This window comes from Amycolatopsis mongoliensis (assembly GCF_030285665.1).
GTDB lineage: Bacteria > Actinomycetota > Actinomycetes > Mycobacteriales > Pseudonocardiaceae > Amycolatopsis > Amycolatopsis mongoliensis.
Map to the genome: position 1 here is coordinate 8,887,345 of NZ_CP127295.1, position 57,671 is coordinate 8,945,015.

47 protein-coding genes and 1 pseudogene (2 of these 48 only partly in view) are annotated in these 57,671 nt (G+C 72.5%); 24 read left to right on the forward strand and 24 right to left on the reverse strand.

All coding sequences use genetic code 11. The annotated features are described in order from the left end of the window. The 8 genes from QRX60_RS42740 to QRX60_RS42775 form a co-directional block, all read right to left on the reverse strand. Window positions 1–114, reverse strand: partial view of an ABC transporter permease gene (locus QRX60_RS42740; protein WP_285997169.1) — the beginning only. 885 nt of this gene lie to the left of the window's left edge; 114 of the gene's 999 nt are visible here — the first part of the coding sequence; it begins with the start codon at window positions 112–114; its stop codon lies beyond the left edge, outside the window. After that, window positions 111–1,613, reverse strand: coding sequence for a sugar ABC transporter ATP-binding protein (locus QRX60_RS42745; protein ID WP_285997170.1), 1,503 nt, complete (start codon window positions 1,611–1,613; stop codon window positions 111–113). Before QRX60_RS42745 ends, QRX60_RS42740 begins: the two co-directional genes overlap by 4 nt. Further along, window positions 1,610–2,779, reverse strand: coding sequence for an ROK family transcriptional regulator (locus QRX60_RS42750; RefSeq protein WP_285997171.1), 1,170 nt, complete (start codon window positions 2,777–2,779; stop codon window positions 1,610–1,612). The genes QRX60_RS42745 and QRX60_RS42750 overlap by 4 nt, the downstream gene beginning before the upstream one ends. 229 nt (window positions 2,780–3,008) lie before the next feature. Further along, on the reverse strand, window positions 3,009–4,211 hold the full coding sequence (locus QRX60_RS42755; protein ID WP_285997172.1) for an ROK family transcriptional regulator: 1,203 nt from the start codon (window positions 4,209–4,211) through the stop codon (window positions 3,009–3,011). Between the two features lie 93 nt (window positions 4,212–4,304). Continuing rightward, window positions 4,305–4,910: a hypothetical protein gene (locus QRX60_RS42760; protein ID WP_285997173.1), complete on the reverse strand. Its 606-nt coding sequence runs from the start codon at window positions 4,908–4,910 to the stop codon at window positions 4,305–4,307. A 29-nt stretch (window positions 4,911–4,939) separates the two neighbouring features. Next, window positions 4,940–6,079 (reverse strand): hypothetical protein, encoded by a 1,140-nt coding sequence (locus tag QRX60_RS42765; RefSeq protein WP_285997174.1) that lies wholly within the window; start codon window positions 6,077–6,079, stop codon window positions 4,940–4,942. Further along, the gene (locus tag QRX60_RS42770) at window positions 6,076–6,414 is read right to left on the reverse strand and encodes a hypothetical protein (RefSeq protein WP_285997175.1); all 339 of its coding nucleotides are present in this window, start codon (window positions 6,412–6,414) and stop codon (window positions 6,076–6,078) included. Before QRX60_RS42770 ends, QRX60_RS42765 begins: the two co-directional genes overlap by 4 nt. Before the next feature lie 23 nt (window positions 6,415–6,437). Beyond that, window positions 6,438–6,923, reverse strand: coding sequence for a YbaB/EbfC family nucleoid-associated protein (locus QRX60_RS42775; protein WP_285997176.1), 486 nt, complete (start codon window positions 6,921–6,923; stop codon window positions 6,438–6,440). 405 nt (window positions 6,924–7,328) lie between these two features. On the opposite strand from QRX60_RS42775, the gene QRX60_RS42780 reads away from it, so the two are divergent. Next, window positions 7,329–9,146, forward strand: coding sequence for an arabinofuranosidase catalytic domain-containing protein (locus tag QRX60_RS42780; RefSeq protein ID WP_285997177.1), 1,818 nt, complete (start codon window positions 7,329–7,331; stop codon window positions 9,144–9,146). A 43-nt stretch (window positions 9,147–9,189) separates the two neighbouring features. Here the strand turns inward: QRX60_RS42780 and QRX60_RS42785 are convergent, their stop codons facing one another. Both QRX60_RS42785 and QRX60_RS42790 read right to left on the reverse strand, forming a co-directional pair. Then, window positions 9,190–9,657: a cupin domain-containing protein gene (locus QRX60_RS42785; protein ID WP_285997178.1), complete on the reverse strand. Its 468-nt coding sequence runs from the start codon at window positions 9,655–9,657 to the stop codon at window positions 9,190–9,192. Then, window positions 9,654–12,389: a BTAD domain-containing putative transcriptional regulator gene (locus QRX60_RS42790; RefSeq protein WP_285997179.1), complete on the reverse strand. Its 2,736-nt coding sequence runs from the start codon at window positions 12,387–12,389 to the stop codon at window positions 9,654–9,656. The genes QRX60_RS42785 and QRX60_RS42790 overlap by 4 nt, the downstream gene beginning before the upstream one ends. A 255-nt stretch (window positions 12,390–12,644) precedes the next feature. On the opposite strand from QRX60_RS42790, the gene QRX60_RS42795 reads away from it, so the two are divergent. Then, a complete protein-coding gene (locus QRX60_RS42795) occupies window positions 12,645–13,310 on the forward strand; it encodes an RraA family protein (protein WP_285997180.1) in 666 nt (221 codons plus the stop codon). A 34-nt stretch (window positions 13,311–13,344) separates the two neighbouring features. Here the strand turns inward: QRX60_RS42795 and QRX60_RS42800 are convergent, their stop codons facing one another. Further along, on the reverse strand, window positions 13,345–14,235 hold the full coding sequence (locus tag QRX60_RS42800; protein WP_285997181.1) for a LysR family transcriptional regulator: 891 nt from the start codon (window positions 14,233–14,235) through the stop codon (window positions 13,345–13,347). 83 nt (window positions 14,236–14,318) lie between these two features. Here QRX60_RS42800 and QRX60_RS42805 point away from each other — a divergent pair, with 83 nt between their 5' ends. Continuing rightward, complete coding sequence (locus QRX60_RS42805; RefSeq protein ID WP_285997182.1) at window positions 14,319–15,173, forward strand: EamA family transporter; 855 nt, start codon at window positions 14,319–14,321, stop codon at window positions 15,171–15,173. Here QRX60_RS42805 and QRX60_RS42810 read toward each other — a convergent pair. Further along, the gene (locus QRX60_RS42810) at window positions 15,170–15,394 is read right to left on the reverse strand and encodes a hypothetical protein (RefSeq protein WP_285997183.1); all 225 of its coding nucleotides are present in this window, start codon (window positions 15,392–15,394) and stop codon (window positions 15,170–15,172) included. The two genes, QRX60_RS42805 and QRX60_RS42810, sit on opposite strands and share 4 nt — an antisense overlap. An 8-nt stretch (window positions 15,395–15,402) precedes the next feature. Beyond that, a pseudogene (locus QRX60_RS51670) lies at window positions 15,403–15,582 on the reverse strand (MerR family DNA-binding transcriptional regulator); the annotation flags it as partial. Window positions 15,583–15,875: 293 nt separating this feature from the next. Here QRX60_RS51670 and QRX60_RS42815 point away from each other — a divergent pair. Both QRX60_RS42815 and QRX60_RS42820 read left to right on the forward strand, forming a co-directional pair. Further along, window positions 15,876–18,773, forward strand: coding sequence for an AfsR/SARP family transcriptional regulator (locus tag QRX60_RS42815; protein WP_285997184.1), 2,898 nt, complete (start codon window positions 15,876–15,878; stop codon window positions 18,771–18,773). 91 nt (window positions 18,774–18,864) lie between these two features. Continuing rightward, window positions 18,865–24,129 (forward strand): RHS repeat-associated core domain-containing protein, encoded by a 5,265-nt coding sequence (locus QRX60_RS42820; protein WP_285997185.1) that lies wholly within the window; start codon window positions 18,865–18,867, stop codon window positions 24,127–24,129. Between the two features lie 36 nt (window positions 24,130–24,165). Here QRX60_RS42820 and QRX60_RS42825 read toward each other — a convergent pair whose 3' ends face one another. Further along, a complete protein-coding gene (locus QRX60_RS42825) occupies window positions 24,166–24,609 on the reverse strand; it encodes a MarR family winged helix-turn-helix transcriptional regulator (RefSeq protein ID WP_285997186.1) in 444 nt (147 codons plus the stop codon). Window positions 24,610–24,700: 91 nt separating this feature from the next. Between QRX60_RS42825 and QRX60_RS42830 the strand changes: the two genes are divergently transcribed. Continuing rightward, on the forward strand, window positions 24,701–25,918 hold the full coding sequence (locus QRX60_RS42830) for an amidohydrolase family protein (protein ID WP_285997187.1): 1,218 nt from the start codon (window positions 24,701–24,703) through the stop codon (window positions 25,916–25,918). Between the two features lie 67 nt (window positions 25,919–25,985). Here QRX60_RS42830 and QRX60_RS42835 read toward each other — a convergent pair whose 3' ends face one another. The 3 genes from QRX60_RS42835 to QRX60_RS42845 form a co-directional block, all read right to left on the reverse strand. Then, the gene (locus QRX60_RS42835; protein WP_285997188.1) at window positions 25,986–26,333 is read right to left on the reverse strand and encodes a UBP-type zinc finger domain-containing protein; all 348 of its coding nucleotides are present in this window, start codon (window positions 26,331–26,333) and stop codon (window positions 25,986–25,988) included. 70 nt (window positions 26,334–26,403) lie between these two features. Then, the gene (locus QRX60_RS42840) at window positions 26,404–28,041 is read right to left on the reverse strand and encodes a tannase/feruloyl esterase family alpha/beta hydrolase (protein ID WP_285997189.1); all 1,638 of its coding nucleotides are present in this window, start codon (window positions 28,039–28,041) and stop codon (window positions 26,404–26,406) included. A 14-nt stretch (window positions 28,042–28,055) separates the two neighbouring features. Further along, entirely contained in the window at window positions 28,056–29,444 is a 1,389-nt protein-coding gene (locus tag QRX60_RS42845; RefSeq protein ID WP_285997190.1) for an MFS transporter, read from the reverse strand. 146 nt (window positions 29,445–29,590) lie between these two features. Between QRX60_RS42845 and QRX60_RS42850 the strand changes: the two genes are divergently transcribed. Further along, a complete protein-coding gene (locus QRX60_RS42850; protein ID WP_285997191.1) occupies window positions 29,591–31,303 on the forward strand; it encodes a helix-turn-helix domain-containing protein in 1,713 nt (570 codons plus the stop codon). A gap of 6 nt (window positions 31,304–31,309) precedes the next feature. Here the strand turns inward: QRX60_RS42850 and QRX60_RS42855 are convergent, their stop codons facing one another. Continuing rightward, window positions 31,310–32,923: a long-chain fatty acid--CoA ligase gene (locus QRX60_RS42855; protein ID WP_285997192.1), complete on the reverse strand. Its 1,614-nt coding sequence runs from the start codon at window positions 32,921–32,923 to the stop codon at window positions 31,310–31,312. A 546-nt stretch (window positions 32,924–33,469) separates the two neighbouring features. On the opposite strand from QRX60_RS42855, the gene QRX60_RS42860 reads away from it, so the two are divergent. The 3 genes from QRX60_RS42860 (at window position 33,470) to QRX60_RS42870 (ending at window position 38,211) form a co-directional block, all read left to right on the forward strand. Next, window positions 33,470–34,843 carry an endo-1,4-beta-xylanase gene (locus tag QRX60_RS42860; RefSeq protein WP_285997193.1) on the forward strand — a complete coding sequence of 458 codons (1,374 nt, stop codon included), beginning with the start codon at window positions 33,470–33,472 and terminating at the stop codon, window positions 34,841–34,843. A 70-nt stretch (window positions 34,844–34,913) separates the two neighbouring features. Next, on the forward strand, window positions 34,914–36,344 hold the full coding sequence (locus QRX60_RS42865) for a non-reducing end alpha-L-arabinofuranosidase family hydrolase (protein ID WP_285997194.1): 1,431 nt from the start codon (window positions 34,914–34,916) through the stop codon (window positions 36,342–36,344). 496 nt (window positions 36,345–36,840) lie between these two features. Continuing rightward, window positions 36,841–38,211, forward strand: a complete 1,371-nt coding sequence (locus QRX60_RS42870; RefSeq protein ID WP_285997195.1) for an endo-1,4-beta-xylanase — start codon at window positions 36,841–36,843, stop codon at window positions 38,209–38,211. Here the strand turns inward: QRX60_RS42870 and QRX60_RS42875 are convergent. Next, on the reverse strand, window positions 38,192–38,401 hold the full coding sequence (locus QRX60_RS42875; protein ID WP_285997196.1) for a hypothetical protein: 210 nt from the start codon (window positions 38,399–38,401) through the stop codon (window positions 38,192–38,194). The two genes, QRX60_RS42870 and QRX60_RS42875, sit on opposite strands and share 20 nt — an antisense overlap. Before the next feature lie 125 nt (window positions 38,402–38,526). Between QRX60_RS42875 and QRX60_RS42880 the strand changes: the two genes are divergently transcribed. The 4 genes from QRX60_RS42880 (at window position 38,527) to QRX60_RS42895 (ending at window position 41,954) form a co-directional block, all read left to right on the forward strand. Then, entirely contained in the window at window positions 38,527–39,147 is a 621-nt protein-coding gene (locus QRX60_RS42880) for a DUF4230 domain-containing protein (RefSeq protein ID WP_286003814.1), read from the forward strand. A 120-nt stretch (window positions 39,148–39,267) separates the two neighbouring features. Further along, window positions 39,268–39,702, forward strand: a complete 435-nt coding sequence (locus tag QRX60_RS42885; protein WP_285997197.1) for an Hsp20/alpha crystallin family protein — start codon at window positions 39,268–39,270, stop codon at window positions 39,700–39,702. A 75-nt stretch (window positions 39,703–39,777) separates the two neighbouring features. Next, entirely contained in the window at window positions 39,778–40,212 is a 435-nt protein-coding gene (locus QRX60_RS42890; RefSeq protein WP_285997198.1) for a DUF6292 family protein, read from the forward strand. Between the two features lie 593 nt (window positions 40,213–40,805). Then, a complete protein-coding gene (locus QRX60_RS42895) occupies window positions 40,806–41,954 on the forward strand; it encodes an MFS transporter (RefSeq protein ID WP_285997199.1) in 1,149 nt (382 codons plus the stop codon). A gap of 71 nt (window positions 41,955–42,025) precedes the next feature. Here the strand turns inward: QRX60_RS42895 and QRX60_RS42900 are convergent, their stop codons facing one another. Beyond that, on the reverse strand, window positions 42,026–44,857 hold the full coding sequence (locus QRX60_RS42900; RefSeq protein WP_285997200.1) for a helix-turn-helix transcriptional regulator: 2,832 nt from the start codon (window positions 44,855–44,857) through the stop codon (window positions 42,026–42,028). A gap of 1,020 nt (window positions 44,858–45,877) precedes the next feature. On the opposite strand from QRX60_RS42900, the gene QRX60_RS42905 reads away from it, so the two are divergent. After that, the gene (locus QRX60_RS42905; protein WP_286003815.1) at window positions 45,878–46,888 is read left to right on the forward strand and encodes an ABC transporter substrate-binding protein; all 1,011 of its coding nucleotides are present in this window, start codon (window positions 45,878–45,880) and stop codon (window positions 46,886–46,888) included. 125 nt (window positions 46,889–47,013) lie between these two features. Here the strand turns inward: QRX60_RS42905 and QRX60_RS42910 are convergent, their stop codons facing one another. Then, complete coding sequence (locus QRX60_RS42910; RefSeq protein WP_285997201.1) at window positions 47,014–47,421, reverse strand: STAS domain-containing protein; 408 nt, start codon at window positions 47,419–47,421, stop codon at window positions 47,014–47,016. Between the two features lie 492 nt (window positions 47,422–47,913). Between QRX60_RS42910 and QRX60_RS42915 the strand changes: the two genes are divergently transcribed. Further along, entirely contained in the window at window positions 47,914–48,738 is an 825-nt protein-coding gene (locus QRX60_RS42915; RefSeq protein ID WP_285997202.1) for a universal stress protein, read from the forward strand. A 44-nt stretch (window positions 48,739–48,782) separates the two neighbouring features. Here the strand turns inward: QRX60_RS42915 and QRX60_RS42920 are convergent, their stop codons facing one another. Both QRX60_RS42920 and QRX60_RS42925 read right to left on the reverse strand, forming a co-directional pair. Continuing rightward, complete coding sequence (locus QRX60_RS42920; RefSeq protein WP_285997203.1) at window positions 48,783–49,256, reverse strand: DUF5994 family protein; 474 nt, start codon at window positions 49,254–49,256, stop codon at window positions 48,783–48,785. Window positions 49,257–49,281: 25 nt separating this feature from the next. Further along, entirely contained in the window at window positions 49,282–49,503 is a 222-nt protein-coding gene (locus tag QRX60_RS42925; protein WP_285997204.1) for an RGCVC family protein, read from the reverse strand. 224 nt (window positions 49,504–49,727) lie between these two features. Between QRX60_RS42925 and QRX60_RS42930 the strand changes: the two genes are divergently transcribed. From QRX60_RS42930 to QRX60_RS42955, 6 genes are read left to right on the forward strand one after another with little or no spacing between them, the layout of a single operon-like run. Continuing rightward, complete coding sequence (locus QRX60_RS42930) at window positions 49,728–50,417, forward strand: response regulator transcription factor (RefSeq protein WP_285997205.1); 690 nt, start codon at window positions 49,728–49,730, stop codon at window positions 50,415–50,417. Then, window positions 50,414–51,784 carry a sensor histidine kinase gene (locus tag QRX60_RS42935; RefSeq protein WP_285997206.1) on the forward strand — a complete coding sequence of 457 codons (1,371 nt, stop codon included), beginning with the start codon at window positions 50,414–50,416 and terminating at the stop codon, window positions 51,782–51,784. Before QRX60_RS42930 ends, QRX60_RS42935 begins: the two co-directional genes overlap by 4 nt. Window positions 51,785–51,835: 51 nt before the next feature. Then, window positions 51,836–53,233 (forward strand): ferredoxin reductase family protein, encoded by a 1,398-nt coding sequence (locus tag QRX60_RS42940; protein WP_285997207.1) that lies wholly within the window; start codon window positions 51,836–51,838, stop codon window positions 53,231–53,233. A gap of 14 nt (window positions 53,234–53,247) precedes the next feature. Continuing rightward, window positions 53,248–53,709 (forward strand): FMN-binding protein, encoded by a 462-nt coding sequence (locus tag QRX60_RS42945; RefSeq protein WP_285997208.1) that lies wholly within the window; start codon window positions 53,248–53,250, stop codon window positions 53,707–53,709. Further along, window positions 53,706–54,440, forward strand: coding sequence for an FAD:protein FMN transferase (locus tag QRX60_RS42950; RefSeq protein ID WP_285997209.1), 735 nt, complete (start codon window positions 53,706–53,708; stop codon window positions 54,438–54,440). Before QRX60_RS42945 ends, QRX60_RS42950 begins: the two co-directional genes overlap by 4 nt. A gap of 51 nt (window positions 54,441–54,491) precedes the next feature. Beyond that, complete coding sequence (locus tag QRX60_RS42955) at window positions 54,492–55,058, forward strand: DUF2231 domain-containing protein (RefSeq protein ID WP_285997210.1); 567 nt, start codon at window positions 54,492–54,494, stop codon at window positions 55,056–55,058. A gap of 48 nt (window positions 55,059–55,106) precedes the next feature. Here the strand turns inward: QRX60_RS42955 and QRX60_RS42960 are convergent, their stop codons facing one another. Then, the gene (locus QRX60_RS42960; protein WP_285997211.1) at window positions 55,107–55,880 is read right to left on the reverse strand and encodes a maleylpyruvate isomerase family mycothiol-dependent enzyme; all 774 of its coding nucleotides are present in this window, start codon (window positions 55,878–55,880) and stop codon (window positions 55,107–55,109) included. A 101-nt stretch (window positions 55,881–55,981) separates the two neighbouring features. On the opposite strand from QRX60_RS42960, the gene QRX60_RS42965 reads away from it, so the two are divergent. Together QRX60_RS42965 and QRX60_RS42970 are read left to right on the forward strand one after the other, a co-directional pair. Beyond that, window positions 55,982–56,422: a hypothetical protein gene (locus tag QRX60_RS42965; protein ID WP_285997212.1), complete on the forward strand. Its 441-nt coding sequence runs from the start codon at window positions 55,982–55,984 to the stop codon at window positions 56,420–56,422. A gap of 101 nt (window positions 56,423–56,523) precedes the next feature. Then, window positions 56,524–57,671 carry the 5' portion of a long-chain-fatty-acid--CoA ligase gene (locus QRX60_RS42970; protein WP_285997213.1) on the forward strand. Its footprint extends 454 nt past the window's final position, so the window shows 1,148 of its 1,602 coding nt (coding positions 1–1,148); its start codon is at window positions 56,524–56,526; the stop codon falls past the right edge of the window.

The window sequence follows — 57,671 nt, forward strand, 5'->3', positions numbered from 1 at the left end:
GCAGAGCACGACGAGCACCCCGGCCAGGCCGAGCAGGCGCGGGTCGGCCCGGAAGGAGAACCGCTTCCGTTCGACGGGAAGCGCTTCCTGTGGCGGTGCTTGGGTTTCGGTCATGCCGCGCTCCCCTCGAGAATCACGTCGAGCACCTCGGCCTCGGTCAGCCCGGCCGACGGCCGGTCGGCGAGGACGCGGCCCTCGCGCAGCACCAGCACCCGGTCGGACAGCCCCAGCACCTCGGGGATCTCGCTGGACACCAGCACGATCGCCACGCCGCTCGCGGCCAGCTCGTCGATCAGCCGGTACAGCTCGGCGCGGGCGCCGACGTCGACGCCGCGCGTCGGCTCGTCCAGCAGCAGCACGCGGCAGCCGCGGACCAGCCACCGCGCGAGCACCGCCTTCTGCTGGTTGCCGCCGGACAGCGTGCGGACGATCCGCCGCGGGTCGGCGGGCCGCAGGTCGAGGCGCCGCAGGCTCGCGCCCGCGTCGTCCAGCTCCTTCGCGCGCTCGGTGAACCCGAACTTCGCGTACCGGCCGAGACTGGCCAGCGTCACGTTGTGGGCCACCGACAGGTCCAGCAGGAGGCCCTGGCTCTTGCGTTCCTCCGGGGCCAGCCCGATCCCCGCCTTGACGGCGGCGAGGACGCTGCCGGGGCGGAGCGGTTTCCCCTGCGCCGTCACCGTTCCGCTGTCGGCGCGCCGGGCACCGAAGATCGTCTCCAGCAGCTCGCTGCGGCCGGAGCCGACCAGCCCGGCGATCCCGACGACCTCCCCGGCGTGGACGGTGAAGCTCACGTCCTCGAACTCGCCGGCCCGGGACAGGCCGTCGACCTCGAGCGCCAGGGAGGTCCGGTCCGCGTGCCCGTCGTGCCGGGGGCCGAAGACCGTCTCGACCTTGCGCCCGGCCATCAGCGCGACGAGGTCCGCGGTCGGCGTGGTGCGGGCGTCGAGCCCGATGCCGACGGTGCGGCCGTCCTTGAGCACGGTCACCCGGTGCCCGATCCGGCGCAGCTCCTCGAGCCGGTGCGAGATGTAGACGACCGCGACGCCGTCGGCGGTCAGCTCGCCGACGATGCGGAAGAGGTTGTCGACCTCGTCGCCGGCCAGCGCGGCGGTGGGCTCGTCCATCACGAGCAGCCGGGCGTCGTGGGCCAGCGCGCGGGCCATCGACACCAGCTGCTGCCCCGCCGCGGACAGCTTGCCGACCTCGTGCCACGGCCGGATGCCGGGGTGCCCCAGCCGGGCCATCAGCCGCGCGGCTTCGTCGCGGGCCTGCGAGATCCGCGTGAACCCGAGCCGGGCGCGTTCGTGGCCGAGAAAGATGTTGTCCGCCACCGAAAGCCCGGGTACCAGGTCGAGCTCCTGGTACATGGTGGCGATGCCGAGGCGCAGCGCGTCGACCGGCGAGCCGAGCGAGACCGGCTCGCCCTGCCAGGTGATCTCGCCCCCGTCCGGCCGGTGCGCCCCGGACAGGACCTTGATCAGCGTCGACTTCCCCGCGCCGTTCTGCCCGAGCAGGCAGTGCACCTCGCCCGGTTCGACGTCGAGGTCGACCCCGTCGAGCGCGCGCACCCCCGGGAAGCTCTTCACGATCCCGCGAACGGAAAGCAGGCTCATACCGAGGCCTCCTCGGTGCCGGGGGCGAGCGTGGGGTCGGCGAAGAGCCGTTCCGCCGCCAGGTGGGCAGCGCCGCGCAGCGGGGCCCGGAGGCCGAGCTCCGAGGGCACCACCCGGGCGTGCAGTCCCGACTGGGCATGCGCGGCGAGCTCGACGCGGACCGGTTCCACCAGCCACTCCCCGAGCTCCGCGAAGTAGCCGCCGAGGACGACGACGTCCGGGTCGAGCACATCGACCACAGTGGACAGTGCGATCCCGAGCGCGACGCCGAGCTCGTGCACCGCCGTGGCCGCGCGCTGGTCGCCGCGCCGGACGCGGTGCTTCAGCAGCGTCACCCGGCCTTCGACGCCGAGGGCGGGGTCGTGCAGGGGGTCACCGGGTGCCGCGGCCGCGCGCAGGAGCGCGGCCAGGTTCGCCTTCGTCTCCAGGCAGCCCGTCCGGCCGCAGGTGCACCGCGCGCCGGACGGGTCGACGGCGATGTGCCCGGCCTCGCCCGCGAAGCCGCGCGCACCGCGCAGGATCACGCCGCCGGAGACGAATCCGCCGCCGACGGCCGGGCCGCCGCCGAGGTAGAACAGTTCGCTCCCGACGCCGGCGGCCGACTCGGCGAGCGCGCCGAGGTTGGCGTCGTTGTCCACGGCGACCGCGTCGACCGGCAGGTTCAGACGGGCCGCCATCAGGCCGGCGATCTCCGCGTCGCGCCAGCGCAGGGCCGGGGCCAGCCGCAGCACGGCGGCGGCCGAGTCGACCAGCCCGGGCACCGCGATCGCGACGCCGACAGGTGGGCCGGGCAGCACCCGGTGGGCGAGGCGGGCGAGTTCGTCCATGCCGCACTGCAACCCGGCCGCGGCGACGTCGACGGTCTCCGCGTGCTCGGCCAGGACGCGCCCGGACAGGTCGGTGACCACGGCGGACAGCCGGTCCGCCTCGATGCTCAGAGCCAGTGCGAACGCGTCTTCGCCGTCCAGTTCGACCAGCCGGCTCGGTCGGCCGTTGCCGGGGAGGACACCGGCGGGCCGGACCAGGCCCCGCTCCGCGAGTTCGGCGAGCAGTCCGGGAACTGCGGACTTCGCGACCCCGCAGCGTGCGGCCAGCTGCGTGCGGGAGAGAGGGCCCGTGCGCAGCGCCCGCAGGACCGCGGCCAGGTTCGCCGTACGCGGGCTCACCGGATCGGCTCGCCTGGTACCGGTAACGGCCACGTTGCCCTCACAAGTGCTGCGTACTGAACGGACTTTGTCACGCAGGATGCGAAAGTAGGGTGACGGCCATCACCCGTCAAGGTGAAGACGGCGTGTTAAGTCCGCTTTTCACCCGGATAGACGCGGCAAGTCGGGCGGACTTTCGATTCGAGAGTGCAAAAGTCTGCCTGGTTTGAGCGCTACTGCGGAGGCCCGTTCAGCTGCTGAGCGTGAAAGCCCGGTCGGTCGCCGACCACGCCGCACCGATCACACCCGCCGTGTCACCGAGCTCGGACAGCACGATCGGGAGGTTCCCCGTCGCCAGCGGCAGCGAACGCCGGTACACCGCGCTGCGCAGCTCGGCGAGCAGCTGGTGACCGAGCTGCGCCACGCCGCCGCCGATCACCACCATCCCCGGGTTGATGAACGAAACCAGCGACGCGACGACCTGGCCGAGCCGGCGCCCGCCGTCCCGGATGAGGTTGACCGCGCCGAAGTCGCCCGCCGCGGCGGCTCGGCCGACGTCGCGGGCGGTGACCACGCCGCGTTCGGCGGCCACCTCGGCGAGGTGGGCCGACCGGCCGCTGCGCGCCAGGGCCAGCCCGTCGCGGGCCAGCGCGGCCCCGCCGAAGTAGGCCTCCAGGCAGCCGACCTCACCGCAGGCGCAGGTCGGGCCGAAGTCGTCGAGCCGGATGTGCCCGATGTCGCCCGCCGTGCCGGCGACCCCGCGGTACACCTTGCCGCCGAGCACGATCCCGCAGCCGATCCCGGTGCCGATCTTGACGAACATCAGGTCGTCGGTCGACCGCGCGACCCCGGCGTGCCGCTCCCCGAGCGCCATCGCGTTGACGTCGTTGTCCACCGCCACCGGGCAGCCCCAGAGGCCGCCGAGGTGGTCCCGCACGTTGAACCGGTCCCAGCCGGGCATGATCGGCGGCGCGACCGCCATCCCCTCGGCGAAGCTGACCGGCCCCGGCAGCCCGATGCCCGCCGCGACCAGCCTGCCGGGTGCCTCGTCCCGCACCTTCGCCGCGAGCTCGGCGACCCGCCGCAGCACCGGGTGCGGCCCCTGCCGGACGTCGCAGTCCTCGACGGCGTGCGCGAGCACCTCGCACGAAGCGTCGGTGACCGCCACGCCGACCGACGTCGCGCCGACGTCCACCGCGAGCACCCGGAGCTCGCCCGCGAGCCGGACCAGCGTCGACCGCCGCCCGCCCCGGCTGGCCGAGGGCCCGGCGGTCTCGACGAGCCCGACCTCACCGAGCCGGGCCACTTCGGCCCCGACCCGGGCGCGCGGCAGCTCGAGCCGCTCCCCCAGCTCGACCCGCGACATCGGGCCCTCGTCCCGGAGCAGGGTGAGCAGCCGGGTCTGGTGCCGGGTTTCGACCATCGAGTGCTCCGTGCCGGATGCCGCGCTCATTCGCCTCAGCCTACTGCGTCGGCGGCCCGCTCCCGGCCGGACGCCGGGCCGGTCCCGAGTGGACGGAGACGCCGCGCGGCGGGCTTCCGGCCGTCACACCGGCCAGTGGACCACGTCCGGGTACTCGTGGAACTGCCGCAGGTGCCGCTCTTCCGTGCGGCCCTGCAGCGGGAACTTGAACCGCGAGCCGTCCGGCCAGGTCAGCGTGCGCTTGCGGAAACTGACCTCCGGGGCGCCGGCGCCCCGGGCCTCCCAGAGGACCCGCGGTTCGGGGGCATCGGCCGGATCCCCGTACGTCGGCCCGGTCTCCACCAGCGCGACCGACGTCGGCGAGCACACGAGCCACGGGCCCTTCGCCCGCCGGAGCCGGTCGAGCGGCTCGAGGACCTGGGCGTCCGCCGGGCCGGTCACCTGGGCCTCGCGCTCGGCCTTGCCGCCGCCGCTGCCCGCCGCGCTCGCCAGGTACGCGACGTACCCCACCGCCGCGGCGATCCCGCGCACGACGTTCCCGAACGCCCGCAGCACGGGCCGCGAGCCCTCGACCGTGCCGTCCGGACGGCGGCCGGGGACGGCGAACCGGAGGTCCGGGTCGCCCAGCCGCAGCACGATCACCGGTTCCCGCCAGTGCTCGCGCATGACCGCCTCCACGCGCTCCCGGAACCCGGGGCGCACGAGTGCGGCGTCCTTCGCGGACTCCATGCGGTCGCCGAACTCGACGGCCTTCCGCGCTAGATGTCCAAGTTCCGCCGGGTCTCCTCCGGCGTCCGGTCGCCACCGATCGCGCTCTTGTCGAACCACGGCTCGTCCTCCTCGGGGGTGACAGCTTCCTTGCCTTCGGTGAACGCCGTCTTGCCCGCCGCGATCCCGGCCTTCACGCTCGCACCGGCGACCAGCGGGCTCGCGCCGACCGACGTGCCGAACATCGTGGTCAGCGCGCGGTTGCCGGGCGTGAACGGCACGCGGGCCGTGTTCTCCAGCGTGTCGAGCCCGAACCGGGACTCGCCGGCGTACCGGCCGAGCCGGAACTTCCGGGTCATCTCCACGACCTTCGTCGAGTACTTCGCGAGGAACTCGATGAACGTGTCGAGCAGCTTGCCGAACTTGCCGAGGTACCGGGTGACCTTCTGCAGCACGCCGGCGGCCTTGGCGATGGACGCGGTCATGGCGGCGGCGACCGAGCTGCCGAAGCTGATCACCGACGCGGCCAGCGCGGGCAGCCAGATGGTGATCAGCCAGGACACCAGCTCGGTGATGATCGCCTTGATCACCTCTTCGATGACCTGCATGACCATCGACCACATCTGCAGCACTTCGGAGACCGACCCGGCCGCCGAGCCGACGCCGCGGATGCCGGAGGAGAAGTCGCCGAGCGCCTCCTTGGCCGCCTTGCCGGCTTCGTCGACCCACTCGGCCAGCGCGGTGTCGCCGGTCTGCTCGAAGTCTTCGGCGAGCGCGACGAAGCCGTGCGCGATCGCGGCGAAGTTCTCCGACGCGTGCCCGATGGCCGGCCCGTCGCCGGTGACCGCGTGCAGCGCGTCCTGCAGCGGCTGGACCAGCTCGAGCAGCATGTTCAGCCCGTGGCTCACCAGCCAGCCGATCGGGTCCATCGCGAAGGTGACCATGTCGGTCGCGGCGGCGCCGACGAACGCCGCGCCGTCACCGACCAGTGCCTTGCCCGCCGAGGCCAGCTCCCCCGCGCCGTCGGCCGAGGCCGCCTGCCGGGCGTGCTCGGCGATCGACTTGCCGGACTTGTACACGGTGCCGACCACCGGCGTGGCCTCCGCCGCGCGGTCGAGGTTCGCGCTCGTGCTCTCGTCGTACGGCTGGACGTCCAGCGCGTCGGCGATGCTCTTCTTCGGCTCGGTCACTTGCCCTGCTCCCCGATCGCGTCGATCTCCGCCTCGTACCGGCCGAAGGCGATCACGCCCGCTTCTTCGGTGCCGCGGTACATCTCGGCGGCCTTGGTCATCTTGGTGGTGAGGCCGTCGACGCCGTCCTTCAGCTCGCCCAGCAGCGACCGCAGCTCGCCGAGCCGCTCGGTGTAGCCCTGCTTGGCCCAGATCCCGACGACGCCCCAGGCCGTGTCGGTCACGTCGGCGGCGTCGATCTTGGCCCCGAACTTGTCCGATTCCTGCTCGTAGAAGGGCAGCTGGCGCGCGTATCCGGAGATCGCGTCGATGTTGGTCTGGATTCCGTCTGACATCGCGGAAGTTCCCTCGGTCGGTTTCAGGAGCGGCGGAGGATCGGGCCCTGGTCGAAGTCGTCGTCGTCCCCCGGTGCGGGACGGCGTCGCGGCCGCGGCGCCTGCTGCTCCGACGCGGGTTCCGGTGCCGCGGTTCCGAACGCTTCGGCCTGGGCCTGCCGGACCTGCCCGGTGACGTCGACGCCGAGCTGGTCCCCGAACGCGTCGTCGACGATGCCGGCCTGCTGCTGGGCGGCCCCGGCCACGGCCCGGCGCAGGGTGGCCATGATCCGCTGGGCGAGCTGGCCCGCTTCGAGGCGCATCGCGCCGGCGGTCAGCCGCAGGTCGGTGACGGTCCCGCCGGCCCCCGCGACGACCGTCACCGTGCCGTCCGGCGAGGTCACGGTGGTCTCGACCCGCGCGATCCGCTCCTGCATGTCGCCGACGGCGGCGAACCGCGTCTCGGCCTGGCGCACCTTGGCCTGGAAGTTTTCGAACTGGGCGATCAGCTGGTCCATCTCGGCCGACATCGTCTCTTCCTTCACACGTGGGGGCTTCGCCGGATCATGACAGGTTCCCCGGCCGTTTCGTGGCGCTTCGCCCGAATACGCCGAAGACCGGCGCCGGCGGCGGTGGCGCACCGGACCCGGTCCGCGCCGCACCTCGCACACCGGCAGCCCGATGGCGCGCGGCCCGGTCCGGCGGCATCCCGTGCCACGAAACGGATCCCGCCGCCCAGGCCGTCCGGGTGCACCACTCACGGACTCGCAGTGGACTGGACCACCAGCACGTCGTGCACTGTTGACACGATCGAGAACCCGGCCATACCCTCCCCCTATCCCCAACGCGCTTCCGCATTCCCCTTCTCTCCCGGAAATACAACGTTGTAAAAGTCCGCCCGGGTCACTGACCTGCGGCTTTGAGAGTGAGGTTCCGTGCCCCGCGGTCGAAGTCTCCTCGCCACCCTCGCCACCACCCTGCTCGTCCTCGCGACGATGCTCGGGCCGAGCACCGCCGCGCAGGCCGCCGGTCCCCTGCCGTGCGACATCTACGGCTCGGCCGGCACCCCGTGCGTCGCCGCGCACAGCACCACGCGGGCCCTCTACTCGGCCTACGCCGGCACCCTCTACCGCGTGCAGCGCGCCTCCGACCGCGCCGAGACGAACATCGGCCTGCTCGCCACCGGCGGGTACGCCGACGCCGCCGCGCAGGACTCGTTCTGCGCCGGCACGACGTGCACCATCACGGTGATCTACGACCAGTCCCCGCGCCACAACGACCTCACGGTCGAAGGTCCCGGCACCGCGGGCGGCCAGGACGTCGCCGCCGTCGCGTCCGCCCTGCCGGTCACCGCGGGCGGGCACAAGGTCTACGGCGTCTACATCTCCCCCGGCACCGGGTACCGGCACTACGTCGGCGCCGGCGTCGCGGTCGACGGCCAGCCCGAAGGCATGTACATGGTCGCCAGCGGCACGCACGTCAACGGCGGCTGCTGCTTCGACTACGGCAACGTCGAGGCGCAGATCGCCGACACCGGCAACGGCCACATGGACGCCGTCAACCTCGGCACCACGTGCTACTTCCCGCCGTGCACGGGGATCGGCCCGTGGGTGGCGGGCGACCTGGAGAACGGGCTGTTCCAGGGGAACCGCTCCAACACCGCCAACCGCGGCAACGCCACCCCGTTCGTCACCGCGCTGCTGAAGAACAACGGCCAGACCACCTTCGCGCTCAAGGGCGGCAACTCCCAGAGCGGCGGCCTCACCACCTGGTACAACGGCGCACTGCCCTCGGGCGGGTACACGCCGATGCACCAGGAGGGCTCGATCGTGCTCGGCACCGGCGGCGACAACAGCAACGCGTCCATCGGCTCGTTCTTCGAAGGCGTGATGACCGCGGGCTACCCGACCGACGCCGCGGACGACGCCGTCCAGTCCAATGTGGTCTCCGTCGGCTACGCCGGCAGCACCGGGACACCGCCCTACGCGGCCACGGTTTCCGGCCCCGGCGGCAAGTGCCTCGACGTCGCCGGCGACGACACCGGCGGCAACGGGACCGCCGTGCAGCTGTGGGACTGCCAGGCGAACGCGGCCGACCAGCACTGGGCGCACAACGCGGACTCCTCGCTGTCCACCTTGGGCCGCTGCCTCGACGTCACCGGCAACGGCACGGCGAACGGCGCGCTGCTGGAACTGTGGGACTGCAACGGCGTCGGCGGTCAGAAGTGGGTGCAGCAGGCCGACGGCTCACTGCGCAACCCGCAGTCCGGCCGCTGCCTCGACTCGCCGAACGGCGCCACCGCCAACGGCGCCCGCATGCAGCTGTGGGACTGCAACGGCGCCGCGGCGCAGAAGTTCTCGGTCACCGGCGGCGGCCCGGTCACCGGCCCGGGCGGCAAGTGCGTCGACGTGGCCGGCGACGACACCGGCGGCAATGGCACCGCCGTGCAGCTGTGGGACTGCCAGTCCTTCGCGGTGGACCAGCACTGGTTCCACTTGTCCGGCGGAGCGTTGCGCACTCTCGGCCGCTGCCTCGACATCATCGGCAACGGCACGGCGAACGGCACCCAGGTCGAACTGTGGGACTGCAACGGCGTGGGCGGCCAGGTGTGGACGCCCCAGGCCGACGGGTCGGTGCGCAACCCGCAGTCCGGCCGGTGCCTCGACTCCCCGAACGGCGCGACGGGCAACGGCACGCGGCTGCGGATCTGGGACTGCAACGGCTCGGCCGCCCAGCGGTTCGCGCTGATCTGAACTCCGCCCGGTGGGGACTTCGCGGTCCCCACCGGGCCGGTGTTCAAGCGCCGGCCACCGAACCCGGCGGCAGGAAGTCGACGTCGTGCAGCGCCGACAACCGGACGACCTCGGCCGGGTCCGCGAGGTCGTGCAGCTTGTCGAAGAGCTGCGCGAGCCGCCCGGCCGGACTCACCCAGAACAGCGCCCGGGTGGGGCTCTCGCCGCGGTTGTAGTAGGCGTGCGGGAGACCCTTCGGCATCCGCACGGTGTCGCCGGGCCCCGCGGTTTCCCACGCGCCGTCGAGGTAGAGGGTGACCACGCCGTCCAGGACGTAGATGTGCTCGTCCTGGGTCGGGTGCACGTGCGGCGGTACCCCGGTGCCGGGCGGGTCGAGGGTCTCGAACGCGAAGCTCGACTCGCTCGCGGCCTTCAGGGAGTAGGTGTGCCCGAGCACGTTCCACACCTTCCCTTCCCCGGCGGGCGTGATCCCCTTCGGCAGCGGTCCCAGCACGATTTCCTCGCCGTTCATCGATCCTCCTGCTCGTCGTGGCCGGCCTCAGCCAGCCGCTCCTGGACGCGGGCGTGGCGGAACTGGTAGACGCCGCCGGCCTGCCGGAGGACGCCGCGGCGGTGGGCGTCGTCGAGGAAGTGCATGAGCCGCCAGGGAAGGCGGCCGGTCGCGGCGAGCCAGACGTGGTGGACGAAGTAGTTGCCCCAGGCGCGCGTCACGAGGACCGCCAGGCCGATGCCGCCGCCGAAGAAGACGCCGACCACGAACGGCAGCACCGGGTTCGTCGCCGGCGGGAACACCTGGCCGCCGGCGATGGCGCCCGCGAGGCCGTAGCAGACCGCCGCGACGCCGCGCGCCATGAACCACCCGAACGACGCGCCCGCCAGCCCGCCGGCGACGGCCAGTGCCAGGTCGTACCGGCCGCCCAGCACCGGCAGGAACCGGGTGTTCGCGGTGAACGCGAACGCCATCCCGTCGAACAGCCCCAGCGACACCAGGAAGGAGCCGGCCAGCGCGATCGCGCCGGTCCGTTCGTTGCGCAGGATCGTCCCCGGGCTCGACACCCGGCTGGCGTCGACCGGTTTCGCGAGCCACACGTGCACCGCGAACACCAGGCCGAACACCAGGGCCAGGAAGACGACCAGGCCGGTGGCCAGCGACCAGCCCAGGCCGAGCAGGACGCCCACGACGGCGCCGATCGCGAAGCGCCCGGCGAACTTCCGGGTGGCCCCGGCGAAGCGCAGTTCGGTGCGCAGCGGCTCCGGCGCGCGCCCGAAGCGGTGGGTCAGGTAGCCGGCGCCGCCGAACGAGAGGCCGTAGATCGCGGCCAGCGCCGGGCCGTCGTCGACCCAGCCGGTGACGACGAAGAACAGCGCGATCAGCACGCCGACCAAGGCCGCCCGTGTGCCGGCCGGAACCGCCCGGTACAACTGCCACCAGGCCAGGTCGCGGCTGCGTGCCCGGTCGAGGTGCCGGGCCAGGAAACCCAGCCAGCGGGTCGCCTGCGCCGCGGTGTACCGCCCGGACGGACTGGTCTTCGGGTTCCGCCCCGGCGGCTGCGGCACGTCCGCGTAGGCGTTGGGGACGAACGAGTCGAGCAACTGCCCTTCGACGGCGTCGGCGTCCTCGGCGCCGAGCAGCTCGGCGGGATCCGCGCTCGCCCGGCCGTAGGCGATCCGGGCGAGGTCGACCATCAACGGCGTCCGCAGCACCCGGGCCAGGGCCGCGTCCGGGTCCCGGCGCAGCCGTTCGGCCACGGGGAGCCAGCGGTCGCGGCCCGCGCCTTCCCGCGCGGACAGGTAGGTGATCGCCTCCTGCCGGGCCACGGGTTCGAGCCGCACCACGGTGGCGGCGCTCAGCGCCGCGCCGGACTCGCGCGTGACCTGCTCGTACTCGGCCGAGCGGCAGGTCAGCACCAGCGAGCGGCCCACCGCCATGGTCTGGTCCAGTGCGTCGAGCGCCGCGGCGCGCAGGTCGGTCGGCATCTCGTCGAGGCCGTCGAGGACCGGGACGACGTGGCCGCCGAGGACGAGCCGGGTCGGTGCGCCGGGCCCGTACTCCCGGGCGGTGAGCAGCGCCGGGTGGTTGTCGGCGAGCCGCCCCGCCAGCCACCGGTCGAGGTGCTCCCGCCGCGGATCCCACGAGGCCAGCGAAAGCAGGACCGGGACCGGCGCCCCAGGAGCGCGGGTGCGCAGCAGCTCCAGCGTCAGCATCAGGGCGAGCACCGACTTGCCGGAGCCGGGCTCGCCGAGCACGACCAGCTGCCGCACGGGCAGCGCGGCGAAGGTCTCCGCGACGTCGTCGAGGTCGCCCCGGAGCGCCGGTTTGCCCGGCCGCGCGACGGACGACCAGTGCAGGACGATCGGCTGCGGCCGGTGCAGCGAACGCAGCTCGGCTTCGGCGCGCCACTGCCACGTGACGGCTTCGGCCAGCTCGGTGACCGCGCGGTCGAAGGGGTGGTGCTCCGGCGGGACCTCCGCCGGCGGCCCGGGATCCGGACCGGGACCGGGGTCGCTCGCGGCGGACTCGGCGAGGAGCTGCTCGTGGAGCCGCCGCAGTTCGGGGTTCGGGTCGACGCCGAGCTCGTCGGCCAGCCGCCGGCGCAGGCCGTGGAACAACGCCGAGGCCTCGGCGTAGCGGCCTTCTTTCGCGAGGGCGCGCATCAGGAGCAGGTGGGACAGCTCGCGCATCGGGTGCTCGCCGCAGAACTCGGTCAGCTCGCGGACGACCTCGCCCGTTTCGCCCAGCCGCAGCTGCCATCCGGCGCAGAGCTCCACGGCGTCGGCGCGCTGTTCGTCGAGCACGGCGGCGCGCCCGGCCAGCGTGGTCGTCCGCAACCCGTCGAGCGCCGGGCCCCGCCACAGGGCGAGCGCGGCACGGATCTCTTCGACGGCGTCGACGAGCTTCGCCTGCCCGGCGAGTCCCCGCGCCGCCGCGACGTGCCGGCGGAACCGGAGCGAGTCGAGATCGTCGATCTCGGTCTGCAGGCGGTACCCCGGCCCGTCGGTGACGATCATCCCGCCGGTCTCGCCGAGCCGGCTTCGCAGGGCGGACACGCAGTTGCGCACCTGCTTCACGGCCGTCGCGGGCGGCTCGTCCTCCCAGAGCGCGTCGATCATGCGCTCCACCGGGACGACCGCGTTGGGGTTGAGCAGAAGTGCGGCGAGCGCGCGCTGCTGGCGCGGGCTCGCCAGGGTGACCCGATCCCCGTACGCCCGCACTTCCAGCGTCCCGAGAATCCGGAACCTCATCGCATCCCCCTCGTCCTCAAGCCCGGCCGCCCGGCGCCCTGGCTCCGAAACGCGCAGGTGGCGCCGTGGAGGCCGGCGCGAGGACGAAACGAGGACGGCATCCGGAACCCTAGGGGCACGGCGAAAGAGGGGGAATGCCGGGGCGACCCGGTGGCGGGCGCGTCGTTGGGGGTCGCGCCCACCACCGGGACCGCCGCACCTCCGCGCCGGCGGGAACCGGCTCGGGCCATCGGGCATTCGCCGTACCATCGCCCGATGCCGGTGAACGACGAACTCGCGCGGAAGTTCCTCGCGGTCGACACGACCGCCCTCTGCGATGTCGACAAGACGACGAGGGTGCTGCACAGCGCGATCCGTGCCCGCTCCGCCCGGTCGCGGATCTTCGGGCCCGCGTTCACGGTCCGGTGCCGCGACGACTTCCTCGGCGTGCTCCAGGCCATCGAATCGGCGGCGCCGGGCGACGTGATCGTGGTCGACGGCGGCGCGCGCGAAATCGCCCTCGGTGGCGAACTGTTCGCCCGCGGGGCGCTGGCCCGCTCGCTCGGCGGCATCGTCGTGGACGCCGGCTACCGGGACATGGCCTATGTCGGGGGCTGCGAACTCCCGCTGTACAGCCGGTTCGTCACCCCGCTTTCCGGCACGTCGTCGAAGCTCGGCGAGCTGCAGGTGCCGGTCACCTGCGGCGGAGTCACGGTGAACCCCGGCGACCTGGTCCTGGCCGACGGCGAAGGCCTCGTCGTGGTGGCTCCCGACCGGATCGGCGAGCTCCTCGACGGAGCACTCGCGATCAAGGAGGCCGAAAGCGCGGTCATCGGCCGGCTCGACGCGGGAGCCACGCTCAGCGAGACGTTCGCCCTCGCCGATCACGTCGCCGCGCTGCGCCGGGGCGAACCGTCCGCGCTGCGGCCGCGTCGAAGCTGACGGCGGCCGGCCGGCACCATCCGGCCGCGGTCGCTCAGCGGGCGAGGAGCCCGAGGACCAGCGCGAGCGGTGGCCACGCCTCCCGCCCGCGGCGGGTGCAGGCGAAGGCGCGCTGGCGCACGTCCGGCCCGGCCAGCGGGAGCAGCGCGACCCCGGGCCTCGTCGCGCGGCCGGCCGGCAGCAGGCCGACGGCGGGCTCCGGGCCGGTCGCGATGAGGTCCTCCACCAGCTCCAGGCTGTCCGCGCGGTGCGTGACGCGCGGGGTGAACCGCGCCGTCGACGCCAGCCTGCGGACCACGTCCTCGTCGGCGCTGTTGCGGGAGTTGACGATCCAGCCGTGGTCGCGGAACGCCTCGAAGACCGCCACGGTGTTCTCGCCGCGCGCAAGGGCCGCGTCGGCCGCCGGGACGGCGAGGCCCCACCGTGCCGTCCACAGTGGACTGACGGTGATCGCGGGATCGGTGACGGCCGGCGCGAGGTCGTAGTCGTAGGTGAGCGCGAGGTCGATGTCGTCGGCCAGCAGCGCGGCGAAGGCCTCGTGCGGTTCGTACTCGCTGATCCGCAGCTGGACCCGCGGGTGGTGTGCGGCGAGCGCGGCGGCCGCCGGGAGCAACGACCGCCGCACGGCCGTGGCGAACCCGGCGACGCGCACGGTGCCGGCCGGTTCGGCGCCGGGGTCGAGATCGGCGCGGGCTGCCTCCACGGCGGCGAGGATGGTCACGGCGTGCTCGGCCAGGCGCCGTCCCGCGGGGGTGAGCCGCACCCGGCGGCCGTCCGGCTCGAGCAGCGGCACGCCGGTTTCCTTCGCCAGCACCGCGATCTGCTGCGAGACCGTCGACGTCGTGGTGCCGAGCACGTCCGCCACCGCGCGCATCGAGCCGTGCCGGGACAGCTCGAGCAGAAACTGGAGCCTGCGGGTGTCCACCCGCCGATTGTCCATGATCTGCGAACGGTACGTCCATGATCGGCATGTGGACACGAACGGTGCGGATCGGTTTTGCTGGGTCCGTGCTGTCCTCCACCCGCACCGGAGCGGCCTTCGCGGTCGCCGCCATGCTCTGCGTCCAGCTCGGCCTCGCCGTCTCCGTCGGCCTGTTCGGCCGCATCGGTCCCGAGGGTGCGGCGTGGCTGCGGCTGGCGTGGGCCGGGGTGCTGCTGCTGGTCGTCGTCCGGCCGCGGCCGTCGTCGTTCCGGCCGGCCACCTTCGCCGCCTGTTGCGCGCTGGGCGTGGTCACGGCCGGGATGACCATGCTGTTCATGGAGGCGGTCGCCCGCCTGCCGCTCGGGACGGCGAGCGCGCTGGAGTTCCTCGGCCCGCTCACCGTGGCCGTCACGCGCGGCCGCGGCGGCAAGCGGTTGTGGCCCGTCCTCGCCGCGCTCGGCGTGGTGCTGCTGACCGAACCGTGGCGGGGTGGCGCCGACCTGCTGGGCGTCGGCTACGCACTCGCGTCCGCGGTGTGCTGGGCGGGCTACATCCTGCTGACGCAACGGGTCGGCGACGAGGTGGCCGGTGTACGCGGGCTCGCCGTGTCGATGCCGGTGGCGGGGATCGTGGCGACGCTCGCCTACGGGCCGGCGGTGGCCGGGCACCTGACCTGGGAGCTATTGCTCATCGGCCTCGGGCTCGCGGTGCTGCTGCCGGTGGTTCCGTTCAGCCTGGAGATGCTCGCGCTGCGGCGGTTGACCACCTCGGCGTTCGGGACGCTGATGAGCCTCGAACCGGCCATCGCCCTGACGATCGGGTTCGTCGTGCTGCACCAGGTCCCGAACCTCGGCGCGGCGGCGGGCGTGCTGTTCGTCGTGGCGGCCGGGATCGGCGCGGAGCGAACCGGGGCGCGGGAGCCGGTCGAGCAGGTGGCTTAGCCGGCCCAGCCCGGGCGCTGTCCGGTTCGGGCGGCCAGGAGGCTGCGGGCGGTGCCGGCCACGGTTTCCTCGACCGGGCGGGACCGCTCGATCTCGGCATCGAGCCGGTCGGCCTGGTGCTCGAACAGCTCGCGCTGCTCGGCGGCCGCCGCGTCCCCCGGGCCGGCAGGTCCAGGTACCGCCGCAGGTCCTCGCCCCGCAGCCCGGCCGAGCGCAGGCACCCGAGCGCATCGAGGACGTCCATGGTCGCGGCGTCGTAGCGGCGGTGCCCGCTGCCCGGATCGCGCGGAACCGGGCCGACCAGCCCGATCTGCTCGTAGTAGCGCAACGTCGGCTCACTCAGCCCGCTGCGCCGCGACGCCTCGAGGATCGTCAGCCACACCCGCTCGCCCGCAACTCCTGCCGTCATGGGAACAGCATGCAGAACTTCAAGCGCTTGAAGTCAACCGCGGAGGCGACATCACCTGCCCGGGACCGGGGTGCGGCGACGCGGTGCGGTCGCTCGCCCCCGGGTCGAGCGACCGCACCGCGACCGGACCGTCCACACCGGACCGCTCGGTGGCTGCGGCGAGCCGCACCACGATCTCACCGTCGCAGTGCTCGTCGACGATCCGTCGACAGTCCGTCGACAGCCCTCGCGCGAATTGCTCCGAACGGACCCGTATCCAGGCCGGGAGTGCGGACCACTTGTGCGAGGTGGGAATGGACGATCCGGACAGCAGACCGGAGTTCCGCGTGCTCGGCCCGTTCGAGGTCCGCGTGCGCGACCGGACGCTCGAGCTGGGCGGCCCCCGCATCCGCACCCTGCTCGCGCTCCTGGTCGCGAACGCCGACCGGGTCACCGCGGTGAGCACCATGGCGGACGCGTTGTGGGACGTCGACGCGACGCCCGGCACCGAGCGGACGGTGCGGACCTACATGTCGCGGGTGCGCCGCTCGCTGGCCCCGGTCGCCGCCGTCCTCGGCGCGGCCGACCTGATCGAGACCCGCGCGGCCGGCTACGCCTTGCGGCTGTCACCGGCTTTCCTCGACGCCCGCGAGTTCGAACGGCTGGTGCCCGCGGGGCGAACCGCCTTGGCGGCGGGCGATCCGGTGACGGCTTCGGATCGGCTGTCCCAGGCGCTGGCGCTGTGGCGCGGCGACGCCTACGAGGACTTCGCCGGCACCCCGGCGTTGCTGGCGGAAACGAGGCGGCTGCACGGACTGCGGCTCGGCGCCGTCGAAGACCGCGTCGACGCCGACCTCGCGACCGGTGCGGGTGAGGCGTTGATCGCCGAGCTGACGGCGCTGAGCGAGCAGCACCCCGGGCACGAGCGGCTGTGGGGGCAGCTGATGACGGCGTTGTACCGCGCGGGCCGCCAGGCGGACGCGCTGGACGCGTTCACGCGCGCCCGCGCCGTCCTCGTCGACCAGTTCGGGCTGGACCCTTCCCCGCGCCTGACCGAGATCCACCGCCGGGTGCTGGACAACGACTCCCGGCTGTTCCCCGCCACCGGACCGGTGCGGCTGCCTGCTCGTCCCCGGACGGACGCCGCGGAGCACGCTCCGGCCGGAGCGGTCCGCAACGACCTTCCCGGTGACATCGCCGACTTCGCCGGCCGCGAAACCGAACTCGCCCGGCTGCTGGCCGCCCGGGCCGGCATCGCGCACACCGCGCCGACGGCCGTCGTGATCGAAGCGATCGACGGGATGGCCGGCATCGGCAAGACGACCCTGGCGATCCACGCCGCGCACCGGCTCGCCGAGCACTACCCCGGCGGCCGGCTGTTCCTCGACCTGCACGGCCACACCTCCGGCCAGGCACCGATCACCCCGCCGGCCGCGCTGGACACCCTGCTGCGCGCGCTCGGCGTCCCGGCGGACCGGATCCCCCACGACCAGGACGCCCGCGCCGCGCTCTGGCGGGCCGAACTCGCCGGCCGCTCGACGCTCGTCGTGCTGGACAACGCCGCGGACGCCGCGCAGGTCCGGCCGCTGCTGCCGGGCAGTGCGGGAACGCTGGTGCTGATCACCAGCCGGCGGCGCCTGGTCGACCTGGAGCCCGCGCACATCCTCTCCCTGGACGTGCTGCCGGAGGCCGACGCGATCGCGCTGTTCACCGGCATCGTCGCCGACGGCCGGCTCACCGCCGAACCCGAGTCCGTCCGCGACGTCGTCGAGCTGTGCGGCCGGCTCCCGCTGGCCATCCGCATCGCGGCGGCGCGGCTGCGCAGCCGGCCCGCGTGGACCGTGGGGCACCTGGCCGACCGGCTGCGCCAGGCCCACCGGCCGCTGGCCGAGCTCTCCGCGGGAGATCGCAGCGTCGCCGCGGCGTTCGCGTTGTCCTACCGGCAGCTGGACGCGCCGCGACAGCGCATGTTCCGGCTGCTCGGCCTGAACCCGGGCCCGGACATCGACGTGCCCGCCGCCGCGGCGCTCGCCGCCGTCGCACCCGGCGAAGCCGAGCGGCTGCTGGAAAGCCTGGTCGACGACCACCTGCTGGAGCAGCCGGTCACCGGCCGGTTCCGCTTCCACGACCTGGTCCGCCAGCACGCGCAGAGCACCGCGCTGGCCGAAGAACCCGAACCCGGCCGGCGGGCCGCGCTGCGCCGGCTGGTGGGGTTCCACCTGCACACCGCCCACCGCGGCAGCCGCCTGCTCGACCAGCAGCACCCGCCGATCGACGTCGGCGAACCCCCGGCCGGCTGCACGCCGGCCCCGCTGCGCGACGACGCGGCCGCGATGACGTGGTTCGACGTCAACCACCAGTGCGTGCTCGCGGCGCGGCAGGCCGCCGAGGACGCCGGGTGGGACACCTGCGTCTGGCAGCTCGCCTGGACCCTCGACAACTTCCACTACCGCCGTGGTCACCTGCAGGCGAACATCACGTCGTGGCTGGCCGGCCTCGCCGCCGCGGAACGCCTGCACGACCTGGCCGTGCAGGCCCGCGCGCACCGCCGGCTCGGTCTCGTCTACGGCCCGTTCGGGAAGCCCGCCGAAGCGTTGCACCACCTGCACCGGTCCCTGACCCTGTCCCGGGAGATCGGCGACACCCTCGGCCAGGCGGGAGTCCATTTCGTCCTGGCACTCCACTGGACGCACGAAAAGGACGACGAGCAGGCGCTCGAACACGCCACCAGCGCGCTCGAGCAGTACCGCGCACTCGGAGACCCGAAATGGGAAGCTCGCGCGCTCAGCCTGATCGGTGCCTGCCAGAGCCGGCTCGGCCGGCACGAAGAAGCACGCGCCCACGCCGAGGCGGGACTGGCCTTCTGCCGGGAGCGCAAAGACGTCTACGGCGAAGCCGACGCTCTCGACAGTCTCGCCGCGATCGCCCACGAAACCGGTCACCACGGCGACGCCCTGGGCCAGTCGCGGCAGGCGCTCACCCTCTGGCGCCTGCTCGACAACACCTACCGCCAGGCGGGCACCCTCGCCTCGATGGGCGACGCCCACCGCGCGCTCGGCCACCACGACCAGGCCCGCGCCGCCTGGCAGCAGGCCATCGACCTGTACCGGGCCCGCAACCTGCACCCGGCCGCCGACGAGATCGAGAAGCGCTCGGCGAACCTGGGCAGCGCCGCCCCGCCTTGGCCACCTGGGGCACGATCGGCTGGTTGAAGGGGCATCCGCAGGGGTTCACGTCGTTCACGCGAGTGTCACTTGTTAACTTCACCAGTGGTCGCCCGGCTGGTGGAGGGAAGAGTCACACGTGAGCAATCCGTTGGTCGCGCCGACACAGGATTCGACCAAGGCGTATTCGGGTGTGTCGCTGCTGGAGTCGGCGAACGACCTGAAGTCGGCGATCGAAAGCGGCGACTGGGCCTCGGTCGCGCTCGGCGCCGTCGGCACCGCGCTGGACGCCCTGTCGATGGCGATGGACCCGTTCGGCGCGATCCTCGCCGCCGGCGTCGGCTGGTTGATCGAGCACGTCGGCCCGCTCAAGGAAGCCCTCAACGGCCTGACCGGCAACGCCGACGAGATCGCCGCCCAGTCGGAGACCTGGAAGAACATCGCCACCGAACTGGGCAGCGTCGGCGAAGACCTGACCGGCATGGTCAAGACCGACACCGCGTCGTGGACCGGGAACGGCGGAGACAGCTACCGGCAGCGCGCACAGGACACCGTGACCCTGCTGGAGACCGCGCAGAAGGGCTGCGAAGGCGCCTCCAGCGGCGTCAAAACCGCCGGTGAAGTCGTCGCGGCGGTCCGCGCGCTGGTCCGCGACATCATCGCCGAACTCATCGGCCACCTGATCAGCTGGGCACTGCAGGTCGTCTTCACCCTCGGCATCGGCCTGACCTGGGTCGTGCCCCAGGTCATCAACGCGGTCGCCAAAACGGCGTCGAAGATCGCCGACCTGGTCAAGCGGCTGGTCACCGCCCTGAAAGCACTCATCCCGCTGCTCAAACGAGCCGGTGACCTGTTCTCCGACGCCGCCAAGGCACTCAAGAACATCAAACCGGGCAAGGCCGCGCCGCCGCCGAAGAGCATCGACATCAAGGGCAACCCGAAGGGCCTCGACGGGCCCAAGGGCAAGGGCGGGCCGGACGCCCCGCCGCCGAAGACCGACCCACCGCCCACGCCCAAGGGCGGGGACGGCACCACGCCTTCGGGAGCGAAGGGCGACTCGACCACGCCCTCCGGCGACCACACCCCGCCCCCGAAGAGCGACCCGCCGCCCGCGGCCAAGGGACCGGACGACGCGCCCAAGAGCCCCGACTCCACGCCGCCCCCGGCGGCGAAGGGGCCCGACGGCGGCACGACGCCGTCGTCGACGCCGAAGGGCTCGCCCGGTGGCGACGGGCCGCGGATCAAGGACAACAACCCCAAGCCGGACGAGCACACCACGCAGACGAAGGACCGGACCGACTGCGGCGACCCGATCGACGTCGCGACCGGTGCGGTGATGCTGGAGCAGGAGGACGTGTCGCTGCCCGGCGCGCTGCCGCTCGTGGTCGCGCGCACGCACCTGTCGTCCTACCGGGCGGGCCGCCTGTTCGGCCCCACCTGGGCCTCGACCCTGGACGAACGCATCGAGGTCGAGCCGGACGGGCTGCACCTGGCGCTCGCCGACGGCACCCTGCTGCGCTACCCCGTCCCGGTGGGCGTGGAGGCGGTCGTCCCGGAGAGCGGCCCGTACCTGGCGCTGCGCCGGGTCCGGCACGGGTTCCTCGTCGGCGACCCGCAGTCCGACCGCATGCGCTACTTCGCGGGCCGCCCCGGCGACACCACGCTGCCGCTGCGCGCGGTCGTGGACGGCGCGGGGAACCGGATCGTGCTGCGCCACCGCGACGGCGTGCCGGTCGCGATCGAGCACTCCGGCGGCTACCGCGTCGAGATCGACACCGCCGACGGCCTGGTCACGGCGTTGCGCACCGCCGGTTCCCCGATCCCGCTCGCGGAGTACCGCTACGACTCCGCGCGCCGGCTGGTCGAGGTCGTCGACGCGGTGGGCACCCCGCAGAAGTTCACCTACGACGCCGACGGCCGGCTGGTGCGCTGGGACGACGTCAACGGCCGCTGGTACCGCTACGGTTACGACGCCCAGGGTCGTTGCGTGCGCGCCCAGGGCACCGAGGGCTACCTGGACACGGCGCTGGCCTACGAGCCCGGCGCCACCACCGTCACGAACTCGCTCGGCGCCGTCACCCGCTACCGCCTCGACGAGCGGATGCGCGTGATCGGGCAGACCGACCCACTGGGCAACAGCACCAGTGCCGAGCGGGACCGCTTCGGGCGCGTGCTCGCCGAGACCGACGAGCTCGGCCACGTCACGCGCTGGGACTACGACGAGCTCGGCAACCTCACCGCGGTGACCCGGCCCGACGGCAGCCGCCTGGTCATCGAGTACGACGAGCGGCACCGGCCCGTCGTGGTGACCGGGCCCGACGGCGCCGTGTGGCGCTACGAATACGACCGGCGAGGCAGCCTCGCCCGCACCGTCGACCCGGCCGGCGCGGCGACCTCCTACACCTACGACCCCTACACCGGCACCGTGGACTCGGTGACCGACGCCCTCGGTGGCGTCACGCGGATCCAGGCCAACGCCGCCGGCCTGCCGGTGCTCGTCACCGGGCCGGACGGCGCGGTGTGGCGCTACGGCTACGACGAGCTCGGCAACACCACCAGCGAAACCGACCCGCTGGGCCACACCACCAGCATGGTCCGCGACGCCGCCGGTAACCTCGTGCAGCTACGCGACGCCGACGGCGCCGTCGAGCGGTTCACCTCGACCGCGCGGGGCAGCTTCGAGGAGCGGACGGACGCGCGCGGGGGCGTCAGCCGCATCGAGTACGCCCAGTTCGACCTGCCGGTCAGCGAGCGAAGCCCCGACGGCGGCACGTTGCGCTACGGCTACGACACCGAGCTGCGGCTCACCTCGGTCACCAACGAGCGCGGCCTGGTGTGGCGCTACGAGTACGACGCCGCCGGCCGCAAGGTCGGCGAGACCGACTACAACGGGCGCGTCCTGCGTTACGGCTACGACGCCGCGGGCCGGCTCGTCTCCCGCACCAACGGCGCCGGGCAGACCATCACCCTCGAACGCGACAGCGTCGGCCGGGTCGTGCGGCGCAGCAGCGCCGACGAGGTCGCCGTGTTCACCTACGACGCGGCCGACCGGATGCTCTCGGCGGCCAACGCGCACAGCGAGGTCCGGTTCACCTACGACGGCCTCGGCCGCGTGCTGTCGGAGTCGATCAACGGCCGGGTCGTGCACTCCCGCTACGACGCCCTCGGCCGCCGCGTGAGCCGCCGGACGCCCTCGGGCGCGGAGTCGGTGGTCGGCTACGACCCCGCCGCCCGCCCGACCGCGCTGACCACCGCCGGGCGCACCCTGCGGTTCGGCTACGACGCCGCGGGCCGCGAGACGGTGCGCGAGCTGCTCACCGGTGCCGGGCCGGTGGCGCAGCTGCGCCAGGACTGGTCCCCCACCGGGCAGCTGGCGGCGCAGACGGTGCTGCGCGGTCCGGAAACCGTGCAGCGGCGCGAATACGGCTACCTGCCCGACGGCTACCTCGCTCGCGTCGACGACCTGATCTCCGGGCCGCGCACCCTCGACGTCGACGCGGGCGGGCGGGTCCGGGCGGTGCGGGGCGCGCGCTGGCAGGAGAACTACGACTACGACGTGACCGGCGCGGTCACCGGAGCCGGCTGGTCCGGCGCGCCGGAAGCCGCCGGTCCCCGCGCCTACGCCGGCACCCTGCTCACCGCCGCCGGCCCGACCGGCTACACCTACGACGCGGAAGGGCGCGTCGTCGCCCGCGAGCGCGGCGGGCGGCGCTGGACGTACGAGTGGAGTGCGGAAAACCGCCTGCTCGGCGTCCGCACGCCGGAGGGTGCGGTGTGGCACTACCGCTACGACCCGTTCGGCCGCCGGATCGCCAAGCAGCGCCTGGACACCACCACCGGCACGGTGGCCGAACAGGTCGAGTTCGCCTGGGACGGGCAGCTGCCCGCCGAGCAGGTCCACAGTGGACCGGGGCGGCCGCTGGTCGCCACGGTGTGGGAATACGCGCCGGGTGCGCGGCTTCCGCTCACCCAGACCGAACGCGTCCTCGGCGCGAGTGGCCCGGACCGGTTCCACGCGATCGTCTCCGACCTGGTCGGTGCGCCCGCGGAGCTGGTCGACGAGACCGGTGCGCTGGCCGGGCACCTGCACACCGCGTTGTGGGGTCCGGTCGTCTCGGCCGGCGGCGCAGCGAGCACGCCGCTGCGGTTCCCGGGCCAGTACCACGACCCCGAGACCGGGCTGCACTACAACCGGTACCGCTACTACGACCCCGAGACCGGCCGGTACCTCTCCCACGACCCGCTGGGCCTGACCCCGGCGCCGGACTCGATGGCCTACGTGGACAACCCGACCGCCATGGTCGACCCGCTCGGCCTGGCCCCGCAGCGGACCACGCCCTGCGCGGCCGCGGCCGCCCGCGCCCAGGCCCACCCGTACGCCCGGGGGAACTCCGGCCCGTCGACGAGCAACCGCACCTACCCGGAAAGCACCTACGGCGACAAGGACGTCGAGCGCAAGCGGCTCGACGACAAGTACGACTTCAAGATCGACGGCAAGAAGACGCACCAGTCCGAGCACGCCGGTGGCTACGACATCCTCAGCGACAACGGTGGGGCAAAAGGGGCCCGCAAGGACAACGGGCCGCTGGAGAAGAACGCCTACGCCTACTACGAGGACTTCGCCAACCACCGGTACCACCCGGGCACGGGCAAGGGCGGCGCCAACCACGAATCCGGGTTCACCAAGGGAGACGTCCGGGACTCGCCCAACACCGCCAAGGACGACAACCTCGGTTACGACGACCGTCTCGGCTCCTACCGGAACGCCCAGCGCAACGCCATCGAGGCCAACGACCCGAGCACCGCGGTCCAGCTCAACCAGCTCGGCTACGGGCACCAGCAGGGCTTCCAGAACTCGCAGACCGTCAAGGCGGGCTACGACCAGCCGCACAGCTTCTCGGACCAGGTCTACCACGGGAACGACAAGAACCACGTCCACCACGAAGACCACCCGTTGTACGACAAGGACAAGGCGGATGCGGCGAAGGCCGAGCAGGACCGGCGGGACGCCATCAAGGCCGACCCGAACCACCCGGACCGCGCGGCCTACGACGCCGAGCAGAAGCGGATGGCCATCGCCGACGACTCGTACCACAAGATGGTCGACGACATGCACTCCAGCGGCGAGGGCATGCGGTACAACCCGCAGTCCGGTCAGGCCGTCCCGGCCGGCGGGCACGCGGTGCCCGGCACCGGGCACGTGACCACCAAGCCGATCGACAAGTGGGACGCGGCCGAGATGCACGGCGCGCGCGACGCGGCGCGCACGGGCGAGTGGCCGGGCTACGGCGGCTTCTACAAGAACCCGACGGCCGAGGACTGGGCCGCCCTCGAACGCGGCGACCTCGACCCGCCGGAGATCAAGGCGATCAAGGACGAAGACATGATGGACCTCACCCCCTGATCCCCGCGCCGGGCCGGCCGTAGGAGCGGCCGGCTTTCAGCGGTCGTCCGGCGCCCGGCGACGCGACCACGCGGCGGCGTCGGTGGTGTAGCGGACGAGGAGCCGCGCGAACTGGGTGCGCTCCTCCGGCGACCAGGCGGCGGTGATGTCTTCGAACGCCGTGCGCTGGTCGGCGGCGAACCGAGCGCGCTCGGCTTCGCCGCGCTCGGTGAGCTCGAGCACCGTCCGGCGGCCGTCGGCCTGGGAGGCCGCCCGCCGCAGCAGTCCGTCGGCGATGCACGCCGCGACCGTCCGGCTGGCCACCGGCTGCGCGACGCCCATCTCCGCGGCCAGCCCGCCGACGGTCATCTCGCCGGGGGCGTCGGCGACCACGTTCAGCACCAGGTTGCGGGACATGTCCCGGCCCGAGGCCGGGGTGCGCCGGCGCAGCCGTGACAGCGCCGGGCCGATCTGGTCCAGCAGAGGGTCCTCACTGCTCACCTCCCGGATTGTAGTACCCCCGGCATTTGCATACTAGATGTAAACTGCATAGCATTAGGTATGTAACTACGAACGAGGAAGCGAGGCCACCATGGCCACCACCGCCATCACCGGCGCCCGGGTGTTCGATGGGGAGAAGACGCTGGGGGTGCAGAACGTCGTCCTCGACGGCCGGACGATCCGCCAGGTCGGCGGCGAGGTGCCCAGCGGCGCCGAGGTCGTCGACGGCCGGGGCGCGACCCTGCTGCCCGGGCTGATCGACGCGCACGTCCACTCCGCGCCCGGCTCCCTGGCGCTCGCCCTGCGGTTCGGCGTCACCACCGAACTGGAGATGCAGGGCTTGAACACCCGCGAGAACCGGGCGCACATCACCGAGGACGACACGGTGGCCGACATCCGGTCATCCGGCTTCGCCATCACGCCGCCCGGCGGTCACCCCAGCGAACTCATGCCGGAAGGGTTCCGGCCGGCCGGGAACCTGCCGCCGGTCATGCCGCTGATGCCGTTCTCCACCACACCGGAAGAGGCCGCCGCGTACGTCCCGCAGCTGCTGGCGAGGGGCTCCGACTACGTCAAGTTCATGATCGACGACGGCAGCGTAGAGGGACACCCCGGGCTGCCGATGCTCGACCAGGCCACGCTGAACGCGGGGGTCGCCGAAGCCAAGAAGTACGGCGCCCTCACCGTCGCGCACACGCTGACCCTCGACGCCACCCGGATGGCCGCCGAAGCCGGCATCGACGGTGTCGTCCACGTGTTCATGGACCGGCCGCACACCACGGAGGTCGTGGACCTGATCGCCGACGCAGGCATGTTCGTCGTGCCGTGCGTCTGCCTCAACGCTTCGATGATGGGCATCACCGGCAGCGATCTCGCCGACGACCCCCGGGTCGCCCGCCGCATCGACGCGAAGTGGGAGGAAACCCTGCGGTCCAGCTACAACCGGTATCCGCAGGGCAAGCTCGAGGACGTCCTGGAGACCGTGCGGGCGCTGGCCGACGCGGGCGTGGACGTGCTGGCCGGCACCGATGCCTCCATGGCGGAGACCTTCTTCGGCGGCCTGGCGCACGGAGCCAGCCTGCACCGTGAACTCCAGTACCTCGTGGCGGCGGGCCTGACGCCCGCGCAGGCACTGCGCGCCGCGACGGCGACCACGGCCCGCCGTTTCGGGCTGGGCGACCGGGGCCGCATCGCCGAAGGGCTCCGCGCGGACCTCCTGCTCGTCGACGGCGACCCGACGGCGAACATCGGCGACACGCTCAGCACGCGTGCGGTCTGGCGACGAGGCAGCCGTCTGACCGAGGTGTGAAGCGGCGCGGTTCCCCGCCGGCACGGCGGAAGCACGAGCCGTGCCGGCTTTCGAGCCGGCTCACCGCCTAGTGCACGTGCGACTGCCAGTCGGCCGGGACCCGGCCTTCCGGGCCCGGCACCGGCTGCGTGACGGGCCGGTGCTCCGGGGGCGCCAGCGCCGGGCCGTCGTAGGCCTCGCCCGTCTCGAAGCTGTAGAACCAGTCCTCGCCCGGCTCGAAGCTGCGGATCAGCGGGTGCCCGCTCGCCTTGTAGTGCGCCGTCGCGTGCTGGGCCGGTGAGCTGTCGCAGCAGCCGATGTGGCCGCACTGGGCGCAGCGGCGCAGGTGCACCCACCACCCCTCCGCGGCCAGGCACTCCGCGCAGCCCGTACCGCTCGGCGGCGCGGTGACGTCGATTCCCTCGAGTTCGGCCATGCCGACAGTCTGCCCCGAACGCGGGCGGCACGCACCTGAGCACGCGCCGAACCCGCGCTCGGCCGCCGCGTCAGCGGGTGCAGGCGAAGCTCGAAGCGAGATCCGGATCGCCGGCGCGGTACCGGGGCCAGGCCGGGTAGGCGCACAGCGGCCGGGTCCGGTCGTGGGCCAGGTCGGCCACGACCGGGTTCGCCGGTGGCTGGCCGCGCTCGACCCAGCGCTCGAGCGCCGAGAGCGAGTCCCAGCCGGCGGCGAACGCCGGCGTGCCGAAGTTGGCGTGGTTCGCCCCGGGCACGACGTAGTACCGCAGGAAAGCGTCGGTCGCCCGGGGGCCGAGCAGAGCGCGCACCCGCTGGTAGTAGTCGCTCGTCGAGTACGGGGAGACCAGTTCGTCCGCGGCGCCGTGGAGCAGGACCAGCTTCCCGCCGGCGCGGGCGAACGGACCGAGGTCCGCGTTGTTGCGGTCCTCGACCGTGGACAGCGAGCTGATCCGGCCGAGCCAGGTCCCGGGGTGCCGGGGATCCACCTCGAGCGAGTTCCGGTTCGGGTCCCGGGTCAGGAAGTACTTGACCCACTGGTCCCAGTACTGCATCCCGTAGCCGCTCGTCACCGGCATGGGATCGGCCGGCGCGGTCGTCCCGAACCCGAGGAACGGGGTCCGCATGTCCGCCCCCGAAAGGAACGGGAAGCCCGGATACCCGGTTTCGCCACTGGCGATCCGGTACGGCCACCGGAACGGCGAGGACATCGCGGTCACGGCCCCGATCTGGGCATCCGACAGGCACGCCGGGCCGGCGTCGGCCCCGCCCGGGCAGCGAAGCGCGCGGGGATCGAAGTGACAGCCGGCCGGGTTCGAGACCACTTGGTCCTTGACGCCGTCGAGGCCGTCACACGCATCGACGACGCTGGTGTGGAGGAGCGCCTGCTTTTCGACGCCGGGGAAGGCGCCGGGGCGCGACAGGACCTGGGCCAGGTACCCCAGATCGAGGATCTCGGCGAGGTTGTTCCAAGCGGGGTAGGCGGAAATCACGCCGTCGAACGCCGTCGGCCACCGCTGGGCGACGACGAGGGCTTCGCGGCCGCCCGTCGACCCTCCGGAGAAGAAGACCTCGGTGGGCTTCGCCGCGTAGCCGTGCCGGATGAGGAACAGGCTCGCGTCGAGCGTCTTCTTGAGGGCGTCACCGGCGGCGAAGTTCCGCAGGGCCTCGTCGTTGGCCCCGAACGACCCGTCCAGCGACGGCGGGGACGCCGGGTTCTGCTGGTGGCCTGAATCGCTCGCGAACGTCGCATACCCGCGGGCCAGCGGCACCGGCTGGTCGGCGGGCCCGAACGGCACGTTCGACGCCAGGTCGGGAATCGTGCCGTTGTAGCCGCCGCCACCGAACATCACCGCTCGGTGGTTCCACTCGGCGGGCAGGTCGACGCGCATCTTGATGGCGGGCGCGGCCGGGTCGACGGGGAAGAGGTCGGCGTCGACCCGGCAGTACCGGATCGTCCTGCCGCCGACCACGGACGTCGTCATCGACGCCGCCGTGACCCGGCCCCCGGTCGTCGGCAGGCTCATGACCGACGCCGGGATCTTCAGCTGCGCCAGCCCGGCGCACCCCGGCGCCGCGGTCGTCGCGGCGGCGGGGCCGGCCACGGTGGCCGCCACCAGGACCAGCATCGCCGGCACGGCGAGCCGGCGGGTTCTCCTCGACGCAGTCATCCCGGCCTCGTCTCTCAGCGGTGGAGGTGCGCGCCGGGGACGGCGTGCGGATCGGCGCGGACCTCGGTGGTGTTCGTCTCGGGCAGGAACCACGCGCTGGCGAAGGTGATCAGGCCCATCAGCGTGATGTAGGCGGCGACCGGCACGGTGCTCCCGGTCTTCGCGATGAGCGCCGTCATGAGGAACGGCGTGCCGCCGCTGACGATGATCGCGGAAAGCTGGTAGGCCAGCGAAGCGCCCGAGTAGCGGACGCCGGGCGCGAAGAGCTCGCCGAGGAAGCTCGCGATCGGGCCGTAGGTGAGGCACTGGAACACGAACCCCACCGTCACCGCGACGAAGATCAGCGGCAGCGACGCGGTGCCGACGAGCCCGAAGTACGGGAAGCCCCAGACGGCGACGCCCAGCCCGCCGATCAGGATCAGCGGCCGGCGCCCCACCTTGTCCGAGAGGTGCCCGGACCACGGGATGGTCGCGAGCATCGCCACGGAGCTGATCAGCACGACCGCCAGCAGGTCGTCGCGCTTGAGCCCGAGCGTGCCGGTGCCGTAGCTCAGGAGCCCGGAAATGCTGACGTAGAAAAGACTGTTGGTGGCGGAGAGGAGCCCGCAGCCGAGCAGGATGGTCCCCCACTTGCTGCGGAGCACCTGGGCCAGCGGGGCCCGGACCACGGCGCCTTCCGGCTTCGCGACCTCACGCTGCAGTTCGCGGAACTCGGGGGTGTCCTCCACCTTGGCCTGGATGTAGAGGACCACCGCGAACATCACGACGCTGAGCAGGAAGGGGATGCGCCAGCCCCAGCTGAGGAACGCGGCGTCCGGCATCAGGCCGCTGGCCGCCACGAAGATCAGGTTCGAGAGGATCACGGCGACGGGAACGCTGGTCTGGCCGAAGGTTCCGGCGAACCCGCGCCGTTTGGGACCGGCGGACTCGGTGAGCAGCAGCACGATGCCGCCCCACTGGCCGCCGGTCGCGAGCCCCTGCACGAAGCGCAGCACGACCAGCAGGGTCGGGGCCAGCGCGCCGACGGTCGCCGCGCTGGGCAGGCAGCCGATCAGGAAGGTCGCGGCCCCCATGACCGCCAGGCAGGCGACGACGACCGGCTTGCGCCCGTACTTGTCCCCGAGGTGCCCGGCGAGCACCCCGCCGATCGGCCGGGCCACGAAACCCGCCCAGAACGTGCTGAAGGCCAGAAGGGTCCCGGTCAGCGCCGAGGAGTGCGGGAAGAACACCTTGGGAAAAACCAGCGCGGCCGCGGTGCCGTAGAGGAAGAAGTCGTACCACTCGATCGAGCTTCCGACGAGCCCCGCGGCCAGCAGCTTGCGGAAGGCCCGGCGCGGGATCGAGGCCGTGCCGGTGTCGGCGTGGCCGGACTGTCCTTCGGGTTGGGTGAGCGGGATTGCCATGGATGCCGCTTTCGTCGTTGAGCGCAGGCAGGTGATGGCGGTCATGTTAGGGCGCGGTTACGCTGCGACCTGAGGTGTGGACCATCCACTCCTGCCGTTGCACCGGTGGGACTTTCGCCCACCCGTCACCGAGGAGGGACGGCACCGTGGCCAGTGAGGCGGAGACGGGCTCGCTCGTGCGCAGGCAGCGTGAACTGGCGTCGTTGTACGCGACCGTCAAGTCGCTCACCGCGCTGGGCGGGCTCGACGAGGTCCTGCAGTCGATCGTCCACCACGCCCACGACCTGATCGGCACGGACTTCACCTACCTCTCGCTGGTCGGCGCGGACGGCAGGCTGTCGGCCAAGGCGTCGGAGGGCACGGTCTCCCCCACTTTCCTCGCGGCGGGCATCCCGGCCGGCGTGGGACTGGGCGGCAAGGTGCTGGCCTCCCGGAGCCCGTACTGGGTGCGCAACTACGCCACCTCGACCGTCATCGAGCACGACCCGAACTTCGACCGCCTGGTCGTCACCGAGAAGCTCGTCGCGCTGCTCGGTGTGCCACTGGTCATCCGGGGCGAAGCGGTGGGCGCCCTGTTCGCCGCCGACCGCTCCGAGCGGTCCTTCCAGGCCGACGAGATCGCGCTGCTGAACGCGTTCGCCGATCACGCCGCGGTCGCGCTCGACAACGCCCGCCTCTACGAAGCGAGCCGGACCGCCCTGCAGGAGCTGCAGGTCGCCTACCGGAAAACCCAGCGGGCGCAAGCGATCCACGAAGCCCTGACCGGCGTCGTGCTGGACGGCGGGACACCGGGCGACGTCGCGCAGCTGCTCGCCGACCAGCTGGGCGGGAGCGTCACGCTCCTCGATCGGGCAGGTGAGGCCGACCTGGCCGGCGCCGTCGAGGACGCCCGGCGCTCGGGCCGCTGCGCGGTTTCGGCCGGCGCCGACGGAACCACCCGCAGCGTGGCCGCGATCCAGGCGGGCGACAGCTACCTCGGCGCGCTGGCGTGGAGCCGGGAAGCGGCCGCCGGCCACGACGTCCCGGACGCCATGGACCTGCGCACCCTCGAGCGGGCCACCCACATCCTCGGGCTGCTCATCCTCAAGGAGCGGGCCGTGGCCGAGGCCAGCGAGCGGCTGAGCGGAGAGCTCCTGACCGAGCTCATGGTCGGCGGCCCGGGGATCGGCCCGGCCCAGCGCGCCCGCACCCGCGCGCGCGGCATCGACGCCGACCGCCTGGAGCTGGTGCTCGTCGCGGACTCCCCCACGGTGACGTCCACCGATCTTTCGCGCCACCTGCACGACATCGCGCGCGACCGCGCCGGGCTGGCGGGCGAACACCTGGGCCGGGCCACGATGATCCTCCCCAGCGTGGACGACGACCGGACCGCCGAAGAGGTCCACAGCAGACTGCGCCGCACGCTGGGCGGCCCCGTTGTCGTCATCGGGGAACGGGCGGTCAACCACGACTGGGCGCGCGCCTTCTCCCTCGCCGGCCGCTGCGGCGCCGTCGTGCGCGCGATCGGGCACACGGACCTGGGCGCCACGACGCGTCGCTATGCGTTGTACGCCATGCTCTTCGACGCGGAGCGGGCCGGCGAGCTCGACCGTTTCCTCGCCGGCTCCCTCGGCCCGCTCCTCGAGTACGACCGGCGGCGCGGCACCGACCTCGTCGAAACCCTCGGCGCGTACTACCGCCACCGCGCCAACGTCGCGGCGACCGCCCGGGCGTTGCACGTCCACGTCAACACGCTGCTCAAGCGCCTGGACCGGGCCGGCACCGTCCTCGGTCTCGACTGGCGCCGGGAGAACGACCTCGAACTGCAGCTCGGGCTGCGGCTGCACGAGCTCCGGGCGAGCGGACCCGCCCCGTCGTGAGCCGGCTCAGGCGATCCGCGCCGAGTCGCGCAGGGCGATCTTCGAGAGCTTGCCGGTGCCCGTCTTGGGCAGCGTGGCCAGGAAGACGAATTCGTCCGGCAGCCACCACTTGGCGACCATCGGCGTGATGTGCGCCAGGAGCTCTTCGGCCGTGGCGGCACCGCCTTCGCGCAGCGCGACGTAGGCGACGGGGCGCTCCATCCACCGCGGGTCCGGGCGCGCGATCACGGCGACTTCGACGACGTCGGGGTGCGAGGCGATGGCGGTTTCGAGCTCGACCGAGGAGATCCACTCGCCGCCGGACTTGATCAGGTCCTTGATCCGGTCCACGAGCCGCAGGTAGCCCTCGGCGTCGATGGTGGCCAGGTCGCCGGTGCGCAGCCAGCCGTCGGCGGTGAAGCTGCCGCCGGAGTCCACCCGGAAGTAGCCACCCGCCACCCAGGGGCCGGCCACCTGCAGCTCGCCGACGGCGTGGCCGTCGCGCGGCAGCTCCCGGCCCGTCTCGACGTCGACGATCCGCACGTTGACCAGCGGCAGCGGCTGCCCCTGCGCGGCCCGCACGGCCACCTGCTCCTCCGGGGTCGCGTCCCGGTGCTGGGTGCGCGTACCGCCGATGACGCCGACCGGGCTGATCTCCGTCATCCCCCAGGAATGGGTGATGGGCACGCCGATCGCGGCGCGGTAGGTCTCCGACAGCGCCGGGGGCACCGCGGAGCCGCCGCCGAGCAGGAACCGGGTGGCGCTCAGGTCGTGGGCCCGCAGCTCGGGAGCCAGGCTCGTCCACACCGTCGGAACGGCGCCGGCGACGGTCACCCGCTCGGTCTCCATCAGCCGCAGCAGGTGGGCCGGCTCCGCCGACGCGCCCGGAAGCACCAGCGCGGCGCCCGCCATCATCGCGCCGTAGGGCAGGCCCCAGGCGTTGGCGTGGAACATGGGCACGATCGGCAGCACGACGTCGCTCTCGCCGATGCCGATGAGGCCGGCCGCGAGCGTGCCGAGGCAGTGCAGGACCGTCGACCGGTGGCTGTAGAGCACGCCCTTCGGCGGTCCGGTCGTCCCGGACGTGTAGCACAGCCCGGAGGCCAGGTTCTCGTCCGCGAGCGTGAACGCGTCCTCGAACGCCCCCTCGAACGGAGCGGCCCCGGAGATCAGCTCGTCGTAGTCCAGGATCCGGGGGTCCGCCGGGATCGGCGTCGTGGTGCCGTCGGGCAGCACCACCCAGTGCCGCACCCGCGGCAGCCGGTCGACGCTCGCCCACAACCGCGGCAGCAACGCGCGATCGACGAACACCACGTCGTCCTCGGCGTGGTTGACGATGTACTCGAGGTGCTCCGCCGACAGCCGGATGTTGATCGAGTGCAGCACCCGCTTGGTGGCCGGCACCCCGAGGTACAGCTCCAGGTGGCGCCGGCTGTTGCTCGCGAAGGTGGCGACCCGGGCCCCGGGCGGGACACCGAGGGAGTCCAGCACGGTCGCGAGGCGGCGGGTGTGGCCGGCCACCTCGGCGTAGGTGAGCCGCTCGGACCCGGCCGTCACGACGTGCTTGTGCGCGAAGAGCCGCTCCGCGCGGTCCAGGATGTGCGCGATGGTGAGCGGCCGTGGCTGCATCAGCCCGTCCATGGTCTCTCCGCGGGACTGATCAGGCCGCATGAATCTGCTCTTTCGGTCGTCGGGGTTCCCATAAGGCGGCAGTGCCATGAGCGACCTTAGGTGCGGTCACGAAGGGAGAAGAGGGCGGAACTTCCCACTCGTCCGCCCTCTTCGGTGGCGACTACCTCCACCTCGACGTCCGGGAGAAGTCGATCTCGCGCCCGTTCTCGCCGAAAACCGCGTCCGCCCGGAGTTTTCCTGAGAGCGCTTCCAGGACAGGGGAACCACCTCCGGGCACCTCCGGCAACGACCGGCGAAACTTTCGAAGCGCAGTCCGGAAAATTGATAACCGCCAAGGGCTTTGCTCGCCGCTTCGCTTGTGGTTTCATCGAATCCTGGCCGAGCTGAGAGCGCTCCCAGAGACGTTCCCCGCACAACGAGGTGGAGGTGGCACGTGCAGCTGAAGCGCGAACACCCGCATCTCCTGAAGCCGCCCCCGAGGCGCGGCGAATCCCCGTGCACCACCCCGAATGCGTTAGCGCTAACAAGGACGCTCCTACCCCGGAAGGTGCGAACATGAAAACGACATCGCGGTCGTTGTCCCGAGCCGCGCTCGCTTCGACGCTCTTGGCGGCGTCGCTCGGTGCGACGCTGCTGCTGGCCACCTCCGCCGGTGCGGCCACGACGCTCGGTGCGTCGGCCGCCCAGACGGGCCGGTACTTCGGCACCGCCGTCTCGGCCGGGAAGCTCGGCGACTCGACCTACGTGGGCATCCTGAACCGCGAGTTCACCATGGTCACGGCCGAGAACGAAATGAAGTGGGACGCCACCGAGCCCACCCAGAACCAGTTCACCTACGGCAACGGGGACCGCATCCTCAACCAGGCGGTGAGCAACGGCCAGCGGGTGCGCGGGCACGCGCTGCTGTGGCACCAGCAGCAGCCGGGCTGGGCCCAGGGCCTCAGCGGCTCCGCCCTGCGCCAGGCCGCGATCAACCACGTCACCCAGGTCGCCACCCACTACAAGGGCAAGGTCTACTCCTGGGACGTCGTCAACGAGGCCTTCGCCGACGGCGGTGGCGGCGGCCGGCGTGACTCCAACCTGCAACGCACCGGCAACGACTGGATCGAAGCCGCCTTCCGCGCCGCGCGGGCCGCCGACCCCGGCGCGAAGCTCTGCTACAACGACTACAACACCGACGGCGTCAACGCCAAGAGCACCGGCATCTACACCATGGTGCAGGACTTCAAGTCCCGCGGCGTCCCGATCGACTGCGTCGGCTTCCAGTCCCACCTCTCCAACTCCGCCCCGGGCGACTACCAGGCCAACCTCCAGCGGTTCGCCGACCTCGGCGTCGAAGTCCAGATCACCGAGCTGGACATCTCCGGCTCGAACCAGGCCGCCGTCTACGGCACCGTGACCCGCGCCTGCATGGCCGTCGCCCGCTGCGCCGGCATCACCGTCTGGGGCATCCGGGACAGCGATTCCTGGCGCACCGGCGAGAACCCGCTCCTGTTCGACAACAACGGGAACAAGAAGGCCGCCTACACCAGCGTCCTCGACGCCTTGAACGCCGGCGGCTCGACCACCACGCCGACCACCCCGACGACTCCCACCACGCCCACCACGCCCACCACGACGACGACCACGCCCCAGCCCGGCGGCTGCACCTCGTCGGTGTCGCTGAACTCGTGGAACGGCGGATTCGTCGCCACGGTGAAGGTCACCGCGGGATCCACCGCCCTCACCGGCTGGACGGTGACGACGAACCTGCCTTCCGGCGCGACGGTCACCAACGGCTGGAGCGCCGCCAACAGCGGCACCAGCGGCACCGTGACCTGGACCAACGTCGGCTACAACGGCAGCGTCGCGGCCGGGCAGTCCACCGAGTTCGGCTTCCAGGGCACCGGCAGCGCCGACGGCGTCACGTCGTCCTGCGCCGCGCGCTGATCCTCTCCGCCGTCGGGCCCGGCACCGCGAGCCGGTGCCGGGCCCGCCCCCCATCGATCCGGAGGAAGCCATGTCCCCAGCCTCCTGCCGGCCGGCTCTGGCGGCGGCCACCGCGGTCGTCACCGGCCTGGCCGCAACCCTGCTCGCGGTGTCCTCGCCCGCGGCGGCCGCCCCCGGCTGCTCGGTCACCTACGCCGCACCGTCCCAATGGCCGGGCGGGTTCACCGCGAACGTCGCCGTGACCAACGTCGGCGACGCGGTCGACGGCTGGACGCTGACCTGGTCCTTCACCGCCGGGCAGCAGGTCACCCAGGCGTGGAACGCCCAGGTCTCGCAGAGCGGCGCGCAGGTCACCGCCCGCAACGTCTCCTACAACGCGTCGATCCCGGCCGGGGGCAAGGTGGAGTTCGGCTTCAGCGGCACGGCGAACGGCACCGACAACCCGAGCCCGGCCGGCTTCAGCCTCAACGGCACACCCTGCACCGGCGCACCCGGCCCGACGACCACCCCGGCCACCACCACGACGACCCAGCAGCCGGGCGGCGGCCTGCCCTCGAGCTTCCGGTGGTCGTCCTCCGGCCCGCTGATCGGGCCGAAACCCGATTCGACGCACCCGAACGTCGCCGTGAAGGATCCCAGCGTCATCCACTACGGCGGCAAGTACCACGTGTTCGCCTCGACCTACACCACCGGCTACAACCTCATGTACACCAGCTTCACCGACTGGTCCCAGGCCTCGGCCGCGCCGCACTACTACCTCGACCGCTCACCCCTCGGTACCGGCTACCGGGCCGCGCCGCAGGTGTTCTACTTCGCGCCCCAGCGCCTGTGGTACCTCGTCTACCAGACCGGCGCGGGTGGTTCCTACTCCACGACCAGTGACATCAGCCGTCCCGAAACCTGGTCCGCGCCGAAGAACTTCTACTCGTCGATGCCGCAGATCATCCGCGACAACATCGGCAGCGGCTACTGGGTCGACTTCTGGACCGTCTGCGACAGCGCGAAGTGCTACCTGTTCTCCTCCGACGACAACGGTCACCTCTACCGGTCCGAAACCAGCCTGGCGAGCTTCCCCGGCGGTTTCACCAACACCGTCATCGCCATGGGCGACGCGAACCGCAACCGCCTGTTCGAAGCGTCCAATGTGTACAAGATCGCCGGCCGGAACCAGTACCTGCTGCTCGTCGAGGCCATCGGGTCCGACGGCCGCCGCTACTTCCGTTCCTGGACCGCCCCCGCGGTCACCGGCCCGTGGACCGCACTCGCCGACTCCGAGAGCAATCCGTTCGCCCGCGCGAACAACGTCGCTTTCCCGGCGGGAGCCTGGACCCGCGACATCAGCCACGGCGAAATGGTGCGCTCCGACCCCGACCAGACCATGGAGATCAGCCCTTGCAAGCTGACCTACCTCTACCAGGGCATGGATCCCGGCGCCGGGGGTGACTACAACCTCCTGCCCTGGCGCCTCGGCCTGCTCACCCAGGCCAACTCACCCTGCTGACCCGGTGGCCGCCGCCGGCTCGCGGGGTGCCGGCGGCGGCCACCGGGATCAGTGACCGGCGGGGTAGGGCCGGTTGAAGGACGGAGGTGTGTAGCCCAGGTACCGTCCCGGCGTGCCGTCCGCGGTCGCCGCCAGCCGGTTCAGCGTGCCCGGTGCGGTGTCGGGCCAGTGCCCGGTCCGCAGCGCTGTTCGCCGGCCTCGGCGATCGCCACCCGGCGGGCGACACGCCGTTCGAACAGGCCGCCGAGGCACGCCGGCTGGACGAAGCACGCCTCCAGTAAAAGCGGCACTTCCCGAGTCGCACGTGCCGCGAGCGCGACGCCGAAAGTCGGCCGAAACTCTTTGCCCGGCGCCGAAGCGCCGTGCTCTGCTGCTCGCAGTAGGTGAACCTCTCACCTCGTCCAGGTCGCCGACGACTTGGTTCCCCGTGCCAGTCCGCGAGGACTCGTGCCGCGGCAGTCGGCTCCTGGGCGTGCGCCTGGAAGGAGACCACGGGATGGCAGGAAGTTCGCCGGGCCTGCACGGCCGGAAGTGGTGGCGGTCCTCGGCCACCCGAGTACTGGCGGGAGTGGCCACCGTGGCCGCGACGGCTGCCGTCCTCGTGACGGCTCCGGGCGCCGATGCCGCGGCGGGCACGCTGGGCGCCGCCGCCGCCCAGTCCGGCCGGTACTTCGGCACGGCCATCGCCGCCGGCAAGCTCGGCGACTCGGCCTACACCACGATCGCGGCACGCGAGTTCACCATGGTGACGCCCGAGAACGAGATGAAGCCCGACGCGACCGAGCCGAACCAGAACCAGTTCACCTTCTCCGCCGGCGACCAGGTCTACAACTGGGCGGTCGGCCACGGTGCCAAGGTCCGCGGCCACACCCTCGCCTGGCACTCGCAGCAGCCGGGCTGGATGCAGAGCATGAGCGGCAGCGCGCTCCGCAGCGCGATGATCAACCACATCCAGAAGGTCATGGCCCACTACCAGGGCAAGCTCGCGTACTGGGACGTCGTCAACGAAGCCTTCAACGAGGACGGCAGCCGGCGTGCGTCGAACCTGCAGGGCACCGGCAACGACTGGATCGAGGTCGCGTTCAAGACCGCCCGCGCGGCCGACTCGTCGACCAAGCTCTGCTACAACGACTACAACATCGACAACTGGAACTACGCCAAGACCCAGGGCGTCTACACCATGGTGCGGGACTTCAAGTCCCGCGGTGTGCCGATCGACTGCGTCGGCCTGCAGGGCCACTTCACCGGCGGCAGCTCGGTCCCGAGCAGCCTCCAGACGACGATCTCCAGCTTCGCGGCGCTCGGCGTCGACGTGGCGCTCACCGAGGTCGACGTCACGAACGCGGCCCCCTCGCAGTACGCGGCCCTGACCCAGGCGTGCATGAACGTCGCACGCTGCGTCGGCATCACCGTGTGGGGCGTGCGCGACAGCGACTCCTGGCGGTCCGGCGAGAGTCCCCTCCTGTTCGACGGCAACGGGACCAAGAAGGCCGCCTACGACTCGGTGCTGAACGTCCTCAACTCCGGGGGCACGACCACCACGCCGACGACCCCGACCAATCCCACGACGACGCCGACGACTCCGACCACGCCGGGTGGGGGCGGCTGCACCGCCACGCTTTCGGCCGGCCAGTCCTGGAGCGACCGGTACAACCTGAACGTCTCGGTCAGCGGCGCCGGCGCGTGGACGGTCACCATGACCGTGCCGAGCCCGGCGAGGATCAGCGCCACCTGGAACGTCAACGCGACGTGGCCGAGCAGTCAGGTCCTCGTCGCGACACCCAACGGAAACGGCAACAACTGGGGGGTCACCATCCAGCACAACGGGAACCGGACCTGGCCCGGCGTCAGCTGCAGCACCTCCTGAGGCGCGGCACGAGCCGCTGCCAGGAATGCCCGGCGGCTTGGAGTGCCGCGTCGGAACTCCAAGCCGCCACCGGCACCGGTTCAGCGGGCGCTCCGAGCTTCGTGCCCTTGCGATAGCCGCCGAAGATCAGTCCGAGCACCAAGATGACGAGGAAGACCAGCAGGACCCACAGCCACAGGGACTTGCGCACCCTGCCTCCCATCGTCGGAGATCCGCCACGCGAGCGGGGACACCGTACCGCCGCCCGTCGCTTAGCCCGGCGGCGGCGTGGGTAATCCTCCCGGCATGGGTGCATGGGGCAAGCGGCTCGTCGCAATGGCTGTGGCAGTGGTGGTTCTGGCCGCCGCGGTACTCGTCGCATCGGCGGTACACCTGCTACCCCAACTGCGCAATCCGTTCGCGGAACACACCGAGGAGCACTCCGGACCGGTGCTGCTGCAGTCGATCGTCGAGCTCTCGCGCTACGAGGCCGCCAGCGGTTCGTTCCAGGTGGTCGTCGACATCACGACCAGTTCGGTCCTGCCCAGTTTCCTGGTGGGCAGCGACACGCTGTTCATCGGAGTCGGCACGGACAACGCCTACGTGGATTTCTCGCAGCTGAAGGGCAACGCGGTCCAGGTCTCCGACGACCGCCTGTCCGCCACGATCACGGTGGGACACGCGCAGCTGGAGCCGGCGACGCTGGACGTGCACGAGTCCCACGTGTACGCGCAGCAGCAGGGCCTGTTCACCCGGATCAACGAGTTCCTCAGCGGGAACCCGAACTCGCAGCAGGCGCTGTACGAGCTCGCCCAGAAGGAGATCCAGGCCGCGGCCGCGAAGAGCTCACTGGTGGCCGACGCGGAGAGGAACACCAAGACGATGCTGGTCGACCTGCTGCAGTCACTCGGCTTCAAGAACATCACCGTGAACTACGCCGACAACGCCACCGGCTGACTCCCGGCGACCGCCACGTTCGTCATCATATAGACGACTCTGAAGTTGTCATCGCTTAGATGACATGGTAGAACAGTGGTGCGTGTTGACAGCACTGTCGACCCCGGGAGGTGGAACCCGATGTTGATGCGCACTGACCCGTTCCGCGAGCTGGACCGCTTCGCCCAGCAGATGCTCGGCAGCGCAACCCCCGGAACCTGGTCCAAGCCGACCGCGATGCCGATGGACGCCTACCGCGAAGGCGACGAGTTCGTCGTCTGCTTCGACCTGCCCGGCGTCACTCCCGATGCCATCGAACTCGACGTCGAACGCAACGTCCTGACCGTCAAGGCCGAGCGGCGCCCGCTCCCCGCCGACGTCCAGATGCAGGTCTCGGAGCGACCCCTCGGCGTGTATTCCCGCCAGCTCTTCCTCGGCGACACCCTCGACGCCGACCACATCGCCGCCGGCTACGAAGCCGGGGTCCTGACCCTGCGCATCCCGATCGCCGAGCAGGCCAAGCCCCGGCGCATCGAGATCACCGGCACCGGCGACCGGCAAGAGATCCAGGCCTGACGGTCACCTCCCCGCGCGGGACCGGCACCCCGAGCCGGTCCCGCGCGGGTCCGCCCCAGAAAGGCATCCGCACCCGTGACCGCATCGCTGCACATCCCGGCCGGCCACTCCCACCCCGCTTTCACCGCACTGTGGTCCTACCTCGCCGACGTCACCGCCGCACTCGGCGTCGGGCCCGAGTCGTGCACCGTCGACCACGACAGCCCGGTCTCCGCCTATGTCGCACTCGACGAACGCCTGCCCGGCTACCCCGGCCGGGACGTCGCCCTGCTGTGGGACGAGGTCCGCGGCTGGGCCGCCGCCGTCGAAACCCACTCCGGCGAAGACCTCATCGTCGTGCGTCACCTCGGCGGCCCCACCGTCACCCCGCGACCGGCGGACGTCGCACGGTTCGTCAAGGCGCTGCGCGAGGACGACCACCGCGTCGGCCGGCTCGACCCGCCGGAGATCCGCACCGCGGCCGGACCCGCCGCACTCGACGCCACCCTCCGCGCCCGGAGCACGACGTGACCCCCGATGTCCTGCCGCTGCCGGTGTCCTTCGCCCTCGCCGTGCGCGGCTACGACCGCGTGCAGGTCGACGAGCCGGACGGCCCACCTGTGCACCGCCGGCCCGTCGCGGCCTGAGCCGGGCGGGCATGGTGCACCTTTCCCCGGGCGAGCCGGGGCGGTTCCGCCGGCCACTGCATTGGACCGGCGGAACCTGGTCCCGGTCTCCTGCGCGCCGAAGACCCGAACCTGATCGGTGGCATACCCGGGGACGCCGCGTCTGACACCCGTTCGGACTGATGCGTCCCGCCGATCGGCGGATCAAGGCGGCCGCCGGCGAACTCGAAACGGCCGCTGTCCGGGCGGCGCGCGGACGCCGGCCGCGTCCAACCGGCCACCGGCGCCGGGGTGGCCGGGGACGGGTCCCGGGCGGGCCGGAGCAGCCGTCCGGCCGTGCCGATGCACGCCCATCCGCAGGGCTGTCAGCACGCTACATCCGTTGCATGGCAGCAAAAACTTCGTGCATCCGTCAGCTGACGGATGTCTGGCGTACGCGTGCCGCGAAACATTGTTTCACGGGGCCGACGCTCCGAACCTCGACGCCGAGGAGGAGCGATGTCGCGTGCTACCACCACCGTCTCCACCGTTGTGATCTTCGTCCTGGCCCTCAACCTGCGGCCGGCCGTGACGAGCCTGGGGGTGGCCCTGCCGGACATCTCGGTCGCCGGCAATCTGGTCGGCGCGGTGCTCGTCGCGCTCCCCCTGTGGGCGATCGGCCTCGGCGGCTGGGCGACGCCGTGGCTGTGCGAGCGGCTCGGGACGCACCGGACCGTCACCGTGGCCCTCGCCGGGCTGGTGCTGTCGCTGGCGGGGCGGGTCCTCGGGGGCTCGACGCAGCTGCTGACGGGGACGACGCTGGCGTGCCTGTCCATCGCCGTGCTCGGCACCATGCTGCCCCTGCTGGCCAAGGGGTCCGCCGCCTTCACCCTCGGGCTCGGGCTCGGCAGCACGGCCGGCGCGCTGGTCACGCCCGCGGCGGTGCTGTCGTCGTCGTGGCGGGTCGGCCTCGGCGTGTGGGCGATCGCGGCGCTGCTGGCCCTGCAGCTGTGGCAGCGCAACCCCGTCGAGTTCGCGGCGCCGCAGGCAGCCTCCGGGGCGATGCCGGCGTCCGCCCTGACCATCCACTTCGGACTCATTTCGACGGTGACGTTCCTGGTCATGGGCTGGCTCCCGGGCATCCTGCGCGACGCGGGTGTCCCGCCGGCGACCGCGGGCGCGTGCCTCGCGGTGTCGATGGCCATGGGGCTGCCCATGATGTGGCTGGTGCCGGGCTGGACACGCCGCTGGCGCAATCAGACCCTCCTCGTCGTCGTCCTGGCCGTACCCAACGTCATCGGGGTGGTCGGCCTGCTCGTGGCGCCCGCGGCCGCGCCCTGGCTGTGGGCCGTGGCCACCGGCACGGGCATGGGTTCGCTCGCGTTCGTCCTGACGACGATCTCGTTGCGCAGCAAGGACAGCTCGCTCTCGCTGTCCGCCATGGTCCAGGGCGTGGGGTACCTCATCGCCGGCTTCGGCGTGCTGGCGTGCGGCTGGCTGCACACCTACACCGGCGCCTGGCAGACCCCGCTGCTGCTGGTGCTGGCGATCCTGCTCGGCCAGGTCGGCAGCGGGCACGCCGCCGTGTCGCGCCGGACTCCGGCGTCAACGGTCCCGCGCCCCCTCGTCGTTCCCCGCCAGGGGGACATCCCGGAGGTCGGGGTCTGATCCCCGCCCACGGTCGCTCCACTTCGGACACCCGCGGTCCCGGGCAGCCGGGACCGCGGGTGGAGCCGGGTTCAGCCCGAGGCGGACTGGTGGCGGGCGGCTTCCCGCGCGATGTCGATGCGCGAATGCACGTCGAGCTTGGTCAGGATGTGCGAAACGTGCGTGCCGACCGTGCGCGGGGAGAGGTACAGGCGGGCCGCGATCTGCGGATTCGACAGGCCTTCGACCACGAGCGCGGCGATCCGGCCCTCGGTCGGGGTGAGGCTGTCCCAGCCGTGCGTGCTCTGGCGGTGCTTCACCGTCGGGCCGCGCCGGATCCCGAACGCCCGGAAGAGGGCGCGCAGCCTCGCCACGTCCCAGTGCGCGCCCAGCTCCGTGTAGAGGTCGAGGGCGTGGGTGAAGGCCGCGCGCGCCGAGCCGCGGTCTTCGGCCCGGGCTTCGGCGAACGCGATCGCGGCGGCTTCCAGTGCCTTGGCCCGGGAGAGCGGCCGGCCCGCGTCCCGGTACCCGTCGGCGGCCCGCAGCAACGTCGTCGCGTCCCGCTCGAGCAGACCGCGGCAGTACAGCCCCAGCGCGCGGCGGTGCGGAACGGTGGACTCGGCGGCGATCGCGCGCACCCGGGCCTCGATCTCCGCCCCGGTCCGCGTGTCGCCGAGCGTCGCGGCCAGCCGGGCGGCGTCCCCCAGCAGGTCCTCCCCCGCGTCCCCGCCGGCCAGCACGGCGGTCAGCACGGCGAGCGCCCGCTCCGGTGCGCCGGCGTGCTCGAACGCGAGACTGCGGGCCCGCACCAGGGATTCCACGACCCAGTTGCCGGTGCGTTCCGAGTACGGCGCCGCCCCGGCGAGGTGCCACCGTGCCGCGGCCGCCTCACCGCGGTGGAAGTGGATGATCGCGGCGACGCCGTGGTCGCAGCACACCACCCCCGGGTCCTTCTGGTCGTCCGGGAGGACGTCCACCTCGGCCAGCGCGTCGTCCCACCGGCCGGCGCCCAGCAGCAGCTGCCCGAGCGCGCTCTGGGCCTGGGTCAGGCGCACGACACTGCCCGTCCGGTCGGCCAGTTCGCGCGCCCGCTCGGCGGCGGCGAGCGCGTCGGGGTAGCGGTCGAGCGCGCCGAAGGTGACCGACTGGTTGATGTGCAGCAGCAGGGTGAGATCGGTCAGCGCGGGATCGCCCCGCGCGTTGGCCATCGCACGCTCGAACAGCGGCAACGCCGCGGTCCACTCGCCGCGCATCATCGCCACCAGGCTCAGCACGTGCAGCGCCCACCCCGTCGCCCAGCGATCTTCGGCCTGGCCGAGCTCCGCCAGCGCCGCGGTGGCGACCTCGCCCGCGGTGTCGACCTCGTCGAGATCGCGGTGCGTGCGCGCGATGAGCACCAGCAGCCTGGCCCGGTGCCGGGCCTGCAGACCCGGCCGGTTCGCCGCGGCGTTCAACGCGTCGAGGGACTCGGCGGACCGGCCGGTCGCCCCGCGGCACTGGACGACCGTCGTGTACAGGTCGACGAGCACGTCGGGGTCGCTGACGTGCTCCAGGCCTCGGCAGGCGATCCGCTCGGCCTGGGCGATGTTGCCCACCCGGTAGTACGCGTTGGCCAGCCGGCAGGTCAGCACGTCCGTCGCGGCGTCGCCGGGCGGCGCGTCGCGCACCGCCCGGCGCAGGAGCGCGACGGCGACCGCGGGTGCCTGGCCGATCAACGGCGAGGCGACGTCCAGCAACCACCGCACGGCCCAGGCAGGCACCGGCTCCCGGCTGTCCGTTGTGGACACCATCGGGAGCAGCTGCCGCGCGACCCGTTCGACCGGTGCGCTCGCCTCGGCCAGCGCCCACGCGGCGGCCTGGTGCCAGGCGATCCGGACCGCGGTCGGCATCTCGTCGTACAGGGCCCGGTGGATCAACGGGTGCCGGAAGGCCAGGTCGTCACCCGCCGCCACCAGCACCCCGGCGGCCCGCGCCTCGTCGAGGGCGGGCAGCAGGCCGGTGAGCGAGGTGCCCGTCACGGTCACGAGGTCCGCGACCGAGAAGCCGTCCCCGAGCAGTGCCGCCGCCCGCAGCACGGTCCGCACCTCCTCCGGCAGGAAGCCCAGCCGGTCCGCGATCGCCTCCGGCAGGGAGTCCGGCGTGGCCCCGCCGGACAGCTGCACGACGCCCTGGTCGTCGACGTCCAGGCACGAGCCCCGGGTCAGCGCGTCGAGCAGTTCGGTGAGGTACAACGGGTTCCCGGCCGCGCCGTCGGCCAGCCGCTCGAGCTCGGCACCCGGTGGACCGCCGGCCAGCGCGGCCACCAGCTCGGACACCGCCGGTTCGGCCAGCCGGCCCAGCCGCAGCCGCTCGCCCGGCCCGACGTTCCGGAAGAGCGACCGCAGGTCGTCGCGGCGCGGCACGGGGCGCAGCACGCCGATCAGGAGCAGCGGGAGCTGCCGGACCGAGCGAGCGAGCCTGCTCCACACGGCCACGGTCGTCCGGTCGGCCCACTGCAGGTCGTCGACGACCAGCACGGCCGGCCCGTCCTGGCAGAGCTCGTCCACCAGCGCGAGCAGCTGCTCGGCGGCCGCGGCCGCGAGGTCGGCGCCCTTGCCCGCGACGGCTCCGCCGTGCAGCAGCTCGGAGATGGCACCACGACGGGGATCCCGCGCGGCCGGTGTGATCCTCAGGGCGTCCAGGAGCGGCAGCAGGGGAAGCGCTTGCCCGAGCTCGTCGCCGGCTCCCCAGAACACCTGGCAGTCCGCACGGGTGGCGGCGGCGCAGCCGGCCCGGACCAGCGCGGACTTGCCGATCCCCGGCTCCCCGTCCACCAGCACCGCGCGGCCACGCCCCTCGGCAACATCACGGATCCAGGCGACCAGCCGGGACAGCTCACCATCCCGACCGACCAGCAGCTCAGTACCGTCCGTGAGCGGTCGCACACGGCGATAATAGAAGGAAAACTGTTCCCCAACAAGATGTACACTGCAGCCGCCCGGAACTCCGCCGGGAAACATCAATTTCGACAATTGTTCTGAATTGTGATCCCAGCGTGATTCCACCGTCTCACGCGGGTGGGTCCGCCGCCGGCCGCGTGTCGACCCGCCGCCTGACTCCACGCGGACCTCGCCCACCCCGAACAGCGTGCTCACCAGGGAAAAGAGCCCAACACCTGCGTCCAGCCGACCCGGCGGGCCCGGACGAAGCGGCGCGCAACAGTGTTTTGCCCGAAGAAACGAGGCATCACCACGACGTCGGCCCCGGTCGGGAATTTCCCAGCCGTAGCCGACTCGGAGCCCCGGAAAGATCCGTTCGATGGCTTCGACGAAGTCTTGACCATCTTTTTTTCGATCTCACCGCGGGCCTCCTTCGCGATTACCCCCGAAATCGCCAGAAGACCCGAAGCCGGCGACGACACCGTGCCGGCAGGTGCCCTCGGGCCACGTTTTCCGCACCCGGCGCGGGGGCCGCCGGACTCGTCCACGGCAACCCGGCCGCAGGCTCGCACCAGCTTCGCGACGGGCGAGGCGACGGATGCGCCACCCTCCCGCGCGCGACCGGGCTCGCACCCGCGCGGACCGATCGGAGATCTTCACGACGTCGCGGCGCGCGACCGCCTGATCGAATCGGCTTCGGCCGACGATCAAGCCGGCACCCGGCCACGCCGCCCGGTAACAGAAAGCGACCTCCCTGAAATCCGCGACCCCGGCGTCCGCCGTTGCAGGGAATCGGTGGCGCGTCACCTTCCCGCCGCAGCTATCCGTAGATCTTTTGATACCCGGCACGCAAAACAAGATCATTGATCACGTAGTCGCACCGCCATTCTGGTGAAATCCTGGTTCGGCGCACAGCACGCATTGTCAAGCGATGTCAAGGTCCCTACAGTGACCTGCCTGACACCGGGGAATGATTTTCGGACCTTCCTTGGATTCGGTACATCAACCTCCTTCGAGGAGCAGGCCTTGTTTGGAATCGCCAGGAGCAGTGGCCGGGTTCGTGCTTGCCGCGCCGCGCTCGCCCTCGCGGCTGTCACGGTCCTCACCGGTTGCGCCGCACTCGGTTCGACCAGCTCGGACACGTCGTCGAGCGGCAGCGGCTTGGAGAAGCCGACCCTGAAGGTCTCCATCCTCCCCACCACGGACCTCGCGCCATTTTGGCTGGCCCAGGACAGCGGCTACTTCAAGGACGAGGGCCTCACCGTCGACTCCGTCGTCGCCGCCAGCGGCCAGGCCTCGCTGGCGAAGTCGATCTCGGGCGAAGCCGACATCGCGTTCTCGACATATCCGCCGTTCTTCACCGCGCGGAGCAGCGGCGCCGCCGACATGCAGCTGGTCGCCGACGCGACGTCGGTCAACGCGAAGTCCAATGCGATCGTCACGGTTCCGAATTCGCCGGTGAAAACAATCTTCGACCTGGCGGACAAGAAGATCGCCATCACGGCCAAGAACACCGCTTCGGATCTTCTCACCCGCTCGGTGATGCAAGATCACGGCGTGGATTACAGCAAGGTGAAATGGGTGCTGATTCCGCTGCCGAACATCGCGGCGGCGCTGCAGCAGGGACAGGCCGACGCCGCGTACCTGCCGGAGCCGTACATCACGCAGGCCGCCAAGACGGTCGGCGCGATTCCCGTGATCGACATCAACTCCGGGGCGACCCAGGACTTCCCGCTGACCGGCTACGGCGCGACCAGGAAGTGGGTGCGGGAGAACCCGAAGACCCTGTCCGCGTTCCAGCGCGCCATGCAGAGGGCCACCCACGAAGCCACGAACGACCGCTCGAAGGTCGAGCCGCTACTGGTGAGGTTCGCCAAGATCGACGAGGACACCGCCAAGTTGCTCACCTTGCCGGGTTACGGCTCGACCCTGGACTCGCGGCGCCTGCAGCGGGTGCCGGACCTGCTGCTGCAACTCGGCGTCATCCCGTCTCCGATCGACGTCAACTCGATGATCGGACCGCAGGCGGGAAGATGACCCGGCGTCGGCCGGAGTTCTCCCGGCCCGGACGGGTCACCGCACCGGGACGGCGCCCACCGTGTCCGAACAGGACAGTGCGCGCCGGTCCTGGCGGGCGGCGCGGGGAAGCCGGAAACCGCGGATCACGGTGACCACGCGCGGGAATCTCCGGTCAGGGGAGCGGCGAGGGCCGCCGCACGCGAGGTGTGGACGGCCAGGATTTCGTGCAGCCGGAGGATCCGCAACGGCCGCCACGTCGCCCGCGTCGTCGCCACGATGCGCAGATCGGTCCGCGGGCCGGCCCGCCGGTGACAGGCGACCAGCACTTCGAGCCCCGCCGAATTCAGGAAGCCGACCCGCGAAAGGTCCACCACGAGCCGTTGCGGGCGCCGGCGCAGGATCACGTCGAGAGCCCGGTCGACCTCGGGCACGGCGTACAGGTCGAACTCGCCGTCCAGGGCCAGGATCGCGGTGTGACCGATCGTCTCCTCCGACAGCCTCAGGCCCGACGGGGGCGGCGGGGGCGGCGGCGTCCCGCGTGGGCCGGACATGACCGGTACCACCGGTGCCGACGGGAGGTCTTGGCCACGGAGGGTGGTCAGCGCGCTGAGTTTCATGGGGGTGCTCCAGGCGTCACCGTCCGGCTCTTCTCACATCGGACCCGGTGCTGGCCCGGTGCGGACGTCCGGTCGTCGGCTGTCGATCGTCGCAAGAGCGGGGACTGGGCACTTCGGCGCTGTCCTCCTCAGCATAACGCCCCCGGGCGCCGGTGACCGTGATCGTTCAGCTGAACTTCTTCCCCGAATGCGCGCTGCCCCGAATGCGCGCTGCCGCCAATCCGGACGGCACCGGCCGCCGACCGGGACTGTCCATTGAGGACATCGCGGATCAGCTCGGCGGAGACCGCACGCCCGGGCGGCGCCGGCGCACCTCCCGGATTTGGTCACCGGACGAAGGGTCTTCGTGCTCTGACGCGCGGACGCGCCAGGGGGCATGCTGGACGGCGTCGCCGTCCGGGCGGCGCTGGACAGCAGGAGGCGGCGATGGCCGAAAAGGCGAGGGCCGCGGTGATCGTCGGGGTGGATACTTCGGAAGGGGCGCTGCGCGCGGTCCGGTGGGCGGCGCAGGAAGCGGCTCGGCGCGGCACGGGCCTGCGGTTGTTCCACGCCTGCGCGGCCGAACCGGGCGACGAGTCCGGGTTCCTGTCCGAAGCCGTGACCCGGCGGACGCGCCACGCGGCGAAGATCGCCCGCACCGCGGCACCGGGCCTCGAGGTCGAAACCGACGTGCGGCCCGGGCTCGCGGCCGACCTGCTGCTCGCCGAGTCCGCGACCGCGCCCCTGATCGTGCTCGGCTCCCACGGCCTCGGCGGCCTGCGGGGCGCCCTGGTCGGTTCGGTCGCCCTCGGGGTCGCCGCGGCCGCGAAGTGCCCGGTCGTCGTCTTCCGCGGCCACGCCGACCCGAGGGGCCCGGTCGTGGTCGGCGTGGACTCCTCACCGGCGAGCGAAGCGGCGCTGCACTTCGCGGTCGACGCGGCGGTCGCGCGCGGCGTACCGCTGGTCGTGGTGCACGCCGGCCGCCGGCGTGCACCCAGCATCGAACCCTCCTTCGCCGACCAGCAGGCCGAGGACCGGCGAGAGCTCGAGGAGCTGGTCGCCGACTGGTCGCGGAAGCACCCGGAGCTGGAGATCACGACGCGGGTCGTCGAAGACCTCGAGCCAGCGCGAGCACTCATGGGGGTCGCGCCCGGCGCCCAGCTGATCGTGGTCGGCAGCCGCGGCCGCGGCCCCGTCGCCGGTGCGCTGCCGGCGTCGACGAGCAACGACCTGCTCGGGCACGCGACCTGCCCGGTCGCCGTCGTCCGTTGAGGGGGTAGCCGCGGACGGCCGACGTGCCTGAACGCCCGCGGCGCTCAAGCCGTTCCGGTGGCGGGGCCGAGGGCGCCGCTGGTGGTCAGGAGGAGCACGGCGGAGCCGACGGCGTCCGGCGCGGCGGCCGCTGCCAGCGCACGCTCCGCCGCGGCCGGGCCGGCGCCGGGCGGGACCACCAGCAGGGTCAGCCGGCGGATGCGCGGCCCGATCACGACGATCGTGTGCCGGTCCAGGCCGAAGAACCCGGCCAGCCGCACGAGACCGGTTTCGAGTGCGAGTGCCCGGGGCGTCAGATCCCACATCACCGGGTTGAAGCCGATCCGGTCCACCGGGCCCGAGTCCGCGGCGAGCGCGGTGACCAGGGCGCTGAATTCCGCGACCGGCTCCCGCGAGCGTGGCCACCAGGCACCGTCGAAGCAGCCCTTGACCGCACCCGGCGGTTTCACCCGCAGCCGCCGCTCCACGGCCAGGGAGCCGACGACGGGTCCCGCGGTGCTGTCCCACAGGGAAGTCATGGCCGGTGCTTCATGACGGAGTCATTCACTTCCGGACCCGCATCACCGTGGTCACCACTTGTTCCGGGGCGCCGGTGCAGACGCAACCGCGGTTGAACATGCCCGCCTTCGTCGCCGCGCAGAACCGGCGCGCGATCGTGTCGTGCGCTTCGATCGGATGGGGGCAGACCGCACAGGCGGCCACCGCCGGATCGCCGGGTTCGGCGACAGCGACGGCGACGCCGGGTTCGGCATCGATTCTCGACATACGGGATCTCCTCTTGCCGATGCCTGGCCATGCGAGCACGGTCCGATGAGCAGGCGAGAGAAGTCAGGACGCGCTGGAGACTCCGGCTTCGGGTCCCGGCTTCACGAATGCGCCGAGGTCCGGGGCGATACCTCCACCTTACGCCCGCGCCGCGAACCCCGAGCTCCCGGCCGCCCTCGCCCCGCCTCCGCGCCGCGGCCGTCACGCACAGGCATGATGACGGCATGCCACACCGTGTCCTGCTCGCCGACGACGACCGCGCCATCCGGGAATCGCTCGTGCGGGCCCTCGAACTCGAGGGCTACCACGTCACCGAGGTGACCGACGGCGTCAGTGCACTGGCCACGGCCCGGAAAGACGACTTCGACGTGCTGATCCTCGACGTCATGATGCCCGGCGTCGACGGCCTCGGCGTCTGCCGCGTCCTGCGCGCCGAAGACGACCGGACGCCGATCCTCATGCTCACCGCCCGGGTCGAAACGGCCGACCGGGTCGCCGGGCTGGACGCCGGCGCCGACGACTACCTGCCGAAGCCGTTCGAACTCGACGAGCTGCTCGCCCGCCTGCGGGCCCTGCTGCGCCGCACCTCCGCCGACGCCGGGTCCGCGCCCGTGCGGACGCTGCGCCTCGGCGAGCTGGCGGTCGACCCGGCGGCCCGGCGCGTCTGGTGGCGCGGCACCGAGATCACCCTGTCGAAGACCGAGTTCGACCTGCTCGAACTGCTGGTCCGCAACGCCGGGATCGTGCTCGACCGCACCACGATCTACCAGCGGATCTGGGGCTACGAGTTCGGCTCCGAGTCCAAGAACCTCGCCGTCTACATCGGCTACCTGCGGCGCAAGCTCGACCAGGCGGGCGCGACGGAGCTGATCCACACCGTGCGCGGCGTCGGCTACTCGGTGCGGCCGGCATGAACCTGCGCAGCAAGCTCGCGATCGCCTTCGCCGGAGTGGGCGCGGCGGCGGCGATCCTGGTCGGCTTGTTCAGCTACCAGGCGGCCTCGGAGCGCATCAACGCGGAGCTGGACCGGTCGCTGCTGACGACGTCGGCGGAGGTCGCCGCCGGTGCCACGCAGGTGCTCGCGCCGAGCCCGGTCACCCGAGGTCCCGACGACGACGACCACGACGAAGCCCAGCCGATGGTGGCCCAGGCGATCGCCCCGGACGGCACCGTCCGCCACGTCGGCGGCCGTCCCATCCGGCTCGCCGTGGACGACGCCGACCGCGCGCTCGCCGCGACGGGCGCCTTCGGCGACCGCCGCTACGACGACTTCACCGTCCAGCCGGACGACTACCGGGTCATCACCGTGGCGCTCGGCGGTGGCGGTGGCGCACTCCAGCTCGGCATCGACGTCGACGAGTCCCGCCACGTCCTCGGTGGGCTGGCTGCCCGGATCACCGCCGTCAGCGCGATCGTCCTGGTCGCGGCGGCCCTGGCCGGCTGGCTGCTGGCCCGCCAGATCACCCGCCGGCTGGTCCGGCTGACCCAGGCGACCGAGCAGGTGAGCGACGGCCGGCTCGCCGACGTCGCCGTCCCGACCGGCGGCCGCGACGAGGTGGGCCGGCTCGCGACGTCGTTCGACCGGATGCTCGGCCGCCTCGCCGACGCCCGCGCCGACCAGGAGCGCCTCGTCCAGGACGCTGCTCACGAGCTGCGGACGCCGTTGACCAGCCTCCGCACCAACGCCAGTGTCCTGCGCCGCTTCGCCGAGCTCGGCCCGGACGCCCGCGCCCGCCTGCTCGACGACGTCGACGGCGAAACCCGCGAGCTGACGCACCTGATCGACGAGCTGGTCGAACTCGCCACGCACCGTTACGAGGCCGAAGAACGCGTACCGGTCGAGCTGGGCGAAATCGTCGAGCGCGCCGCCGACCGGGTCCGCCGCCGGTCCGGCCGCACCATCGCGATCGACACCGACGGAACCATGCTGACCGGCCAGGCCAAGGCGCTGGACCGCGCGGTGTCGAACCTGCTGGAGAACGCCGTGAAGTTCGCTCCGGACGGGGCGATCGAAGTGGTGGCGCGCGACGGCCGGATCGAAGTCCTGGACCGCGGCCCCGGCATCGGCGACGTCCGCGTGTTCGACCGGTTCCACCGCGCGGACGCCGCACGCAGCCTGCCCGGCTCGGGACTGGGGCTGGCCATCGTGCGGGAGATCGCCCTGGCCCACGGCGGCTCGGTGTTCGCCGAACCGCGGCCCGGTGGCGGGGCCGTGGTCGGGTTCACCGTCGGGGACGATCTGCTCTTACCGGATTCTCACCCTCGTCACGTCGACGGCTAACCGCGCTCCTGAAGGGTGGTCGGAAAGGATCACCATCCCCGGGAGCGCCCGATGTCGACCAGCTTCGCCACGCACCGTGTCGCGTACCGGCGTGCCCGCCCGGTCCGCGCGTGGTGGCGGGACGTCGCCGGCCTGACCGCCTGGCTGAGCGTCCTGTTCGTGGTCGCGCTGTGGGTGTCCGGCCGCGGCCTGCAGGACCTCGGCTCCCCCGCCGGTTTCCTCACGTCCGCCGGGCGGCTCACCGGCCTGCTTTCCGCGGACCTCCTGCTGTTGCAGGTGCTGCTGATGGCCCGGATCCCCTGGGTGGAACGCAGCTACGGGCAGGACGAGCTGGCCCGGCGGCACCGGCTCACCGGGTTCACCTCGATCACGTTGCTGGCCGCGCACGTCGTGCTGATCAGCCTCGGGTACGCCATGACCGACCGGTCGGGTCTGCTCGGCGAAGTCTGGCTGCTCGTGACGACCTACGCGGGCATGCTCCTGGCGACCGCCGGGACCGCCGCGCTGGTCATGGTCGCGGTGACGTCGGTGCGCGCCGCGCGGCGGCGCCTGCGGTACGAGTCCTGGCACCTGCTGCACCTCTACGCCTACCTCGGCGCCGGGCTCGCGCTGCCGCACCAGCTGTGGACCGGCGCCGACTTCACCGCCTCGCCGGTGGCGACCGCGTTCTGGTGGACCGCCTACGGCGCGGCCGCCGGCGCGGTGCTGGTGTTCCGGCTCGGGCTGCCGGTGTGGCTCAACGCGCGGCACCGCCTCGTCGTCGACCAGGTCGTGCGCGAAGGCCCCGGTGTCGTCTCGGTGTACCTGCGCGGCCGGCAGCTCGAGCGCCTTCCCGTGGCGGCCGGCCAGTTCTTCATCTGGCGGTTCCGGTCCGGCCCGGGCTGGACGCGGGGCAAGCCGTTCTCCCTGTCGGCGGCACCGGACGGACACCGGCTCCGCATCACGGCCAAGGACCTCGGGCCGGGCAGCCGCCGGCTCGCCCGGCTGCGCCCCGGGACCCGTGCCCTGTTCGAGGGGCCCTACGGCAGGCTCACCGGAACCGTCCGAAAAGGACGGAAGCTGGCGATGTTCGCCTCCGGCATCGGGATCACGCCGCTGCGGGCACTGCTCGCGGACCTGCCGCACCGCCCCGGCGAAGCCGTGCTGTTCCACCGGGCCGGCCGGCCGGCGGACCTGCTTTTCCGGCGGGAACTCGAGGACCTCGCCGAGCGCCGCGGCATCAGGATCCACTACCTGCTCGGCCGCCGCTCCCGCGACCGCGCGTCGTGGCTCCCGGCGAACTACGCCCCGGTCCCCGACCACCAGGTGCTGCGCCACCTGGTCCCCGACATCGCCGACCACGACGTCTACGTCTGCGGCCCGGACGCCTGGACCGAAGCGGTGCTGGCGTGCGCCCGCCGCGCGGGCGTCCCCGCCGATCGCGTCCATTCCGAACGATTCGGCTGGTAGGAAAGGACTTCCCGATGCGCAGGATCGCCATCGTCTTCGCGGCGACCGTCTCGGTCGTGGTGCTGCTGTTCAGCTACCGCACCAGCACCGACCAGACCCCCGTCGCCACCGGGCGCCCCCTCGGCGGCGGCACGCAGCCGACCCGCACCACGAGCCCCGCCGCCCCCGCCACACCCGGCTCGGCCGGCTCGACCGGCGGGGACGGCACCTTCACCGGCAGCGCCGCCGACACCCGCTACGGGCCCGTCCAGGTCCAGATCACCGTCAGCGGCGGCAAGATCACCGACGTCCAGGCCATCGAGTACCCCCAGGAAAGCGGCCGCGACGTCCGGATCAACTCCGCCGCCGTGCCGGAGCTCAACCAGGAGGCACTGCAGGCCCAGAGTGCGCAGATCGACACGGTCAGCGGGGCGACCTACACGTCCGAGGGCTACCAGCAGTCCCTGCAGTCGGCGATCGACGCGGCCCACGGGTGACCAGCGCGTCCCGGCAGCGCCGGTCCTGGACCCGGCCCGTCATGGGCACCCAGGCCAGCCTCCACCTCCGCGGCCACGGCGTGGACACCGACCCCGCGGTCGAACCGGCCGTGGCCGCGGTGTTCGAGCACCTGCGCACCGCCGACGAGCTGTTCAGCACCTACCGTCCCGGCAGCCAGGTCAGCGCCATCCGCCGCGACGAACTCCCCCGTGACCGGTGGCACCCGTGGGTCACCGAAGTGGTCGGGCTCTGCGAACAAGCCCGGGAACGCACCGACGGCTACTTCGACCCGTGGCGGCTGCCCGGCGGCTTCGACCCGTCCGGGCTCGTGAAGGGCTGGGCGACCGAGAACGCCGCGGCCCACCTCGCCGGCCTGCACGGCTACGACCACTACCTCAACGCCGGCGGCGACATCATCGCCTCCGCACGCACGTCACCGTGGCGGGTCGGCGTCGAGAACCCCGCGGACCCGAACGAGTTCCTCGCCGTGCTCGACCTGCGCACCGGCGGCCTCGCGACGTCCGGCTCGGCCGCCCGCGGCGCGCACATCGTCGACCCGCACACCGGCCGCCACCCCAGTACCCTGCTGTCGGTGACGGTCACCGGCCCGACGCTGCTGTGGGCCGACGTCTTCGCCACGGCGGCGTTCGCCCGTGGCGGCAACGTCGCCCGCTGGGTCGCCGCGCTCGCGCCGGGTTACGAAGTCGCCGCGCTCGCCCGCGCCCCCTGACCCCGCTCCCCCGACGCCGAACGACCCGACCCGCACTCCACAAAGGACACCATGACCACCGTCAACGGCCTGCCCGCCCACATCCTGCTCGTGCACGCGATCGTCGTCCTGCTCCCGCTCGCCGCGCTGGTGCTGGTGCTCAGCGCGGTCTGGCCCGCCGCCCGGGCCAAGCTCGCGGGCCCGAACGCGATCCTGTCCGTGCTGGTGGTGATCCTGGTCCCGATCACCACCGAAGCGGGGGAATGGCTCGAACGCCGCGTCGCCTCGACCGCGGCGGTGCGCACCCACACCGAGCTCGGCGACACCGCCCTCTTCGTCGCGATCCCGGTCGCCGTGCTCGCCCTGCTGGTGTGGTGGCGACGCCGTGAAAGCCTCCGCGACCAGGCCGCCGACCCGGACTCGGCCGCCGCCGGCACCGGCTCGACCGCCGTCGCCACCCGCCGCCGCACTTTCCTCGCCCCGGCGTCGACCGCGGTCACGGTGGTGCTCTCGGTGCTGGCGGTCGTGGCCGCGGGCGCGGCGTGCTACGACGTCTACCGCATCGGCGACTCCGGCGCGCAGGCCACCTGGCAGGGCCAGTTCAGCGCCACCCCGACCCCGCGCGGCCCGGAGCGTTGAGCCGCGAGGCCCCCGGCTCCCGACCGAGCCGGGGGCCCGCCCGCCCGGTCAGAAGCCGGGGAACACGCGGCGCAGGTCGTCGAGCGTGATGCTGCCCTCGACGGTGACGCCCTTGTCGTACGGTGCCTTCAGCCGACCGCTGACCAGCCGGACGAACGCTTCCGCCGGCCCGGTGAACGTCGCCGAAGGCGCCTCGAGGTCCTCCACCACGGTGACCGAGTCGTCGATCACCAGAGCGGCCCCCGGCACCGCGACGGACACCGGGGCCGCCAGCTCCTTCGGCTTCGCGACGAAGCCCAGTATGAAACTGACGGGCCCGGTCAGGAGGTCGACGAGCACCTCGGCCGACCCGGCGTGCACCGCGGCGTCCGGGTCGAAGGCCACGCGCACGTCCCACGAGTGGTTGGCCACCTCGCTGAGCCGCATGCCCAGGGCGGTCACCAGCGGGACCGGCTCCGGCAGGAACCCGAGGTCGACGGTCAGCGACGAGCGCTGCTCCGGCGTGAGCGCCTCGACCGTCTCGAGCCAGCGGCCGTTGTGCTCCAGGAAGCCCTCGGCCTGCACTCGCGGCGCGGACGCGTCCCAGCGGGCCCAGATCGTCTGGTTGTCTTCGGCGGCCACGGTCTCTCCGGCGGCCCGGGCGATCGGCGCGCGGCCGATCTCCGCGCCGCTGCCGAGGTGGGACAGGACCTGGGCGACGGTCCAGTCGGTGGCACCGCTGGTGGCGGCCAGCTGGTCGTCGGTGAAGGTGCGGACGAGGCCGGCGAGATCGTCGTGCTCGGAGCGGAGGGCGGCGATCGTGCGATCCACGAGTTGACTCATGCCACGCTCAACTCCCGGAGGAACGCCTGTGTTCCGTGCCGCCGGGGCGCTCGCCCGAGTGCGGTGCGCGGGCCGGCGGCCGGGCAGGCTAGTTTGCCCGGATGAGTCTCCTCGATGACGTGGCCGAGCGCGACGGCTGGCGCTGCTGGGTGTGCGACGAACCGGTCGACCCCGGCATGTCGGTGAACGACCCGCGGGGGCCCAGTGTCGACAGCCGGACCGCCGACCGGAAGGCCAAGCTCGCCGAGCGGCTCGCGCACCGCGGGTGCAACACCCGCAAGGGCGCGGTCAAGGTGGTCATCGCCTGGCCGGACCGCCTGCACGTGGTCGACCCCGCGCCGCTGATCACCGTGGCCGGGCGGCTGGAGCGCAAGGGGGGCCGCGAGATGGTGGCCCGGTGCCCGACCGAGCAGGACGCCCGGGAAGCGGCGGACTGGCTGGTGGACCGGTTCTCCCGGCTGGTACCGGGAATGCCGGTGACCGCCGGCGTCGAGGCGGGCGGCGGCCAGTTCCTCGTCATCCTGGCCACCGGCCGTCGCTGAGCGGGTCTCACCGAGCGCGGGCCTTGTGGACCCTGCCGCGGCGGTCGTGATAGAAATAGAACGTGTTTCACTTCTGACCGCCGGTGCTTGGAGGTGCGCGGATGAGCGTCCCGACCGTGACCGAGCTGCTGCTGGCGCGCGCCCAGGACGAGCGTCCGGGCCTGCGGTTCGAGGACGAGACGTGTTCGTGGGCCGAGCACGTCCGGGCTTCGGCCCGCCGCGCGGCCGACCTCCGGGAGACGTTGCACCCGGACAAACCGCCGCACGTCGGGATCCTGGCCGACAACGTACCGGCCTTCTCCGTCCTCTTGGGCGCCTGCGCGTTCGCCGGGGCGGTGCTGGTGGGGCTCAACCCCACCCGGCGCGGGGAGGCCCTGGCGCGGGACATCCGGCTCGCCGACTGCCAGTTCGTGCTCGCCGAACGGAAGTACCGGCCACTGCTGGCCGGACTGGACCTCGGCGGGATCGGCGTGCGGGACCTGGAATCGTGGCCGTCGGCGAACGCGTCACTCGATCCCGTCCCCGCGTCGGCGGACGACCTGCTCATGCTGATCTTCACCTCCGGCACCAGCGGCGACCCGAAGGCCGTGCGCTGCACCCAGGGCAAGATCGCGTTTCCCGGCGCGATGCTCGCCCAGCGCTTCGGGCTGTCCACATCGGACACGGTCTACGTCACGATGCCGATGTTCCATTCCAACGCCATCATGGCCGGCTGGGCGGTCGGGCTCGCGGCGGGCGCCGGCATCGCCCTGCGCCGCAAGTTCTCCGCATCCGGTTTCCTGCCCGACGTTCGGAAGTTCGGCGCCACCTACGCCAACTACGTGGGCAAGCCACTGTCCTACGTGGTCGCCACTCCCCCACGCCCGGACGACGCGGACAACCCCCTGCGCCTCGTCTACGGGAACGAAGGAGCGAGCGCCGACCTGACCGCGTTCGAGAAGCGCTTCGGCTGCAAGGTCGTCGACGCCTTCGGCTCCACCGAGGGCGGAGTGGGTTTCTCCCGCACGGACGACACACCGCCCGGCTCCCTCGGCAGGCCGGCCGGCGACGTGGGCATCCTGCACCCGCACACCGGCCGTCCGTGCCCGCCTGCCGAGTTCGATCCCGACGGCCACCTGGTCAACGCCGAGGAAGCCGTCGGCGAACTGGTCAACACCACCGGCGCCGGCTGGTTCGCCGGGTACTACCGCGACCCCGAAGCCGACGCGGAGCGGCTGCGCGACGGCCGGTTCCACACCGGTGACCTCGC

Excerpts from the sequence above, each read along its gene's own strand:
- QRX60_RS42745 (WP_285997170.1), bottom strand. The coding sequence starts at position 1,613 with ATGAGCCTGCTTTCCGTTCGCGGGATCGTGAAGAGCTTCCCGGGGGTG.
- QRX60_RS42755 (WP_285997172.1), bottom strand. The coding sequence starts at position 4,211 with ATGAGCGCGGCATCCGGCACGGAGCACTCGATGGTCGAAACCCGGCAC.
- QRX60_RS42760 (WP_285997173.1), bottom strand. The coding sequence starts at position 4,910 with ATGGAGTCCGCGAAGGACGCCGCACTCGTGCGCCCCGGGTTCCGGGAG.
- QRX60_RS42770 (WP_285997175.1), bottom strand. The coding sequence starts at position 6,414 with ATGTCAGACGGAATCCAGACCAACATCGACGCGATCTCCGGATACGCG.
- QRX60_RS42775 (WP_285997176.1), bottom strand. The coding sequence starts at position 6,923 with ATGTCGGCCGAGATGGACCAGCTGATCGCCCAGTTCGAAAACTTCCAG.
- QRX60_RS42785 (WP_285997178.1), bottom strand. The coding sequence starts at position 9,657 with ATGAACGGCGAGGAAATCGTGCTGGGACCGCTGCCGAAGGGGATCACG.
- QRX60_RS42790 (WP_285997179.1), bottom strand. The coding sequence starts at position 12,389 with ATGAGGTTCCGGATTCTCGGGACGCTGGAAGTGCGGGCGTACGGGGAT.
- QRX60_RS42795 (WP_285997180.1), top strand. The coding sequence starts at position 12,645 with ATGCCGGTGAACGACGAACTCGCGCGGAAGTTCCTCGCGGTCGACACG.
- QRX60_RS42815 (WP_285997184.1), top strand. The coding sequence starts at position 15,876 with ATGGACGATCCGGACAGCAGACCGGAGTTCCGCGTGCTCGGCCCGTTC.
- QRX60_RS42830 (WP_285997187.1), top strand. The coding sequence starts at position 24,701 with ATGGCCACCACCGCCATCACCGGCGCCCGGGTGTTCGATGGGGAGAAG.
- QRX60_RS42835 (WP_285997188.1), bottom strand. The coding sequence starts at position 26,333 with ATGGCCGAACTCGAGGGAATCGACGTCACCGCGCCGCCGAGCGGTACG.
- QRX60_RS42840 (WP_285997189.1), bottom strand. The coding sequence starts at position 28,041 with ATGACTGCGTCGAGGAGAACCCGCCGGCTCGCCGTGCCGGCGATGCTG.
- QRX60_RS42845 (WP_285997190.1), bottom strand. The coding sequence starts at position 29,444 with ATGGCAATCCCGCTCACCCAACCCGAAGGACAGTCCGGCCACGCCGAC.
- QRX60_RS42855 (WP_285997192.1), bottom strand. The coding sequence starts at position 32,923 with ATGGACGGGCTGATGCAGCCACGGCCGCTCACCATCGCGCACATCCTG.
- QRX60_RS42860 (WP_285997193.1), top strand. The coding sequence starts at position 33,470 with ATGAAAACGACATCGCGGTCGTTGTCCCGAGCCGCGCTCGCTTCGACG.
- QRX60_RS42865 (WP_285997194.1), top strand. The coding sequence starts at position 34,914 with ATGTCCCCAGCCTCCTGCCGGCCGGCTCTGGCGGCGGCCACCGCGGTC.
- QRX60_RS42870 (WP_285997195.1), top strand. The coding sequence starts at position 36,841 with ATGGCAGGAAGTTCGCCGGGCCTGCACGGCCGGAAGTGGTGGCGGTCC.
- QRX60_RS42880 (WP_286003814.1), top strand. The coding sequence starts at position 38,527 with ATGGCTGTGGCAGTGGTGGTTCTGGCCGCCGCGGTACTCGTCGCATCG.
- QRX60_RS42885 (WP_285997197.1), top strand. The coding sequence starts at position 39,268 with ATGTTGATGCGCACTGACCCGTTCCGCGAGCTGGACCGCTTCGCCCAG.
- QRX60_RS42895 (WP_285997199.1), top strand. The coding sequence starts at position 40,806 with ATGTCGCGTGCTACCACCACCGTCTCCACCGTTGTGATCTTCGTCCTG.
- QRX60_RS42910 (WP_285997201.1), bottom strand. The coding sequence starts at position 47,421 with ATGTCCGGCCCACGCGGGACGCCGCCGCCCCCGCCGCCCCCGTCGGGC.
- QRX60_RS42915 (WP_285997202.1), top strand. The coding sequence starts at position 47,914 with ATGGCCGAAAAGGCGAGGGCCGCGGTGATCGTCGGGGTGGATACTTCG.
- QRX60_RS42920 (WP_285997203.1), bottom strand. The coding sequence starts at position 49,256 with ATGACTTCCCTGTGGGACAGCACCGCGGGACCCGTCGTCGGCTCCCTG.
- QRX60_RS42925 (WP_285997204.1), bottom strand. The coding sequence starts at position 49,503 with ATGTCGAGAATCGATGCCGAACCCGGCGTCGCCGTCGCTGTCGCCGAA.
- QRX60_RS42930 (WP_285997205.1), top strand. The coding sequence starts at position 49,728 with ATGCCACACCGTGTCCTGCTCGCCGACGACGACCGCGCCATCCGGGAA.
- QRX60_RS42935 (WP_285997206.1), top strand. The coding sequence starts at position 50,414 with ATGAACCTGCGCAGCAAGCTCGCGATCGCCTTCGCCGGAGTGGGCGCG.
- QRX60_RS42940 (WP_285997207.1), top strand. The coding sequence starts at position 51,836 with ATGTCGACCAGCTTCGCCACGCACCGTGTCGCGTACCGGCGTGCCCGC.
- QRX60_RS42945 (WP_285997208.1), top strand. The coding sequence starts at position 53,248 with ATGCGCAGGATCGCCATCGTCTTCGCGGCGACCGTCTCGGTCGTGGTG.
- QRX60_RS42955 (WP_285997210.1), top strand. The coding sequence starts at position 54,492 with ATGACCACCGTCAACGGCCTGCCCGCCCACATCCTGCTCGTGCACGCG.
- QRX60_RS42960 (WP_285997211.1), bottom strand. The coding sequence starts at position 55,880 with ATGAGTCAACTCGTGGATCGCACGATCGCCGCCCTCCGCTCCGAGCAC.
- QRX60_RS42965 (WP_285997212.1), top strand. The coding sequence starts at position 55,982 with ATGAGTCTCCTCGATGACGTGGCCGAGCGCGACGGCTGGCGCTGCTGG.